65 protein-coding genes, 1 rRNA gene, 1 pseudogene and 2 other annotated features (1 of these 69 running past the window's edge) are annotated in these 56,903 nt (G+C 42.2%); of the genes and pseudogenes, 65 read left to right on the top strand and 2 right to left on the bottom strand.

Translation table 11 applies throughout. From position 1 onward, the window contains the following. The first annotated feature begins 9 nt into the window (after positions 1-9). Positions 10-125: ribosomal RNA gene (rrf, locus tag ACDX78_RS15815) — 5S ribosomal RNA — on the top strand. Positions 126-207: 82 nt separating this feature from the next. On the opposite strand, the gene ACDX78_RS15820 is transcribed toward rrf, so the two are convergent. Then, positions 208-1,977 (bottom strand): glycerophosphoryl diester phosphodiesterase membrane domain-containing protein, encoded by a 1,770-nt coding sequence (locus tag ACDX78_RS15820; RefSeq protein WP_486029129.1) that lies wholly within the window; start codon positions 1,975-1,977, stop codon positions 208-210. A gap of 189 nt (positions 1,978-2,166) precedes the next feature. Here ACDX78_RS15820 and ACDX78_RS15825 point away from each other — a divergent pair, with 189 nt between their 5' ends. Together ACDX78_RS15825 and ACDX78_RS15830 are read left to right on the top strand one after the other, a co-directional pair. Beyond that, a complete protein-coding gene (locus ACDX78_RS15825) occupies positions 2,167-2,832 on the top strand; it encodes an MgtC/SapB family protein (protein WP_486029203.1) in 666 nt (221 codons plus the stop codon). 128 nt (positions 2,833-2,960) lie between these two features. After that, a complete protein-coding gene (locus tag ACDX78_RS15830; RefSeq protein ID WP_486029130.1) occupies positions 2,961-3,830 on the top strand; it encodes a fructosamine kinase family protein in 870 nt (289 codons plus the stop codon). Positions 3,831-4,055: 225 nt separating this feature from the next. Here the strand turns inward: ACDX78_RS15830 and ACDX78_RS15835 are convergent, their stop codons facing one another. Further along, a complete protein-coding gene (locus ACDX78_RS15835; protein ID WP_486029131.1) occupies positions 4,056-5,036 on the bottom strand; it encodes a M23 family metallopeptidase in 981 nt (326 codons plus the stop codon). Positions 5,037-5,332: 296 nt separating this feature from the next. On the opposite strand from ACDX78_RS15835, the gene ACDX78_RS15840 reads away from it, so the two are divergent. The 62 genes and pseudogenes from ACDX78_RS15840 to ACDX78_RS16145 form a co-directional block, all read left to right on the top strand. After that, the gene (locus tag ACDX78_RS15840; RefSeq protein ID WP_486029132.1) at positions 5,333-5,800 is read left to right on the top strand and encodes a CtsR family transcriptional regulator; all 468 of its coding nucleotides are present in this window, start codon (positions 5,333-5,335) and stop codon (positions 5,798-5,800) included. Positions 5,801-5,812: 12 nt separating this feature from the next. Next, positions 5,813-6,361 (top strand): protein-arginine kinase activator protein McsA, encoded by a 549-nt coding sequence (mcsA, locus tag ACDX78_RS15845; RefSeq protein ID WP_486029133.1) that lies wholly within the window; start codon positions 5,813-5,815, stop codon positions 6,359-6,361. Continuing rightward, positions 6,358-7,422, top strand: coding sequence for a protein-arginine kinase McsB (gene mcsB, locus ACDX78_RS15850; RefSeq protein WP_486029134.1), 1,065 nt, complete (start codon positions 6,358-6,360; stop codon positions 7,420-7,422). Before mcsA ends, mcsB begins: the two co-directional genes overlap by 4 nt. 19 nt (positions 7,423-7,441) lie before the next feature. Further along, positions 7,442-9,868, top strand: a complete 2,427-nt coding sequence (gene clpC / locus ACDX78_RS15855) for an ATP-dependent protease ATP-binding subunit ClpC (protein WP_486029135.1) — start codon at positions 7,442-7,444, stop codon at positions 9,866-9,868. A 164-nt stretch (positions 9,869-10,032) separates the two neighbouring features. After that, the gene (locus ACDX78_RS15860) at positions 10,033-10,470 is read left to right on the top strand and encodes a hypothetical protein (RefSeq protein ID WP_486029136.1); all 438 of its coding nucleotides are present in this window, start codon (positions 10,033-10,035) and stop codon (positions 10,468-10,470) included. 430 nt (positions 10,471-10,900) lie between these two features. Next, entirely contained in the window at positions 10,901-12,274 is a 1,374-nt protein-coding gene (gene radA / locus ACDX78_RS15865) for a DNA repair protein RadA (protein ID WP_486029137.1), read from the top strand. A gap of 318 nt (positions 12,275-12,592) precedes the next feature. Beyond that, positions 12,593-13,693, top strand: a complete 1,101-nt coding sequence (locus ACDX78_RS15870; RefSeq protein WP_486029138.1) for a PIN/TRAM domain-containing protein — start codon at positions 12,593-12,595, stop codon at positions 13,691-13,693. 156 nt (positions 13,694-13,849) lie between these two features. After that, positions 13,850-15,319: a glutamate--tRNA ligase gene (gene gltX, locus ACDX78_RS15875; protein WP_486029139.1), complete on the top strand. Its 1,470-nt coding sequence runs from the start codon at positions 13,850-13,852 to the stop codon at positions 15,317-15,319. 78 nt (positions 15,320-15,397) lie between these two features. Next, positions 15,398-15,667 (top strand) — a binding site (T-box leader). A 195-nt stretch (positions 15,668-15,862) separates the two neighbouring features. Further along, positions 15,863-16,531, top strand: a complete 669-nt coding sequence (cysE, locus tag ACDX78_RS15880; protein WP_486029140.1) for a serine O-acetyltransferase — start codon at positions 15,863-15,865, stop codon at positions 16,529-16,531. Continuing rightward, complete coding sequence (cysS, locus tag ACDX78_RS15885) at positions 16,512-17,912, top strand: cysteine--tRNA ligase (protein ID WP_486029141.1); 1,401 nt, start codon at positions 16,512-16,514, stop codon at positions 17,910-17,912. The genes cysE and cysS overlap by 20 nt, the downstream gene beginning before the upstream one ends. A 2-nt stretch (positions 17,913-17,914) precedes the next feature. Next, complete coding sequence (locus ACDX78_RS15890) at positions 17,915-18,322, top strand: Mini-ribonuclease 3 (RefSeq protein ID WP_486029142.1); 408 nt, start codon at positions 17,915-17,917, stop codon at positions 18,320-18,322. Further along, positions 18,315-19,061: a 23S rRNA (guanosine(2251)-2'-O)-methyltransferase RlmB gene (rlmB, locus tag ACDX78_RS15895; RefSeq protein WP_486029143.1), complete on the top strand. Its 747-nt coding sequence runs from the start codon at positions 18,315-18,317 to the stop codon at positions 19,059-19,061. Before ACDX78_RS15890 ends, rlmB begins: the two co-directional genes overlap by 8 nt. 1 nt (position 19,062) lies before the next feature. Then, a complete protein-coding gene (locus ACDX78_RS15900) occupies positions 19,063-19,575 on the top strand; it encodes an NYN domain-containing protein (RefSeq protein WP_486029144.1) in 513 nt (170 codons plus the stop codon). A 235-nt stretch (positions 19,576-19,810) separates the two neighbouring features. Continuing rightward, positions 19,811-20,464, top strand: coding sequence for an RNA polymerase sporulation sigma factor SigH (gene sigH / locus ACDX78_RS15905; protein ID WP_486029145.1), 654 nt, complete (start codon positions 19,811-19,813; stop codon positions 20,462-20,464). Positions 20,465-20,542: 78 nt separating this feature from the next. Continuing rightward, positions 20,543-20,692 carry a 50S ribosomal protein L33 gene (rpmG, locus tag ACDX78_RS15910; RefSeq protein ID WP_486029146.1) on the top strand — a complete coding sequence of 50 codons (150 nt, stop codon included), beginning with the start codon at positions 20,543-20,545 and terminating at the stop codon, positions 20,690-20,692. 62 nt (positions 20,693-20,754) lie between these two features. After that, on the top strand, positions 20,755-20,922 hold the full coding sequence (gene secE, locus ACDX78_RS15915) for a preprotein translocase subunit SecE (protein ID WP_486029147.1): 168 nt from the start codon (positions 20,755-20,757) through the stop codon (positions 20,920-20,922). Between the two features lie 286 nt (positions 20,923-21,208). Continuing rightward, positions 21,209-21,745, top strand: coding sequence for a transcription termination/antitermination protein NusG (gene nusG, locus ACDX78_RS15920; RefSeq protein ID WP_486029148.1), 537 nt, complete (start codon positions 21,209-21,211; stop codon positions 21,743-21,745). 155 nt (positions 21,746-21,900) lie between these two features. Further along, on the top strand, positions 21,901-22,326 hold the full coding sequence (rplK, locus tag ACDX78_RS15925) for a 50S ribosomal protein L11 (RefSeq protein ID WP_486029149.1): 426 nt from the start codon (positions 21,901-21,903) through the stop codon (positions 22,324-22,326). A gap of 209 nt (positions 22,327-22,535) precedes the next feature. Further along, positions 22,536-23,228 (top strand): 50S ribosomal protein L1, encoded by a 693-nt coding sequence (gene rplA / locus ACDX78_RS15930; RefSeq protein ID WP_486029150.1) that lies wholly within the window; start codon positions 22,536-22,538, stop codon positions 23,226-23,228. A 50-nt stretch (positions 23,229-23,278) separates the two neighbouring features. Next, positions 23,279-23,433 (top strand) — a sequence feature (ribosomal protein L10 leader region). Positions 23,434-23,463: 30 nt separating this feature from the next. After that, a complete protein-coding gene (gene rplJ, locus ACDX78_RS15935; protein WP_486029151.1) occupies positions 23,464-23,961 on the top strand; it encodes a 50S ribosomal protein L10 in 498 nt (165 codons plus the stop codon). A 74-nt stretch (positions 23,962-24,035) separates the two neighbouring features. Next, positions 24,036-24,401, top strand: a complete 366-nt coding sequence (gene rplL / locus ACDX78_RS15940) for a 50S ribosomal protein L7/L12 (RefSeq protein WP_486029152.1) — start codon at positions 24,036-24,038, stop codon at positions 24,399-24,401. A 263-nt stretch (positions 24,402-24,664) separates the two neighbouring features. Continuing rightward, on the top strand, positions 24,665-25,267 hold the full coding sequence (locus tag ACDX78_RS15945; protein ID WP_486029153.1) for a class I SAM-dependent methyltransferase: 603 nt from the start codon (positions 24,665-24,667) through the stop codon (positions 25,265-25,267). Between the two features lie 367 nt (positions 25,268-25,634). After that, positions 25,635-29,171, top strand: a complete 3,537-nt coding sequence (gene rpoB / locus ACDX78_RS15950) for a DNA-directed RNA polymerase subunit beta (RefSeq protein ID WP_486029154.1) — start codon at positions 25,635-25,637, stop codon at positions 29,169-29,171. A 310-nt stretch (positions 29,172-29,481) separates the two neighbouring features. After that, complete coding sequence (gene rpoC, locus ACDX78_RS15955) at positions 29,482-33,090, top strand: DNA-directed RNA polymerase subunit beta' (RefSeq protein WP_486029155.1); 3,609 nt, start codon at positions 29,482-29,484, stop codon at positions 33,088-33,090. Positions 33,091-33,485: 395 nt separating this feature from the next. Beyond that, the gene (locus ACDX78_RS15960) at positions 33,486-33,740 is read left to right on the top strand and encodes a 50S ribosomal protein L7ae-like protein (protein WP_486029156.1); all 255 of its coding nucleotides are present in this window, start codon (positions 33,486-33,488) and stop codon (positions 33,738-33,740) included. A gap of 336 nt (positions 33,741-34,076) precedes the next feature. Then, positions 34,077-34,493 carry a 30S ribosomal protein S12 gene (rpsL, locus tag ACDX78_RS15965; RefSeq protein WP_486029157.1) on the top strand — a complete coding sequence of 139 codons (417 nt, stop codon included), beginning with the start codon at positions 34,077-34,079 and terminating at the stop codon, positions 34,491-34,493. A gap of 185 nt (positions 34,494-34,678) precedes the next feature. Beyond that, positions 34,679-35,149: a 30S ribosomal protein S7 gene (rpsG, locus tag ACDX78_RS15970; RefSeq protein WP_486029158.1), complete on the top strand. Its 471-nt coding sequence runs from the start codon at positions 34,679-34,681 to the stop codon at positions 35,147-35,149. Between the two features lie 41 nt (positions 35,150-35,190). Beyond that, positions 35,191-37,275, top strand: a complete 2,085-nt coding sequence (gene fusA / locus ACDX78_RS15975; protein ID WP_486029159.1) for an elongation factor G — start codon at positions 35,191-35,193, stop codon at positions 37,273-37,275. Between the two features lie 122 nt (positions 37,276-37,397). Continuing rightward, on the top strand, positions 37,398-38,588 hold the full coding sequence (gene tuf / locus ACDX78_RS15980; RefSeq protein ID WP_486029160.1) for an elongation factor Tu: 1,191 nt from the start codon (positions 37,398-37,400) through the stop codon (positions 38,586-38,588). 778 nt (positions 38,589-39,366) lie between these two features. Further along, positions 39,367-39,675, top strand: coding sequence for a 30S ribosomal protein S10 (gene rpsJ / locus ACDX78_RS15985; RefSeq protein ID WP_486029161.1), 309 nt, complete (start codon positions 39,367-39,369; stop codon positions 39,673-39,675). A 30-nt stretch (positions 39,676-39,705) separates the two neighbouring features. Next, entirely contained in the window at positions 39,706-40,338 is a 633-nt protein-coding gene (gene rplC, locus ACDX78_RS15990) for a 50S ribosomal protein L3 (protein ID WP_486029162.1), read from the top strand. 26 nt (positions 40,339-40,364) lie between these two features. Next, the gene (rplD, locus tag ACDX78_RS15995; RefSeq protein ID WP_486029163.1) at positions 40,365-40,988 is read left to right on the top strand and encodes a 50S ribosomal protein L4; all 624 of its coding nucleotides are present in this window, start codon (positions 40,365-40,367) and stop codon (positions 40,986-40,988) included. Continuing rightward, on the top strand, positions 40,988-41,275 hold the full coding sequence (rplW, locus tag ACDX78_RS16000; RefSeq protein ID WP_486029164.1) for a 50S ribosomal protein L23: 288 nt from the start codon (positions 40,988-40,990) through the stop codon (positions 41,273-41,275). The genes rplD and rplW overlap by 1 nt, the downstream gene beginning before the upstream one ends. A gap of 29 nt (positions 41,276-41,304) precedes the next feature. Continuing rightward, the gene (rplB, locus tag ACDX78_RS16005) at positions 41,305-42,135 is read left to right on the top strand and encodes a 50S ribosomal protein L2 (protein WP_486029165.1); all 831 of its coding nucleotides are present in this window, start codon (positions 41,305-41,307) and stop codon (positions 42,133-42,135) included. A 53-nt stretch (positions 42,136-42,188) separates the two neighbouring features. Continuing rightward, positions 42,189-42,467 (top strand): 30S ribosomal protein S19, encoded by a 279-nt coding sequence (gene rpsS, locus ACDX78_RS16010; protein WP_486029166.1) that lies wholly within the window; start codon positions 42,189-42,191, stop codon positions 42,465-42,467. Positions 42,468-42,486: 19 nt separating this feature from the next. After that, positions 42,487-42,828: a 50S ribosomal protein L22 gene (gene rplV, locus ACDX78_RS16015; protein ID WP_486029167.1), complete on the top strand. Its 342-nt coding sequence runs from the start codon at positions 42,487-42,489 to the stop codon at positions 42,826-42,828. A 3-nt stretch (positions 42,829-42,831) separates the two neighbouring features. After that, positions 42,832-43,504, top strand: a pseudogene (gene rpsC / locus ACDX78_RS16020) (30S ribosomal protein S3). Beyond that, entirely contained in the window at positions 43,491-43,925 is a 435-nt protein-coding gene (rplP, locus tag ACDX78_RS16025) for a 50S ribosomal protein L16 (protein ID WP_486029168.1), read from the top strand. Before rpsC ends, rplP begins: the two are co-directional and overlap by 14 nt. Beyond that, positions 43,915-44,115, top strand: coding sequence for a 50S ribosomal protein L29 (gene rpmC, locus ACDX78_RS16030; RefSeq protein ID WP_486029169.1), 201 nt, complete (start codon positions 43,915-43,917; stop codon positions 44,113-44,115). Before rplP ends, rpmC begins: the two co-directional genes overlap by 11 nt. 28 nt (positions 44,116-44,143) lie before the next feature. After that, a complete protein-coding gene (gene rpsQ / locus ACDX78_RS16035) occupies positions 44,144-44,407 on the top strand; it encodes a 30S ribosomal protein S17 (protein WP_486029170.1) in 264 nt (87 codons plus the stop codon). Positions 44,408-44,450: 43 nt separating this feature from the next. Continuing rightward, positions 44,451-44,819: a 50S ribosomal protein L14 gene (gene rplN / locus ACDX78_RS16040; RefSeq protein WP_486029171.1), complete on the top strand. Its 369-nt coding sequence runs from the start codon at positions 44,451-44,453 to the stop codon at positions 44,817-44,819. 133 nt (positions 44,820-44,952) lie between these two features. Then, positions 44,953-45,264, top strand: a complete 312-nt coding sequence (gene rplX, locus ACDX78_RS16045) for a 50S ribosomal protein L24 (RefSeq protein WP_486029172.1) — start codon at positions 44,953-44,955, stop codon at positions 45,262-45,264. A gap of 28 nt (positions 45,265-45,292) precedes the next feature. Beyond that, complete coding sequence (rplE, locus tag ACDX78_RS16050; protein WP_486029173.1) at positions 45,293-45,832, top strand: 50S ribosomal protein L5; 540 nt, start codon at positions 45,293-45,295, stop codon at positions 45,830-45,832. A gap of 32 nt (positions 45,833-45,864) precedes the next feature. Continuing rightward, positions 45,865-46,050 (top strand): type Z 30S ribosomal protein S14, encoded by a 186-nt coding sequence (locus tag ACDX78_RS16055; RefSeq protein WP_092494501.1) that lies wholly within the window; start codon positions 45,865-45,867, stop codon positions 46,048-46,050. Between the two features lie 29 nt (positions 46,051-46,079). Beyond that, complete coding sequence (gene rpsH / locus ACDX78_RS16060) at positions 46,080-46,478, top strand: 30S ribosomal protein S8 (RefSeq protein WP_486029174.1); 399 nt, start codon at positions 46,080-46,082, stop codon at positions 46,476-46,478. Between the two features lie 30 nt (positions 46,479-46,508). Continuing rightward, positions 46,509-47,045: a 50S ribosomal protein L6 gene (gene rplF / locus ACDX78_RS16065; protein WP_486029175.1), complete on the top strand. Its 537-nt coding sequence runs from the start codon at positions 46,509-46,511 to the stop codon at positions 47,043-47,045. Positions 47,046-47,075: 30 nt separating this feature from the next. Next, the gene (gene rplR, locus ACDX78_RS16070) at positions 47,076-47,438 is read left to right on the top strand and encodes a 50S ribosomal protein L18 (protein WP_486029176.1); all 363 of its coding nucleotides are present in this window, start codon (positions 47,076-47,078) and stop codon (positions 47,436-47,438) included. Positions 47,439-47,461: 23 nt separating this feature from the next. After that, the gene (gene rpsE / locus ACDX78_RS16075; RefSeq protein ID WP_486029177.1) at positions 47,462-47,965 is read left to right on the top strand and encodes a 30S ribosomal protein S5; all 504 of its coding nucleotides are present in this window, start codon (positions 47,462-47,464) and stop codon (positions 47,963-47,965) included. 12 nt (positions 47,966-47,977) lie between these two features. Next, complete coding sequence (gene rpmD, locus ACDX78_RS16080) at positions 47,978-48,160, top strand: 50S ribosomal protein L30 (protein WP_486029178.1); 183 nt, start codon at positions 47,978-47,980, stop codon at positions 48,158-48,160. A gap of 31 nt (positions 48,161-48,191) precedes the next feature. Then, a complete protein-coding gene (gene rplO, locus ACDX78_RS16085; protein WP_486029179.1) occupies positions 48,192-48,632 on the top strand; it encodes a 50S ribosomal protein L15 in 441 nt (146 codons plus the stop codon). Positions 48,633-48,635: 3 nt separating this feature from the next. Next, positions 48,636-49,928, top strand: coding sequence for a preprotein translocase subunit SecY (gene secY / locus ACDX78_RS16090; RefSeq protein ID WP_486029180.1), 1,293 nt, complete (start codon positions 48,636-48,638; stop codon positions 49,926-49,928). 31 nt (positions 49,929-49,959) lie between these two features. Next, a complete protein-coding gene (locus ACDX78_RS16095) occupies positions 49,960-50,604 on the top strand; it encodes an adenylate kinase (RefSeq protein WP_486029181.1) in 645 nt (214 codons plus the stop codon). Positions 50,605-50,764: 160 nt separating this feature from the next. After that, entirely contained in the window at positions 50,765-51,058 is a 294-nt protein-coding gene (locus ACDX78_RS16100; RefSeq protein ID WP_486029182.1) for a KOW domain-containing RNA-binding protein, read from the top strand. A gap of 19 nt (positions 51,059-51,077) precedes the next feature. Next, positions 51,078-51,296 carry a translation initiation factor IF-1 gene (infA, locus tag ACDX78_RS16105; RefSeq protein WP_486029183.1) on the top strand — a complete coding sequence of 73 codons (219 nt, stop codon included), beginning with the start codon at positions 51,078-51,080 and terminating at the stop codon, positions 51,294-51,296. Between the two features lie 28 nt (positions 51,297-51,324). Then, the gene (gene rpmJ / locus ACDX78_RS16110) at positions 51,325-51,438 is read left to right on the top strand and encodes a 50S ribosomal protein L36 (RefSeq protein WP_010095733.1); all 114 of its coding nucleotides are present in this window, start codon (positions 51,325-51,327) and stop codon (positions 51,436-51,438) included. A gap of 90 nt (positions 51,439-51,528) precedes the next feature. After that, on the top strand, positions 51,529-51,894 hold the full coding sequence (gene rpsM, locus ACDX78_RS16115) for a 30S ribosomal protein S13 (RefSeq protein WP_486029184.1): 366 nt from the start codon (positions 51,529-51,531) through the stop codon (positions 51,892-51,894). A 21-nt stretch (positions 51,895-51,915) separates the two neighbouring features. Next, positions 51,916-52,305 (top strand): 30S ribosomal protein S11, encoded by a 390-nt coding sequence (rpsK, locus tag ACDX78_RS16120; RefSeq protein ID WP_486029185.1) that lies wholly within the window; start codon positions 51,916-51,918, stop codon positions 52,303-52,305. A 299-nt stretch (positions 52,306-52,604) separates the two neighbouring features. Then, positions 52,605-53,549, top strand: a complete 945-nt coding sequence (locus ACDX78_RS16125; protein ID WP_486029186.1) for a DNA-directed RNA polymerase subunit alpha — start codon at positions 52,605-52,607, stop codon at positions 53,547-53,549. Between the two features lie 113 nt (positions 53,550-53,662). After that, the gene (rplQ, locus tag ACDX78_RS16130) at positions 53,663-54,016 is read left to right on the top strand and encodes a 50S ribosomal protein L17 (protein WP_486029187.1); all 354 of its coding nucleotides are present in this window, start codon (positions 53,663-53,665) and stop codon (positions 54,014-54,016) included. Positions 54,017-54,494: 478 nt separating this feature from the next. Further along, a complete protein-coding gene (locus ACDX78_RS16135; RefSeq protein WP_486029188.1) occupies positions 54,495-55,334 on the top strand; it encodes an energy-coupling factor ABC transporter ATP-binding protein in 840 nt (279 codons plus the stop codon). Then, on the top strand, positions 55,310-56,182 hold the full coding sequence (locus tag ACDX78_RS16140; protein WP_486029189.1) for an energy-coupling factor ABC transporter ATP-binding protein: 873 nt from the start codon (positions 55,310-55,312) through the stop codon (positions 56,180-56,182). The genes ACDX78_RS16135 and ACDX78_RS16140 overlap by 25 nt, the downstream gene beginning before the upstream one ends. After that, positions 56,175-56,903 carry the 5' portion of an energy-coupling factor transporter transmembrane component T family protein gene (locus ACDX78_RS16145; RefSeq protein ID WP_486029190.1) on the top strand. 72 nt of this gene lie beyond the right edge of the window, so only the first 729 of its 801 coding nucleotides appear in the window; it begins with the start codon at positions 56,175-56,177; its stop codon lies beyond the right edge, outside the window. Before ACDX78_RS16140 ends, ACDX78_RS16145 begins: the two co-directional genes overlap by 8 nt.

Consider the following 56,903-nt stretch of genomic DNA (forward strand, 5'->3'; position numbering starts at 1 on the left):
CATTCCTTGTCTGGTAGCAATAGCGGAGAGGTCACACCTGTTCCCATGCCGAACACAGAAGTTAAGCTCTCCAGCGCCGATGGTAGTTGGGGCCTTGCCCCTGCAAGAGTAGGACGCCGCCAGGCTGAAAAACCAGGTTACGATAAAAATCGTAACCTGGTTTTTTGTTGGAGAAGGAAATCCTTATTTCGGTGCTGTTATTTTCGCTCAATCTTCAAATTCCAAAATCTGCTGTACTCGTTCTGGATAATCTGTAATTATTCCATCAATGTTATATTTTAATACCTCGTGTACATTCCGCTCACTATTTACGGTCCATACCCAAACTTCCCTGTTCAGCTGATGGGCATTTTCAATAAAACGGGATGTGAGCATATTCTGCCGGATTGTATAAAAATCTATATCCAGATTACTTAGATTACCCATGGCCAAAAACAAAACCTGGCCAATTTTAATTTCTTCATTTTTGGCACGCACTTCTTGCAGTAAATCATAATTAAAGGATTGCACATATGTCTGATCAACGGCATCATATTTCTCGAGTAGGCGGACTATTTCATCTGTAAATTCATCTTTTCTATTATAGGATTTTAAATCCAGAATTAAGAGCGTGTCATTCTCAGTCACTTTTTCCAGTACTTGTTCCATTGTAGGGATCCGTTCTCCGGTAAAAGATTCATCGTAGAGGATGCCAATGTCGATTTCAGCTACTTCTTCATACGTCATATCCTTAATACTGGCGTGTACCCCTGCTGTTCGTTGCAAGTCATCGTCATGATTTAGCACAATAACACCATCTTTTGTCATCATAATATCTATTTCAATAGCATTGACCCCTTTATCAAGGGCTGAACGAATACTGCTCATTGAGTTTTCCGGCGCATGCATCAAATCCCCGCGGTGACTGGCAACTGCAACATCCCATTTTAAATAAACAATGGCCTCACTAACCGAATAGTTGATAAAAAATATTCCTGATACAAGAATGGCAGCAAAGAAAACTACTGCTTTTTTTCGCTTATTAAAAAAACGCTCTGCCGACAGTTCGATTGTACTTAATCGCTGGTTTGCTTGAATGGATAATTGATCTTGCACCGTCGCCCCCTTAACAACCTGAGAATGATAATACCAACGGGTTAAGATAATGATATTTATTGGGATTAAAAACAAAGAACCAATCATTGCTGTATAACTGGATAGGGTCAAGATGTACTCACTGATAAAATGACCGACCGCTAGTGAGTCAATGAAGACAGCTATGTAGGAAATGATTCGCATAAATAAAAACCCGGCAGTAAAAATAATGAGATTAGCCAAAAACAAATAAAATACGAGTTTAAATTGATTGCTTCGTGTTGCTTTCCAGCTTTTTTTCAACGCTTGCCATATGGTAGAGTCTTCGATAAAAATGAAATGAAGAGTAAAGATCCAGCGAATAGCTGCATACCCAATCACAAACATGATTCCAATATAGACAGCCGTGGATACAGCTGATTCATAAAATATGCTTGTAAGAAAAATAGTTATATTGACATCCAGGATTGGCGGCAATGTTGTCGAGTCGATAAAAGGGATGATGAAAACCAGTAAAAGTATAAGTTGAAATACGCCGATACCAAGAAGTTTTGGCAGCTTTTTCAGGGTGGTCACCAGGGCCTCTGTTATAAGGACTGATTTTTTAAAATATCTTTTTTGACTTATTGTAATGAGGACGCCAAACTCAACAAATAAAATGGCAACAGCCAAGAAAGTAAATAAAAGAAAGCTGAGCATGACAGGAAAACTCATGCCGAATTTATAAACTTCGGCATTTAATAAAGAGCCCACACCAACTATGGATAAAAGTTTGTTAAAAATATATGTAAGAAGCGGCACGAATAGAAAGCTTGCCAGCATCGTATAAATGATCTCAAAGGATAAATAATTTTTATAGGAAGATGTAAAATCGCGTAAGCTCTCTTTGAAAATAGAATACATTTAATCAGCCTTTTCTACCGTGGTTTGATTTGTTTTATTTTATCAGATATGTGGAAACTATCCTATTTATAAGGGGCAATCTGCATAGAGGTTATTATTTTGAAAATTTTTGTTTTCCGGTAGAATAAAGAAAGGGAGGTGGGGAATTTAGATATTATAGAACAAGTAATTACCGAAGATTTTATCACGATGGTTATTCGTATTTTAATTGCGCTGGTGCTATCCGGAATTATCGGGTTTGAAAGGGAAGTAAAAAGACATTTTGCCGGTTTTCGTACACATATTCTCGTTGGTGTCGGAGCATGCCTTATGATGCTTTTATCCATATATGGATTTGAAGCATTTATTGAAGCTTATGATAATGTGCGCTTTGACCCTGCCCGTATTCCTTCTTATGTAATCAGCGGGATTGGGTTTCTTGGAGCAGGGACGATTATTGTGTATGGGGGAACCATTCGCGGGCTGACGACAGCTGCCTCCATTTGGGCAGTGGCGGGAATTGGTCTCGTTGTAGGAGCCGGGATGTACGCTGCAGCAGTGTTTACTACATTGGTCATTCTAATCAGCTTAATCTTTCTGAACAACTTTGAGAATTTATTTATCCACAAAAAGAAAAGGAGTACAGCTGGAACAGTTTTTGAAATAACAGGACGTCAAGATCTGAAAATTGGTGATATAACAGCAAGCTTTGAAAAAAGGAAAGTGATGATAACTAATATTGAAATCTCAAAGACTGAAAATAACACGAAGCATATTTTTATAAAAGTAGAAGAAATATCTGAAGCGGAACGTGTTGCAATATTTGAGGAAATCTCGAATATGGAAAATGTCAAAACAATCTCGGATAAAAAATAACACTTCGTGAAAATTGTTAGAACTGGGTTAGAGAAAATATTCTCTAACCCGGTAATCTATTTTGAAAATGGTGTACTGTTTTCTTATCAAATTTTCCTGCAATATCTAGCGTGAAAGGAAGGGGTATATTGCAACGGTTATTCGAAAAAACTTTAAAGCAAATTCAAGAGGATAGTACAGTTCAATCTATTCAGCCAGTATCTGGCGGAGATATTAACGAAGCCTATTACGTTCGATCTGAAAACCGGGCATTTTTTGTAAAATTGAATCGGTCAGTAAATATGGCCTTTTTTGAATCTGAAAAAAAGGGGCTCGAAAGGTTGAGGCAAACAAATACAATACATGTGCCAAACGTATATGGGATTTATACTGATGAATATAATAAGCTACCGATGTTATGGATGGAATGGATCACTGGAGAAAAAAGCAAATCTACGGATGATTTGTTAGGAGAAAGACTGGCGGCCATGCACCAGACAAAAGGAAAAGCATTTGGTTTGGATGGAAAAAGTTTTATTGGAAAACTGGAACAAGATAATCAAATGGTGGATAGTTGGCTTTCCTATTACCGTGATTATCGCTTAGCCGGGCAATTAGAGATTGGGATTAATCGTAAGACAGTAACGGGAAAAAGGCAAGAAATGCTAAAGGCATTAATGGAGCGAATCAATCGATGGATTCCGGAAAAACCACTTCCAAGTTTGTTGCACGGGGATCTTTGGGGAGGAAATTGGATGGTTGGAGAAGAGGGGAATCCCTATTTGATTGACCCGTCGATATTATATGGGGATCATGAATTTGAAATCGCTTTTACAGAGCTGTTTGGAGGGTTTTCCCAACGATTTTATGATTCCTATACTTCTGTTTTTCCATTGTTTGATACATATTACGATAAAAAGCCGCTATATCAATTATATTTTCTGCTTGTCCATTTAAATATGTTTGGTGAATCTTACGGACCATCGGTAGATCGTATTCTACAAAGGTATACAGGTTAGCCTGAAGATCTTTTCTTCAGGGTGCATCTATTTTATCGTCAGTATTCTCGGTTGTACGCATGTAATATACTCGAGGAAGCTTGTAATAGATCCAAATGTCCTGAATCATAGAGCCCCCCACAAATAAAAGGATTTGCCAGTCGATATTTCTCATTTCATCCCTCCCTCTTATATTTCTATACAAAAGAGGGTTTGTCTTATTACAGCTGGCGAGGTTTCTTCGTCTTAAAACCCGGTAATTGTCTCTCCGCGCACAGGTTCTTCCCCATCTTCAAACTTTATCCGAATAGAGGCGGCATTTTCCCAGTCAGGGCTATCGGCAACATGAAAGTGAATATGCGGTTCGCTGGAATTTCCGGAGTTTCCGGCCAATCCGACTAATTCACCTGCAGTTACATTGTCTCCTTCACTTACTTGAAGACTGCCTTCTTTTAAGTGGCCAATAACGCTGTATTCATCGTTATCATGTTCTATGATGACATGGTTGCCGAGGAGCTGCTCCTCGTTTGTGTCAACGTTTGGTGTATTATCAGCAATATTATTTTCTGCAGACACGATGAGCCCATCTAAAGGGGCAGCCACTTCTTTCCCGAATGCAAAATAGCTCTCGTTATCTTGCAGGTCTCCGTCGAATGTGGCATCACCTTCCATCATAAGCAAGTCATAAGCATATCGCTGGTTTTCCAAAGAATAGTGATAATTAACAAGCTCATTCGTACCTCCCCAGAATGTATACCATGCTTCAGTTATGGGCATCCGGTATGTATTTTCCGTGTAATTTTCATCACTTTCCGGGAAATCAGAAATGGGCATAAGTTGCAGTCCCTCGATCGTCAGGTCGTCTGCAAAGTAACTTCGGATCCCTTTGTCTCCCTGGTTACTGACCCATTGATATTCCGTCATACCATGGATAGGGATTTCCGAGACAAGATCAAAGCTTTCGACTCCAGCATTAAAGTTTTCGCCAAGAGCTACGAATTCCTCTAATGTAACGGTAGCTTGAAAATCTTCACTTGTCTGATTGTATAACCTCTCCAATTCTCCTTCTAAAAACTGATCTGTAAATTGTCCGGGAGATACAAGCTTCGCATTCATTTCTTCATCCACCTCTTCCTGGTCTTCTAAGGAATCGTTCTGTCCTTCACTGCACGCACTTAAGCTAAAAGATAAGCAAATAGCCAAAAAAATGGCTAAGTAAGATTTCATATGTATTATATTCCTCCCTTCCTCTTATATTTGTACGAATGAAATGTATAAAAGATTCAGTTTGCACAGTATTTCCCTCGTCATCAAGCATATCTGTGAAAAACATGTTTGTTGCCAATCAACACCATTTCGATACCAAAACATATTCTTACCAAAAATACTTTTCCCAAAAAGGTTTTTCTTTCTCTCTTTTTGACGAAAATAAACTATAGTATTGTAGTTGCATCTGATAAAATATCGCGTATAATAATAATTAAGTCAAAGATAGTCAAAGTCAAATCGAAGGGGGTGGGCATATGAGCAATATTTCCGATGTTATTGAAAGGTATTTAAAACAAACTTTAAAGGTGCAAGGGAAAAATGTAATTGAAATTAAGCGCAGTGAAATCGCTGATCAATTTCAATGTGTCCCCTCTCAAATTAATTATGTGATTAACACACGGTTTACCGTGGAAAAAGGGTATATAGTGGAGAGTAAACGTGGTGGTGGAGGGTATATACGTATTATAAAAGTAATCCATCAGGAACAATCCGAGCTTATCGACGAGATTATTGCGATGATTCAGCCAACAGTAACCCAGCAGATAGCAATTGATGTGTTAAATCGATTAAAAGAAGAAGGTTTAATCACTGGACGCGAAATGAAAATTATGGCAAGTGTTATGGATAGACAGGTGCTTGCCTTTCAATTGCCGTTACGAGATGAGATTCGCGCGCGACTATTGGTAACGATGCTATCCACACTAAAATATTTAAATAAATGAGGAGGGAACCGGATGGACTGCCAAGAATGCCAGGAACGGCCCGCAACACTTCATTTCACCCAGGTCATTAACGGAAATAAAAAAGAAGTACATGTTTGCGAAGTGTGTGCAAAGGAAAAAGGTTATAAGATGTATCAGGAAGAAGGCTATTCCCTGCATGATCTGCTCTCAGGGCTGATTAACTTTGAAACCCAGACGATGGGGAACCCTCAGGGTGGTTCATTTCAACAGGTGAAGGAATTGCAATGTCCAAAATGTGAAATGACTTTTTCCGAATTTAAACGCATAGGTAAGTTCGGTTGTGCCGTGTGCTATGATACATTTTCCGAGCGATTGGATTCAATTTTTCGCCGGGTGCATTCAGGGAATGCAAAGCACCACGGGAAAATTCCGAAACGCCAGGGCGGCGACCTGCACAAACGCAGGCAAATTGAAAGCTATAAATCAGCATTGAAAAGCTTAATAGAAAGTGAAGAATTTGAAAAAGCAGCTGAAGTCCGCGATAAGATTAAAGCATTGGAAAACGGGCAGAATGATGGGAAAGAAGGTGACCATTCATGACACTGCAAAATTTTATGAATGAAGCGATCAGTCCATGGATGCAGGAAGAAGGTCCGGATAGTGATATTGTGCTGAGCAGCAGGCTCCGCTTAGCCAGAAATTTTGCAAACGCAGCCTATCCGCTTATTGCTGATGCAGATCACCTTGAGGAAATACGTGATTTTTTTAAAACAAATTATGAGAATAAATCATTTCAGGATTATCATGATTTAGCTTTTATTGCGATTAACGATTTATCTTCCATCGGAAAAAGGGTATTGGTTGAAAAACATCTGATCAGTCCCCATCTTGTTAAAAATGCCGAAACTTCGGCAGTACTTATTTCAGAAAATGAACAGGTATCTGTCATGATCAATGAAGAAGACCATATACGAATTCAGTTATACTTTCCTGGCTTCCAGCTGACAGAAGGACTGGAGAAAGTCTTCGAGTTTGATGACTGGCTGGAAGAGAAAATCAATTATGCATTCGATGAATCAAGAGGCTATTTAACGAGCTGCCCGACGAATGTCGGTACGGGGCTGCGTGCTTCTGTCATGATGCATCTGCCGGCACTTGCGATGACAAAACAAATAAACCGGATGATCCCGGCCATAAATCAGCTTGGTCTCGTTGTTAGAGGGATTTACGGGGAAGGCAGCGAAGCCCAGGGAAATATTTTTCAGATATCCAATCAGATTACACTCGGTAAATCGGAAAATGATATTGTGGAAGATCTCGAAAGTGTTGTCAGACAATTAATAGCACATGAAAGAAATGCACGGAGCCGGATGCAGGAGCAAAGTGGCACAAAATTGGAGGATCGTATTTACCGCTCGTATGGCGTATTGGAAAATGCGAGAATCATTGAATCCAAAGAAGCGGCACAATGTCTGTCCAATGTCCGTCTTGGTATTGACTTGGGATTAATTGAGCAGGTTTCACGTAATATATTAAATGAACTCATGATTTTAACACAGCCCGGATTTTTGCAGCATTATCAGAAACAGACATTAACAGCAAATCAGCGTGATATACTGCGGGCTACACTCATTCGCGAAAGATTACAATTGGAAAAATAGGATAGGAGGAATTCATTATATGATGTTTGGACGTTTTACCGAGCGGGCGCAGAAAGTATTGGCATTATCCCAGGAAGAAGCAGTCCGGCTTGGTCATAATAATATTGGGACAGAACATATTCTGTTAGGGCTGGTCAGAGAAGGGGACGGCATTGCCGCCAAAGCGCTTCAGTCACTCGGACTTGAAGTGGCAAAAATTCAGGAAGAAGTGGAAGGTTTAATCGGAACCGGAAAGCAGCCGATGCAATCGATCCACTATACACCCCGAGCAAAAAAAGTGGTGGAATTGTCTCAAGATGAAGCGAGAAAGCTTGGTCACTCCTATGTCGGAACAGAACATATTCTGCTCGGTCTCATCCGTGAGGGTGAAGGAGTAGCGGCCCGTGTATTAAATAATCTCGGAGTCAGTTTAAACAAAGCAAGGCAGCAGGTGCTTCAACTCCTTGGGAGCAATGAATCCCAGGCTGGAAGACAAGGCCGAAATCAGCAGACAAGCGCCAATACGCCAACACTGGATTCTCTTGCCAGAGATTTGACGGAAAGTGCCAAAGAAGGCAATGTGGACCCGGTTATCGGCCGCAGTAAAGAAATTGAGCGGGTGATTCAAGTGCTGAGTCGCCGGACGAAGAACAACCCTGTCTTAATCGGGGAACCCGGGGTAGGTAAAACTGCTGTGGCAGAAGGGTTGGCACAGCAGATTATAAATAACGAAATACCGGAAACACTGCGAGATAAACGTGTAATGACCCTTGATATGGGTACCGTGGTGGCAGGTACAAAATACCGTGGTGAATTTGAAGATCGTCTGAAAAAAGTGATGGAAGAAATCCGTCAGGCAAACAATATTATTTTATTCATCGATGAATTGCATACACTGATTGGTGCCGGCGGAGCAGAAGGGGCAATTGACGCTTCCAATATTTTAAAACCGTCCCTCGCTCGCGGAGAATTGCAATGTATAGGTGCAACAACGCTTGATGAATACAGGAAATATATTGAAAAGGATGCGGCACTTGAGCGCAGATTCCAGCCAATCCAGGTGGATGAACCGACGCTTGAAGAAACGGTGCAAATTTTAGGCGGGCTTCGTGACCGTTATGAAGCACATCACCGTGTGACGATTACAGATGAAGCAATTGACGCGGCGGCTCATTTGTCCGACCGTTATATTACGGATAGATTTTTGCCGGATAAAGCGATTGACTTAATTGATGAAGCAGGATCCAAAGTGCGCCTGAGTTCATATACTGTGCCGCCGGATCTGAAGGAATTGGAACAAAAGCTGGAAGAAGTCCGCAAAGAAAAAGATGCAGCTGTACAAAGCCAAGAATTTGAAAAAGCAGCTTCTTTACGGGATTCCGAGCAGCGTCTTCGGGAAGAGCTGGATGAAACGAAAAATGAATGGAAAGAAAAGCAGGGCCAGACAGACTCTGAGGTAACAGTGGAAGATATTGCTGCTGTTGTGTCCATCTGGACTGGTGTGCCTGTTTCCAAATTAACAAAGGATGAAAGTGATCGTCTCTTGAATATGGAGGGGATCCTGCACGACCGTGTGATTGGTCAGCAGGAAGCTGTGAATGCAGTAGCAAAAGCGATCCGCAGGGCAAGAGCGGGTCTGAAGGATCCAAAGCGCCCAATCGGTTCATTTATTTTCCTGGGACCAACAGGGGTCGGGAAAACCGAACTAGCCAGAGCACTTGCAGAAGCCATGTTTGAAGATGAGGAAGCGATGATCCGGATTGATATGTCGGAGTATATGGAAAAACATGCAACCTCCCGTTTGGTAGGTTCACCACCGGGGTATGTCGGCTATGAAGAAGGTGGACAGCTAACAGAAAAGGTGCGTACAAAACCGTATTCCGTCGTTCTCCTTGATGAGGTGGAAAAAGCACATCCGGAAGTATTTAATATCTTGCTGCAGGTCCTGGAAGATGGGCGTCTTACGGATTCCAAGGGCCGTGTCGTTGACTTCCGTAATACAGTGCTCATTATGACTTCCAACGTTGGTGCAAGTGAACTGAAGCGGAATAAATATGTTGGTTTTAATTTGGGTGACGAAGGTCAGGAGCATGAAGACATGAAGAACAAGGTGCTGGATGAACTGAAGAAAGCATTCCGTCCTGAGTTCCTGAACCGGATCGATGAAACAATCGTCTTTCATTCCTTGGAGAAAAAGCATATGAAAGACATTGTTACATTGATGGTTAAACAGCTTCAGAATCGCTTAAAAGAGCAGGAAATTGAATTTACACTTACAGATAAAGCCTTGGAAAAAATCGCCAATGAAGGCTTCGAGCCTGAATATGGTGCCCGTCCACTCAGAAGGTCGATTCAGAAAAACATCGAGGATCTTTTATCCGAGGAATTGTTAAAAGAGAACATTTCCAAGGGTGAAAAGGTAAAAATCGGGTTGAATAATAAAGGCGAATTTATTGTATTGCCTTAAATGCAAAGTAAGAAGCAGGGATGAAAAAAGCCGGGAGCAGATTGTCTTCCGGCTTTTTTAAGTTATTTTAATTTGGCTGAAGCGTGATGTTGTAAGCATCCTATTTCACAGAAGTCTTTAGATACAAAAGAATAAAAAGAAGGCATACAAAGGGAGGAAACAAAATGGGAATGAATTACATTTCATTGATGGAAGCATATTTAATTGAAACAGTACGGGCAAGCGGTATAACTAATCAGGAATTGGAGGAGCATGTCTCCAAAAAGGATGTTACTCCTTGGGAGGATCTGAACCAAAATTTACAATTCCAAGCACTAATTGATCTGCAAGAAAAAGATCCCGTGGCATTTCACTCTATTATTCGCGATGGTTATCAGGTAAAGTTCGTTACTATGAATGGATTGAAAAACCTTTTAAAGCTGAAATTCGATATTACCGAAACGGAGTATGAACCAACAGAGAAAGGCATTACCAAATTAGTTGTAGATGTGGAAACATTGTCTAACATCAAGCAAGTACTGTCTCCTAATTGGAAGGTTCAAGTAAAAGCGCCAGATGGAGAAAATGTTAATAAAGAAATTAGTATTACATTAGGTGAATAGTTTTATTGTAGTACCTCTTTCAAGATAATAGGTTTATCTGGAAGGGTTGCCCAAAACACGACTCATTTACGCTACCCTTTAAATATAATGAGGAAAGTAGCTGATTCTCCCGGAAAATCACGCGGTCCGCTTTTTATTATGAAAAGGTATCGGAACCCAACAATCCAGCAAAGTTTTGGTATATAGCCAGCTAGCATGATAAAATAAAAATGGCAATATACGCACAAATCTATTAATTTTTGCCCCTCGCGCAATAAGAGTCGCCTATTTTTTCTGGCAGTTATATTACTCCCATCCACCGGTGGATATCATATCCCGAATTTTATCCAATTGTGGCACTAATATGGAATTTTTAACTAAATTGATAGGAAGCTGTAACTTTCTAGCGGCTTTAATAGTCTATAATAATAGTAGGAAGGGATAGAGGAATTTGGCTAAAAGAAAAACAAAATTTGTTTGTCAGCATTGTGGTTACGAATCAGCAAAATGGATGGGCAAATGCCCGGGCTGCAGCAGCTGGAATTCATTTGTGGAAGAAATAGAAGCATCGGGCTCAAGGAATAAGCATACATTTAATGTGGGCGCTAATGTAGTTCATAAGCCGGAGAAAATATCGGCTATTGAAACACAGCAGGAACCCCGGGTTACGGTGGAAATGAAAGAGTTTAACCGAGTACTTGGCGGCGGCATTGTTGCCGGGTCACTTGTATTAATTGGAGGAGACCCCGGTATTGGGAAGTCAACCCTCCTTTTGCAGATTTCCGCCCAGCTGGCGGATAAAGCGTTGCCGGTCTTATACATCTCCGGAGAGGAATCCATTCGTCAGACGAAGCTCCGGGCAGACAGATTGGATATTAAATCGGATGCTTTATACGTTTTAGCGGAGACTAATTTATTTGATATTGTAAAACAGGTGGAAGAAATTAAACCATCTTTTGTCGTAGTTGATTCGATACAGACCATGTATAAAGAGGAGATTTCCAGTGCACCGGGCAGTGTTTCCCAGGTGCGTGAATGCACATCAGAATTAATGAAAATAGCAAAAACGAATGGCATCCCGATCTTTATTGTTGGGCATGTGACCAAAGAAGGTTCGATCGCGGGGCCTAGGCTATTGGAGCATATGGTGGACGCTGTTTTATATTTTGAAGGCGAGCGCCACCACACATACCGTATACTACGAGGTGTGAAAAACCGGTTCGGAAGCACAAATGAAATGGGGATTTTTGAAATGAAAGAACAGGGGTTACGGGAAGTAATGAACCCTTCTGAAATATTTCTCGAAGAACGGTCAGAGGGGGCTTCGGGGTCTACTGTCGTTGCTTCGATGGAAGGAACCAGACCTGTACTGGTAGAAATACAGGCATTAATATCTCCTTCCGCTTTTGGAAACCCGCGCCGTATGGCAACAGGAACGGATCAGAACAGGGTGCCATTATTAATGGCAGTGTTAGAAAAGCGGGTTGGTTTAATGCTCCAGAATCAGGACGCGTATATTAAAGTTGCCGGCGGGGTAAAGCTGGATGAACCTGCTATTGACTTAGCGATCGCTATCAGTATCGCTTCAAGTTTCCGCGATCAGCCGACAAGACCGGATGATATTTTTATCGGGGAAGTTGGATTAACCGGTGAAATAAGGAGGGTCTCCCGGATTGAACAAAGGGTGCAGGAAGCGGCGAAGCTTGGTTTTAAGCGAGTAATATGTCCGGCAAATAATCTCGATGGCTGGACGGTGCCGGAGCAAATTGAGGTAATTGGTGTGAAAACCGTTCAGGAAGCACTTCAAGTCGGGGTTTCTCGTTAATTATACGCGGTTTTTTGTCGGAATTCGACAAAAATTGTAGATTATTGTATTGCCATTTATATTTAGTTATGGTAACATGATAAGTTTATTTAAATTGAATGTTATTCGGATATATGCTATTATTTAATTGGTATAATAGGTGATTATTACTTTTTTTGGATTATTTTTTCACAATAAGGCAATAATATTAGTGAACTTGGCTTACCGCCAGGTATTTACGGGAAAGTCTTAGTATCACAAGGGTAGGACCTTAAGGCCCTTGACTTTGCAGGGAGTTTTTTAATTTCTTTCCTGCCGGGATAGGAGGTGACATTAGTAGTGTTAAGGAAAGTTGTTCATTTATTCTTTATTATTATGGGCGGTACTGTTGGCTATTTATATATACCGACAATCGTGAATCTATTAGGCTTCACCGAACTCGAGTGGCTGGCCTCACCATGGCTGGGGACAATTTTGGGGGCAATTATTTTTTTTCTTATTTCATACATGGTGGCAGGCTACGTTGTTAATTTCCTTAAGTGGGTGGAAGAAGCGCTTATTAAAGTACCGGCAATTGATTTGTTTTTCGGAAGTATCGGACTGCTTTTAGGGCTGGTAATTGCTTATTTTATCAATATGCCGCTGCAGGATATTAATATTGAAATAGTATCACAGGTTATACCATTCTTCATTATGATTTTACTCGGTTATTTAGGTTTCCAGGTTGGTTTCAGACGAAGAGATGAATTTGTTAATCTAATGAATAAAAATAAAAGAGACCGGGATAAAAGAAAAGGTGCAGACACTGAGGAAGCAAAAGAACTGATCAAGCCAAAATCAAAAATACTGGATACTAGTGTTATTATTGATGGGCGTATTGCTGATATTTGTCAGACGAGATTTCTGGAAGGGACGATTGTGATTCCTCAGTTCGTCCTTGGAGAGCTGCAGCATATTGCGGATTCTTCTGATGTTTTAAAACGAAATAGAGGGCGCCGTGGACTGGATGTGCTTAATCGCATTCAAAAAGAGCTTCCGGTAGATGTAGAAATCTATGAAGGAGACTTTGAGGAGATTCATGAAGTTGACAGCAAACTGATTAAATTGGCAAAAGTGATTGACGGTGTTGTTGTAACAAATGATTTCAACTTAAATAAAGTATCCGATCTGCAAGGCGTATCCGTGCTGAACATTAATGATTTGGCTAATGCGGTGAAACCAGTTGTACTTCCTGGTGAGGAACTGGTTGTTCAAGTGATCAAGGATGGTAAGGAACAAAACCAGGGAATTGCTTACCTGGATGACGGTACGATGATTGTTGTAGAGGAAGGCAGAAATTATATCGGGAAATCGATTGAGGTACTCATCACCAGTGTTCTTCAAACATCGGCAGGAAGAATGATATTTGCAAAACCGAAATTACTTGAAAAAGCACAGTAAAAAGGGTATAACAAAAAGTGATAACAGAAAAATAGTGTTATCACTTTTTTTCTGGTGTTCGAAATGAAGGAACGCTGCAAGCTGTGTCAGCTGCAAATGAAGAAGCAATAAAATAATAACTATGGTACAAGCAGGAGAATAGAAAGGGGCATTATTATGTCAAACCAGGTTCGTGTGCGTTATGCGCCTAGTCCTACGGGGCATTTGCATATTGGAAATGCGCGTACAGCACTATTTAATTATTTATACGCCAAACACTTAAACGGGAAATTTATTATCCGGATTGAAGATACAGATGATAAACGAAATGTGGAGGGTGGAGAAGAGAGCCAGCTGAAATTCCTGAAATGGCTTGGCATTGAATGGGACGAGGGAGCCGATATTGGCGGTGATTATGGCCCGTACAGGCAAACGGAACGGCTGGAAATTTATCAGAAATATGTGGATGACCTGCTGGAAAGAGGCCTTGCTTATAAATGCTATATGACAGAAGAGGAACTGGAAAAAGAACGTGAAGAACAGCGTGCCCGCGGCGAGGTGCCGAAATATTCCGGGGCTCACCGTGATTTAACCGAAGAACAAATCGCACAATTTGAACGTGATGGCCGCAAACCAAGTATCCGCCTGCGGGTTCCGGCAAACAAAACATATACATTCCATGATATTGTTAGAGAAAATATCACCTTTGAATCCAGTGATTTTGGTGACTGGGTTATTGTGAAGAAAAATGGGATCCCTACCTATAATTTTGCGGTAGCGATTGATGATCATTTAATGGAGATCTCCCATGTACTTAGAGGCGAAGAGCATATTTCCAATACACCAAAACAGATGATGGTGTATGATGCTTTTGACTGGGAAGCACCGGCATTTGGTCACATGACACTCATTTTAAATGAGGAACGGAAAAAGCTGAGTAAGCGAGATCAGCATATACTGCAGTTTATTGAACAATATCATGATTTGGGGTATCTGCCTCAAGCACTATTTAATTTCATTACCCTCCTGGGCTGGTCGCCGGTGGGAGAGGAAGAAATTTTTGATAAACAAACATTGATAGATATTTTTGATCCGGAGCGCTTGTCTACCTCCGCTGCTATTTTTGACCGCCACAAATTAAAGTGGATGAATAACGAATATATTAAAGCAGCCGATCTTGAATCTGTGATCTCCCTTGCGATGCCGCATTTAGTTGAAGCAGGCAGACTGCCGGAAGACATGAGTGAAAGCCAGCGGGAATGGGCGGAAAATGTGATTGGATTGTACCGGGAGCAATTGAGGTACGGTGCGGAAATTGTTGAATTAACAGAGTTATTTTTCCGTGATGAGCCAGTGATGGATGAAGGTGCGATGGATATACTGCAGGAGGAGCAGGTTCCAGAAGTACTGCAGGTATTTACCGATAAACTGATTCACCTGGATGATTTTACGAAGGATTCTATTAAGGCGCAATTTAAAGCAACTCAAAAAGAAACAGGGCACCGCGGCAAACGGTTGTTTATGCCGATCCGGGTTGCAACGACCGGGCAGACCCATGGGCCGGAGCTGCCGCTGGCCATTGAACTGCTCGGCAAGGATTTGATCCTGAAACGTTTGGATAAAGTATTAAAGCATTTGGGAGCGTAATTATTCACAATTAGGCAGGAATATAATATACTGATATGACATCAACTGTTATGAAAATAAAAATAGAGGCACCTAAATAGAAGAACGTAGATGAGGGAAAGTAGAAGCGGAATGGTTTACCCAGAGAGAATCACCTTGGCTGTGAGTGATTTTAAGCCTTCCCTTTGAAGTGCCCCTCGGAGTCTGTTATGGAATATAAGTACATAACAGCGGAACTCTCCCGTTATGAGAGCCTGAGCCGGAAGGGGATATATAAGCGAGCAACTAGCGACGCAAGCCTGAACTTGGAGAAAAGTCAGATTTTCCAACCCTTTAAACAGAGTGGGACCGCGCATAAGCGTCTCTGTGTCAATGTACACAGGGATGTTTTTTTGCTGGTAAAAAACTATAGAAATTGTGATTGTTGAATACGATCACTGTTCTTGATTCTAAACTCCTGGAGGGGAGAAAATGGGTTCGTTCGGTCACTAATCGGGTTGATAAACACTCGAACGATGAGGAACTCCAGATTAAAAAATGGCAAACAAAGGGAGGTTAACACGGATGGGGATCTTTAAACGAATGAAAGAAGATATGGAGGTAGTCTTTGACCAGGACCCGGCAGCACGTACAAATATAGAGGTGCTTTTAACCTATTCCGGACTGCACGCCGTCTGGAATCATCGGATTGCCCATTGGTTTTATAATAAGAAGTTGTTTTTTATTGCACGGGCTATTTCACAGATCAGCAGATTTTTCACAGGCATTGAAATTCATCCCGGCGCAAAAATTGGGCGCCGTTTATTCATTGACCATGGCATGGGTGTCGTCATAGGGGAAACATGTGAAATAGGCGATAATGTAACCATTTTCCAGGGAGTAACCCTGGGAGGTACTGGGAATGAAAAAGGCAAGCGGCATCCGACGATAGCTGATAATGCGCTGATTTCCACAGGTGCTAAAGTGCTTGGGGACATTGTTATCGGTGAAAGCTCCAAAGTCGGCGGAGGTTCCGTTGTACTTAAGGATGTACCTGATCACTCTACCATAGTGGGGATTCCGGGCAGAATAGTCAAACAGAACGGCGAGAGAGTGAGAAGAGATCTCGACCATCATAAAATACCCGATCCTGTCGAAGAGCACTGTAGGAAGCTGCAGCAGGAAATTGATGAATTAAAAGCAGAAATGGCAAAATGGAAAGAAGGGAAAGAACATGTCGATTCAAATTTATAATACGCTAAAACGTGAAAAAGAAGCATTTATTCCGCAGCAGGCTGGGAAGGTGAGTATGTATGTTTGCGGGCCAACCGTGTACAACTATATCCATATCGGAAATGCCAGGCCGGCCATCGTTTTTGATACCGTGCGGAGATACCTGGAGCATAAAGGGTATGACGTTAATTATGTGCTTAATTTTACCGATGTAGACGATAAGATTATTAATACGGCAAAAGACACAGGAGAAACGGTGCCTGAAATTGCCGATAAGTATATTGATGCTTATTTGGAGGATGTCGGCGCTTTAGGGATTAAAAAGGCTACCCATAACCCAAGGGTGATGGACACGATGGATGATATTGTTGCATTTATCCAGGGACTGATCGAAAAAGGTTTTGCCTATGAAGTAGACGGTGATGTATATTATAAACCGCGTAAATTTGAGGAATACGGAAAACTGTCCCATCAGTCAATTGATGAATTGCGTGTCGGCGCCCGTATTCAGGTGGGCGATAAAAAAGAGGATCCTCTTGATTTTGCTCTTTGGAAGGCGGCGAATGATGATGAAATTTCCTGGGAATCTCCATGGGGGAAAGGACGGCCAGGCTGGCATATTGAATGCTCTGCCATGGTGAAAAAGCATTTAGGGGAAACGATCGACATTCATGCCGGCGGCCAGGATTTGACCTTTCCGCACCATGAAAACGAAATTGCCCAATCGGAAGCAATGAATGGAAAACCATTTGCGAAGTATTGGATGCATAATGGGTACATTAATATTGATAATGAAAAAATGTCCAAATCACTGAATAATTTTGTGCTTACCCGCGAATTAATCAATGCGCATGACCCGCAGGTAATCCGGTTTTTTATGCTTAGTGTACATTATCGCCATCCGATTAATTTTACAGAGGAATTGCTGGAAAGTGCAAAAAACAGCCTGGACAGAATTAAGACAGCCTATCAAAACCTGGAACACCGTAAAAAAACCAGCATGAACCTTGTGAATGATGCTAACAGCTGGCTCGAAAAAATAAATAATTTCAAGCAGCAGTTTGAAGCTGCTATGGATGATGATTTTAATACGGCAAACGCCATATCTGTCTTATTTGACGTGACAAAAGAAGCAAATAACTATTTACTGCAGGATCAAACGCAGACAAACGTGATTGATGCATTTCAGGCGGCCATTGAAACCTTGCTTCATATACTTGGTCTAGAAGTGGAAAAAGAGGAAGAACTACTTGATGCAGATATTGATTCACTCATTGAAGAGCGGAATGAAGCGCGCAAAAGCCGTAATTTTCAAAGGGCTGATGAAATTAGGGATCAGCTGAAGGAGAAAAATATTATTTTGGAAGATACACCGCAGGGCGTCCGCTGGAAAAGAGGCTAATCATGGTAAATGATGTAAAACAGATAAAAAGTCTGGCGCTCGCTTATATGGGCGATGCTGTGTATGAGGTATATATTAGGGAGCATTTGCTTAAAAAAGGGCAAATAAAGCCTCAGCAGCTTCATAATCAGGCGGTCCTGTTTGTTGCTGGCAACAAACAGGCAGATATCATTTTGCACTGGCTGGAAACGAACTTCTTGACCTATGAAGAAGAGCGGGTGGTGGCCAGAGGAAGAAATGCAAAATCCGGCACGATCCCTAAAAATATCTCTGTCCAGGCTTACCGCTACAGTACAGCTTTTGAGGCATTAATAGGGTATCATTATTTGAGGGAAAATGAAGGACGGCTGTCCGAATTGCTCCGGGAAGCTGTTGATTGGATTGAAGCGGGGAGGAAGCAGGATGGATGAGGAAATAATCATTGGAAAAAATCCGGTCATAGAGGCATTAAAGTCCGGCAGATCGGTAAATAAAGTATTCCTGAATGAGCAGCTTAATCGTTCTATGCAAGGAAAATTCATGGAGCTGGGGAGAGCTGCAGGAACCGTTGTGCAAAAAGTGCCGAAAAATAAACTGGATCAAATTTCAGCAGGTAAAAACCATCAAGGCGTTATTGCCTACGTTGCTTCTTATCCATACGCAGATCTTGATGATTTGTTTATCGCGGCAGATCGAAAAGAAGAAGCCCCCTTTTTCATTATCCTGGACGAGCTGGAGGATCCGCATAATCTAGGCTCTATATTACGGACCGCAGAAGCTGTGGGGGCACATGGCGTCATTATTCCCAAACGACGTGCTGTCGGGCTTACCCAGGTTGTTGCCAAGACGGCAGCCGGGGCCATCGAGTATGTACCTGTAGCGAGGGTAACGAATATCGCAGGCACGATCGACGAATTAAAGGAAAAAAATATTTGGGTTGTCGGGACAGAGGCGGAGGCAACAGAGGATTACCGGATGATGGACGGAACCTTGCCAATTGCCATTGTGATTGGAAATGAAGGGAAGGGCATCAGCCGCCTGGTTCGGAAAAAATGTGACTGGACCGTAAGTCTGCCGATGAAAGGGAAGGTCTCTTCGCTTAATGCTTCTGTCGCATGCAGTTTATTGCTCTATGAAATTTACCGTAAACGACACCCGGTTGGTGAATAATATGGATATATTGCTCGTGGACGGATATAACATGATCGGCGCATGGGAAGCACTCCAACAGCTGAAGGAAAAAGATATTGGACAAGCTAGGGACCACTTAATTGAAATGATGGCAGAATATCAGGCCTTTTCCGGGGATCGTGTTATTATCGTTTTTGATGCCTATTATGTAAAAGGAACGATAAAGAAGACAAAAGCATTTAAAGTCGAAGTTATTTATACAAAAGAAAAAGAAACAGCAGACGAGCGGATTGAAAGACTGGTGAAAAAGTATAAAAATGTGGAAACCCAAGTATATGTTGCTACTTCTGATTATGCCGAGCAGCGGACCATTTTCGGCCAAGGTGCGCTGCGCATATCTGCCAGGGAATTGCTGATAGAAGTAAGAAATGTAGAAAGAAGGATCAGAGAAAACATTGAAATACAGAAGAAAACGCAGCCTGAACGTTCAAAAATTGTCTTGGATGAGAAAATATTGGATAAATTTGAAAAGTGGCGAAGGGGAGAAATGTAGGAAAAAGGAATCATTTACCGCATTCCCCTTTTTCCCGTATTGACTAGATTAAAGCGCTTACTGTATAATAACTTTACATGAGCATTATTGAGAACAATTTTTAAAGATTTGTTATTATCTGGCGCGATGAATATTCTGTGGATTCTGCAATTATAGAATTAATTGGAATTCAGCATTAGCAATATGCACTTCCGTTTTTTCAAAATGTCTGTGTTACTTTGGGGGGTCCATCTTAGTGAATGTCAAGCAAGTAGAAACAGACCAGACCGATTTGCACACGCTTGATGATGAAGCGCTTCTCTGCAGGATTCATCAAGGAAGCAGTCATGCACTTGACGTGATTATGCATAAATACATAAACTTCGTACGCGCGAAGGCACGGACTTATTTTTTAATTGGTGCGGACAAAGAGGATATAATCCAGGAAGGAATGATTGGGTTATATAAGGCGATCCGTGATTATGACGGGGACAAGCTTACTTCTTTTAAAGCATTTGCCGAGCTTTGTGTGACAAGGCAAATTATTACCGCCATCAAAACGGCAACAAGATTTAAGCATATGCCGCTTAACTCCTATATTTCCCTGGACAAGCCGTTGCGTGATGAAGATAAGGACAGGACATTAATGGATGTGCTTGTAGGTTCCAATGATATTGATCCACAGGAGCTGCTTGTCAATCGGGAAAACCTGGGTGATATGCAACTGCGGCTGTCACAATTACTTAGCGGGCTGGAAAAGGAAGTGCTGCACCTTTATTTAGAAGGGCGAACCTATCAGGAAATTTCCGAAGATTTAAATCGGCATGAAAAATCAATTGATAATGCGCTTCAACGCGTAAAACGAAAGCTCGAACAGCTGCTGGAAACAAATGATATCTTTATCAAGTGACATTGACATAAGATAGACATGCGTGCTACATTTATAAAGATTGTAAGAAATGGACGAATACCCATATGGGGTGGAGATATGAGCACAAAAATTATCCTGGCTTGTTCAAGATGTGCCAGCAGAAATTATACAACAAGTAAAAATAGACTAGCCGACCCGGAGCGGCTGACAGTGAAGAAGTTTTGCAAAACATGCGGTGAGCATACATTACACCGCGAAACGAAATAGAAAAATGCATTTACCGGGTGGATGTTTTTCTACAGGATCTCGTAATGTTTGGGGGTACAGCCATGTTTAAGTTTTTAAAAAATGTTTCAAGAGAAATGAAAAAGGTCACCTGGCCAAAGGGAAAGGAATTAACTAGCTACACAATTACGGTTATTGCAACTGTAGCATTTGTGGCAGTGTTTTTCTTTTTGATCGACTTGGGCATTTCACAGCTTTTAAATCTGCTTTAGTTTAAACAACGCACTTATAAAAATTTTATCGTAAAGCTTTGACCTTTTAGTTAATAAAGAGAAAGATTATATGCTATAATATAACTGATTTCGCGAAAACCCGCAGTGACGGGTTTTTTAAATTGGTAAAAAACTTGAAGTATGAAGTAAATGTTTAAACTGATATTTTTGTGCTAATAAATAAAATAGTACGTATGCATGTATTATATAAACAAAAATACAGATGATTTTTAAATAGATTACAATTCCACCAAGGGAGGGAAGGACAGCACATTGTCCTGTAATAATGGAAAAAAATTGGTATGTTGTTCACACATATTCCGGCTATGAAAACAAGGTAAGAATGAATCTGGAAAAAAGAGTGGAGTCGATGGGCATGGAAGACAAGATTTTCCGTGTGATCGTTCCCGAAGATGAGGAAACGGAAATAAAAAATGGGAAAAAGAAAGTGACAAAGAAGAAATTTTTCCCTGGCTACGTGTTAACGGAAATGGTAATGACAGACGACTCATGGTATGTAGTGCGAAACACCCCGGGTGTAACAGGATTTATTGGCTCAAGCGGCGGCGGAACCAAACCTACCCCGTTATTGCCTGAGGAAGTAGAAAGTGTCCTGAAGCGACTGGGGGTCAAAGAGCCGGCCGTTCAATTTGATTTCGAAGTAAAAGAAAATGTTCGTGTCAAAGATGGTCCGTTCGCTGAATTTTCAGGGACTATCGAACAAATTGATCAGGATAAGCAAAAGGTAAAAGTGCATGTCAATATGTTCGGCAGGGAGACGCCGGTAGAACTGGAATTTTCCCAAATTGACAAGCTGGATTAATTTTTTGCAAGTAATGCCTTGCATTAAATGTAGATTCATGCTAAAATTCTTTTGTTATTCATGACTCTCAGCATAAGAGAGAGCTGGAAACTTGAGTGGGAGGGAACCTTTTAGGAACCCTATTACCACATCACGGACTTAAGGAGGTGTGTCTCGTGGCTAAAAAAGTAATTAAACTGGTAAAACTGCAAATCCCTGCAGGAAAAGCAAACCCTGCACCACCGGTAGGGCCTGCATTAGGTCAGGCAGGTGTGAATATCATGGGATTCTGTAAGGAATTCAACGCACGTACACAGGATCAGGCTGGAATGATTATTCCGGTTGAGATTACGGTGTTTGAAGACCGTTCATTTACATTTATTACAAAAACTCCACCTGCAGCTGTTCTATTGAAAGATGCAGCTGGTATTAATACAGCATCAGGTGAACCGAATCGTAATAAAGTCGCTACTGTAAAACGCGATAAAGTAAAGGAAATTGCTGAAACAAAAATGGAAGACTTGAATGCTGCTGATGTTGAAGCAGCAATGCGCATGGTAGAAGGTACCGCAAGAAGCATGGGTATCACGATTGAAGATTAATTTATCATGGTAAATAATCGGGTTGCGACTGTAGTTCTTAATCGCAGCCTTTTTCATGAAAGCCGACCGGACTCAAAAATTGTCTCAACGCTTTCATGAGGCGGCGTTTTAGTTTAAAACGTGTCACCTTTGTCATCTGGAAAAGCAAATCACTGCTTTTCCAAGTGGGAGGTCTTACCGTTATAACCACAATATGAGGAGGAAATAACATGGCTAAAAGAGGTAAGAAACATCAAGAAGCATTAAAGCTTGTTGATCGTTCAAAATCATATGAACTTGAAGAAGCAATAAAAGTAATGAAGGAAGCATCAAAAGCAAATTTTGATGAAACCGTGGAAGCTGCATTCCGTCTTGGGGTAGACCCAAAGAAAGCAGATCAGCAAATTCGCGGTGCAATGGTACTGCCGCACGGTACCGGTAAAACACAGCGCGTTCTAGTTTTTGCGAAGGGCGATAAAGTCAAAGAAGCAGAAGCAGCCGGAGCTGATTATGTCGGTGATGCAGATTACATTAACCAAATCAACCAGGGCTGGTTCGAATTTGATGTAATCGTGGCAACACCTGATATGATGGCTGAAGTTGGTAAGCTAGGCCGTGTGCTTGGACCAAAAGGTTTAATGCCGAACCCGAAAACCGGTACAGTTACATTCGAAGTGGAAAAGGCTGTAAAAGACATTAAAGCTGGTAAGGTAGAGTACCGTGTTGATAAGTCTTCCAACATTCATGTTCCAATTGGGAAGATTTCCTTTGAAGATGAAAAGCTGAAGGAAAACTTTGCGGCGCTCACTGAGCAGCTCGTAAAAGTAAAACCGCAATCATCCAAAGGAATGTATTTGAGGAATGCTTCTGTTTCATCTACCATGGGTCCAGGGATCAAAGTAGATGTTTCCAAATACCGCTAAAATAAGGTATTGACTTTTCAAAATGCATTCGTTATACTGAATGACGTTATATAAATGAATACGTTGTACCGTAGACAGCAGGGGCAAGACATTGCTTAATATCCTGCCGAGGTGTTTTATAAATAAATTGGTTAAACCGAAATGGATTTCCAATTATTCCCCTAAAGCTCCCCTGTCTATCTCGGGAGCTTTTTTATACGGTATAATGTTCAATTGCCAAACAGGAGGTGGAAGAATGTCTGCAAACATTGAAGCAAAGAAAAAAATAGTTGATGAAATCACTGAAAAATTCCGCGAAAGCCAAACAGCTGTTGTGGTTGACTACCGTGGTTTAAATGTCGCTGAAGTAACCGAACTGCGTAAACAATTGCGTGAATCTGGAATTGAGTTTAAAGTATACAAAAACACAATGACCCGTCGTGCGGTGGAAGCTGCCGAGTTAAACGACTTGAGTGACATACTGGTTGGACCGAATGCAGTAGCATTCAGTAATGAAGATGTTGTTGCACCAGCACGGATTTTAAATAACTTTGCCAAAGATCATGAAGCATTGGAAATCAAAGGCGGCGTTATTGAAGGGCAAGTTGCTACGATGGACCAGCTGAAAGAACTAGCGGACCTGCCGGACTACGATGGTATGGTATCTATGCTGCTTAGCGTGCTTCAAGCACCAATTCGCAACTTTGCTTATGCCACAAAAGCTATTGCTGACCAGAAGGAAGAAGGCGCATAAGCCGATTGAAATGTAAACCCCGGGAAGCCACCGGGAATGCAAACATTAATTATAATAAACAGGAGGAACAAATCATGGAAAAAACACAAATTATAGATGCAATTAAAGAAATGTCCGTACTGGAATTAAATGATTTAGTAAAAGCAATTGAAGAAGAATTCGGCGTAACAGCTGCAGCTCCAGTAGCAGTAGCTGGCGGCGGTGGCGGCGGAGAAGCTGCTGAAGAGCAAACAGAATTTGATGTAATGCTTAACGCTGCAGGCGATTCTAAAATTAAAGTAGTTAAAGCAGTACGTGAAATCACTGGTCTTGGCCTGAAAGATGCAAAAGACCTGGTTGACAATGCGCCAAAAGCGATTAAAGAAGGCGTTGACAAAGAAGAAGCTGAAGAATTGAAAACCAAGCTTGAAGAAGTTGGTGCAGAAATAGAAGTAAAATAATCTTTCAAATATAAGCTCGTCGTAAATTGCGGCGGGCTTTTCCATCTATTTTAGCGCGGAGAGAATGAAGTTGTTCCCGCTCTTTGTACCTTCGTAGAATTTCACTTTTTAGCAGATAAAAAGAATAAAATTCAATTTTTTCTTGGCGTGAGGTTTAACTAAAGAAATCGGCAATTCGCTGATTTCCTCCAAGCCGGACCTCTGGCCTCTGACCTCTGGAAAGATGAGGGAACAACCGAATTTTTCCTGAAAGTAGGTGCCAAATGACAGAGCATTACTTTTCGCAGCAGCCTCAATCAAAAAGTTCACCAAAACAATGGGATATCACGTTAAAGGGAAAAAAGTATACATTTACGAGTGATGCAGGCGTTTTTTCGAAAAATGAAGTCGATCCTGGATCACAGCTTCTTATTGAACAATTCCGGGCGCCGGAAGTGCCTGGTGATTTTCTGGACCTTGGCTGTGGATACGGCCCTATAGGAATCTCACTGGCAGGCGCTTACGAAGAACGGCATGTTGTGATGGCTGATGTAAATGAACGAGCACTTGCGCTCGCTGAACAAAATGCGTTTGATAACAAAATAGAAAATGTAGCTTTTGTGAAAAGCGACCGGCTCAACAATCTTCAGGAAAGGGAGTTTGCAGCCATTATCTCCAACCCTCCGATCCGGGCGGGAAAAAAAGTGGTGCATCAGATGTTTGAAGAATCAAAGCAAGCACTGACAGGTGCCGGTGAATTATGGATTGTTATCCAGAAAAAACAAGGGGCTCCTTCTGCAAAGAAAAAACTGGAAGACTTATTTACTGAAGTCGAAGTCTCTGCCAGAAATAAAGGTTATTATATTTTGCGAGCCATAAATGTTTGATTTCACTTGTTGGTTGTGATAAGATAGGTAAATGCTAATATAGGGATACTTTTGTCAAGAGGTATTTTTATGAAATTGAAGTGTATAGAACATGGACGTTTGGAAACAATGGTAAGATTGGATGAAACTGTATATTTTACCATTGGTTAACATATAAGGCAGAAGTTTTGATTTAGAAACCAGTTTGGGCAGACTTGGGACTGCGAATTATTTTCGTCCCTACCGAGAAGAGCTATTCTAATCCGACTTCCGGCCGCTGATACATGAGATCTGAGCCATGTGCAAGATCAAAAACAAAACTGAAGGATTAACTTTAGTTTCGTTTTTCTTATATAGTAATTAGTATCATTTTTAAGGGGTGAAGCAGTTGGCAGGTCAACTAGTTCAATATGGACGGCACCGACAGCGTAGAAGTTATGCGCGTATCAGTGAAGTGTTGGAACTTCCAAATTTAATCGAAATCCAAACCGCTTCCTATGATTGGTTTTTGGAAGAAGGTTTGCGGGAAATGTTTCAGGATATTTCTCCCATAGAGGATTTCACAGGCAATCTATCATTGGAATTTGTCGATTATAGTTTGGGGGAGCCAAAGTATCCCGTGGAAGAATCGAAAGAAAGGGATGTCACATATAATGCTCCGCTTCGTGTGAAGGTTCGTTTAATTAATAATGAAACCGGCGAAGTAAAAGAACAGGAAGTATTTATGGGTGATTTTCCACTCATGACAGATACTGGTACTTTTATTATTAATGGAGCAGAGCGTGTCATTGTTTCACAGCTAGTACGCTCACCAAGTGTCTATTATAACGAAAAAATTGATAAAAATGGCAAAAAAGGATTTACTGCAACAGTGATCCCAAACCGTGGTGCTTGGCTGGAATTTGAAACAGATGCCAAGGATATCGTGTATGTGCGGATCGACAGAACACGTAAACTGCCGATTACCGTGCTGCTCAGAGCACTCGGGTTCGGCGATGACCAGGATATTGTTGACCTTTTAGGCGAAAATGAATACTTACGGAACACGCTTGAAAAGGATAACACAGAATCAACGGAAAAAGCACTCCTGGAAATTTATGAACGTCTCCGTCCCGGGGAACCCCCGACGGTGGATAATGCAAAGAGTCTATTGGTGTCACGCTTTTTTGACCCAAAAAGGTATGATTTAGCCCATGTAGGCCGCTACAAAATGAACAAAAAACTGCATATAAAAAATCGTTTATTTAATCAGATGCTTGCAGAAACAGTAGTTGATCCCGAAACAGGGGAAGTGCTCGCACAAAGAGGCGATAAAATAGATCGCAAGCTGTTGAATAAACTATTGCCGCTTATTGAAAATGAAGGAGAAAAGCTTGGCGAGAAAGTGGTTGAACCACAAGATGGGGTGATGGATGAGGAAATCCCGATTCAATCCGTGAAAATCATTGACCCGACAGACCCTGAAGGGGAAAGGGAATTAACCATTATCGGCAACGGAGCAGTGGACAGAAAAATTAAAAATATCACACCCGCGGATATTTTAGCTTCTATCAATTATTTCTTTAATCTGCTTCACCAGGTTGGAGATACCGATGATATTGATCATTTAGGGAATCGCCGCCTTCGTTCGGTTGGGGAATTGCTGCAAAATCAATTCCGTATCGGTTTATCCCGCATGGAGCGAGTCGTTCGCGAACGTATGTCAATTCAGGATACGTCCAGCATAACGCCGCAGCAGCTTATTAATATACGGCCGGTGATCGCATCTATTAAAGAATTCTTTGGGAGTTCACAGCTGTCCCAGTTTATGGACCAGACCAACCCATTGGCAGAACTCACGCATAAACGCCGTTTATCTGCGCTTGGACCAGGTGGTCTGACCCGGGAACGTGCTGGTTTTGAAGTTCGGGACGTGCATTATTCCCATTACGGACGAATGTGTCCGATTGAAACGCCTGAAGGGCCGAATATTGGACTTATCAATTCCCTTTCCAGTTATGCGAAAGTGAATAAATTTGGCTTTATTGAAACACCTTACCGCCGGGTAGATCCGGAAACAGGAAAGGTTACTTCAAAAATAGATTATTTAACTGCCGATGAACAGGATCATTATGTTGTAGCACAGGCAAACTCACCTTTGGATGAAGATGGCGGTTTTCAAAATGATGAAATAATTGCTCGCTTCCGTGAAGAAAACGTTGTTGTTCATAGAGATGAAATTGACTATATGGACGTATCACCGAAGCAGGTAGTTTCAGCTGCAACGGCTTGTATTCCATTTTTGGAAAACGATGACTCCAACCGTGCGCTTATGGGTGCGAACATGCAGCGTCAGGCAGTTCCTTTGATGAATCCGGAGGCGCCGATCGTTGGTACAGGAATGGAATATGTGAACGGAAAAGATTCTGGAGCTGCGATTCTTTGCAGAAATGAAGGAATCGTGGAAAGAGTAGAAGCTAAAGAGGTTCATGTTCGCCGGATTTCAAAAATTGATGGAAAAGAAGTACAAGGCGATGTGGATATCTACAGGCTGGAAAAATTCATCCGTTCCAATCAGGGAACCTGTTATAACCAGCGTCCCATTGTCCAGGAAGGCAACCGTGTAGCCAAAGGTGAAATTCTTGCCGATGGCCCGTCTATGGAGGTAGGGGAACTGGCATTAGGCCGCAACGTGCTTGTCGGGTTCATGACCTGGGAAGGATATAACTATGAAGATGCAATCATCATGAGTGAAAGACTCGTGAAAGATGACGATTATACGTCAATCCATATTGAAGAATATGAATCTGAGGCTCGTGATACGAAACTGGGGCCGGAGGAAATCACAAGGGATATTCCCAACGTCGGTGAAGACGCCCTGAAAAACCTGAATGAATATGGGATTATCCGAGTAGGTGCCGAGGTTACAGATGGTGATATTCTTGTAGGGAAAGTTACGCCAAAAGGGGTCACCGAATTATCCGCAGAGGAACGTCTCCTGCATGCGATCTTTGGTGAAAAGGCGCGTGAAGTACGAGATACATCACTAAAAGTACCGCATGGCGCTGGAGGAATCGTCCTTGAAGTGAAGATTTTCAATCGTGAAGACGGAGATGAACTGCCTCCGGGCGTAAATCAGCTCGTTCGTGTTTATATTGTCCAAAAACGTAAAATTAATGAAGGGGACAAAATGGCCGGACGTCACGGGAACAAAGGTGTTATTTCCAAATTGCTCCCTGAAGAGGATATGCCGTTTTTACCTGATGGAACACCGGTTGACGTTATGCTTAATCCACTTGGCGTTCCGTCGCGGATGAATATTGGACAGGTGTTTGAAATGCATTTGGGAATGGCGGCGAGAGAGCTAGGGCTTCATGTCGCTACGCCGGTATTTGACGGTGCTACAGAGGAAGATGTATGGGAGACCTTGGAAGAAGCGGGCATGCCGCGGGATGCCAAGACAGTGCTTTATGACGGCAGAACCGGAGAACCGTTTGATAATCGTGTCTCTGTCGGTGTTATGTATATGATTAAGCTTGCCCATATGGTAGATGATAAGTTGCACGCACGTTCTACCGGGCCGTACTCTCTTGTAACCCAGCAGCCGCTTGGCGGTAAAGCTCAATTTGGCGGACAGCGTTTTGGGGAAATGGAAGTATGGGCACTGGAAGCATATGGTGCTGCTTATACACTGCAGGAAATACTAACGGTAAAATCAGATGATATTGTAGGCCGTGTCAAAACATACGAATCAATCGTAAAAGGTGATAACGTACCTGAAGCAGGCGTTCCGGAGTCTTTCAAAGTACTCATTAAAGAATTGCAAAGCCTTGGCATGGATGTGAAAATGCTCTCTGGTGATGAAGAAGAAATTGACATGCGTGAACTTGAAGAAGAAGAAACGCAGCAGGCCAGTAAGCTTAATTTAGAAGTGGAAGGCACGTAAACAGATACGGATCGAATCTTAAAGTTACAGAATAGCTGGAAGGCCCGGCTCGAACCACGAGCTGGATTCCGGCAATAAATATAGATTATTTTAACAGATAAGTTGATAAACCTTATCCTGTTAAATCAATTGTAGACCTTCGCCATTTAGGGTTGGCGGAAGGCCGGTAAATAACGTTTTTCAGCAGGCAAGAAAGCCTTGCACTCCAAAGTATAAGGAATTCTAAGAATGCAAAACACGCTTTTAAGAATACCTTTAACGTTAAGCTGAGGTTTGCTAATAAAACGGACACAATAAGGGAGGTAGACCCTTGCTGGATGTAAATAACTTTGAGTATATGAAAATAGGTTTAGCGTCACCTGAAAAAATCCGTTCATGGTCTTACGGTGAGGTGAAAAAACCGGAAACAATCAATTACCGCACATTAAAACCGGAAAAAGATGGTCTATTTTGCGAGCGGATCTTTGGTCCGCAAAAAGATTGGGAATGTCACTGCGGAAAATACAAACGTGTCCGCTATAAAGGCGTCGTTTGTGACCGCTGTGGTGTAGAAGTCACAAAAGCAAAAGTCCGCCGGGAGCGGATGGGTCACCTTGAATTAGCTGCACCTGTATCCCATATTTGGTATTTCAAAGGAATTCCAAGCAGGATGGGACTCATATTGGATATGTCTCCACGTGCGCTGGAAGAAGTGATCTATTTTGCCGCATACATTGTGACAGAACCGGGAGACACACCACTCGAGAAAAAACAGCTTTTATCCGAAAAAGAATACCGGACATACTATGATAAATACGGTAAATCATTTAAAGCACAAATGGGAGCAGAAGCCATTCGCAAGCTGCTCCACGATATTGATTTGGAAAAAGAAGTCGAGATTCTAAAAGAAGAGTTGAAAACAGCCCAGGGACAACGCCGTACAAGGGCGATTAAGCGATTGGAAGTAGTGGAATCATTCCGCCATTCCAATAATGCAACATCCTGGATGGTATTGGATGTACTGCCTGTCATCCCACCGGAAATACGTCCGATGGTTCAGCTTGACGGCGGACGTTTTGCTACTTCGGATTTAAATGATTTGTACCGCCGTGTTATCAACCGAAATAACCGCTTGAAGCGCCTGCTCGACCTTGGTGCACCTAGCATTATCGTACAAAACGAGAAGCGAATGCTCCAGGAAGCAGTAGATGCATTAATCGATAATGGACGCCGCGGACGTCCGGTTACCGGACCAGGAAATCGTCCGTTAAAATCGTTATCTCATATGCTGAAAGGTAAGCAGGGACGTTTCCGTCAAAATCTGCTCGGAAAGCGTGTCGACTATTCCGGACGTTCCGTTATCGTAGTCGGGCCACATTTAAAAATGTATCAGTGCGGACTGCCGAAAGAGATGGCGCTTGAATTGTTTAAGCCATTCATTATGAAAGAGCTGGTTGAAAAAGGGATTGCCCACAATATTAAATCAGCAAAACGCAAAATTGAGCGGGTTCATCCGGAAGTGTGGGATGTACTGGAAGAGGTTATTAAAGAGCACCCAGTACTGTTAAACCGTGCACCAACCTTGCACAGACTCGGTATCCAGGCATTCGAACCGACATTGGTGGAAGGGCGTGCAATCCGGCTCCATCCGCTCGTATGTACAGCTTATAACGCAGACTTTGATGGTGACCAGATGGCTGTACACGTTCCGTTGTCAGCTGAAGCTCAGGCAGAAGCACGGATTCTGATGTTGGCAGCACAAAATATCCTTAACCCGAAAGATGGAAAACCGGTAGTAACACCATCCCAGGACATGGTATTAGGAAACTACTACTTAACCATGGAAAGGGAAAAGGCTATCGGTGAAGGTAAAGTATTCAAGGATGTTAATGAAGCATTAATGTCTTATCAGAATGGATATGTTCACTTGCATACCCGGGTTGCCATTCAGGCAGCTGGTCTGAATAATAGAACGTTTAACGAAGCACAGCAGAACCAATTGCTTTTGACAACGGTTGGCAAGCTGATTTTCAACGAAATTTTACCGGATTCGTTCCCTTACATTAATGAACCGACAAGGGTTAATTTAGAAGAACACACACCGGAAGCTTATTTTGTTGAAAAAGGAAAAGACGTGAAAGAGGAAATTCAATCACGTGAACTGATTCAGCCATATAAAAAAGGATTCCTTGGCGATGTAATCGCAGAAGTATTTAAACGGTTCAAAATCAGTGAAACATCCAAAATGCTTGACCGCATGAAAGATCTCGGCTTCAGTTATTCGACAAAAGCAGGTATGACAGTCGGTATTTCAGACATTGTCGTATTGGCGGAAAAAAAAGAAATACTGGATGAAGCGCAAGGCAAAGTCGATAATGTACTGAAACAGTTCCGCCGTGGTCTGATCACAGATGATGAGCGGTATGACCGGGTTATTTCCATCTGGTCCCAGGCAAAAGATACAATTCAGGATAAACTGATGGCAACACTGGATAACAGAAACCCGATATTTATGATGAGTGATTCCGGAGCCAGAGGTAATGCTTCCAACTTTACGCAGCTGGCTGGAATGCGCGGGCTTATGGCCAACCCGGCTGGTAAGATTATTGAACTGCCAATCAAATCAAGCTTTAGGGAAGGTTTAACCGTTCTGGAATACTTTATTTCCACGCACGGTGCCCGTAAAGGTCTTGCTGACACTGCACTGAAAACGGCTGACTCAGGTTATCTGACACGCCGCCTAGTGGATGTGGCGCAGGATGTCATCATCCGTGAAGCAGATTGCTTTACCGATCGTGGTTTAACCGTATCTGCATTAATGGATGGAACTGAATTAATCGAACCGCTGCTTGATCGTCTTGTAGGACGTACTGCATTCACAGAAGTACGACATCCTGAAACAAACGAAGTAATGGTTGGAAAAGACAGTTTGATTACAGAGGATACGGCAAAACAAATTGTGGAATCAGACATTAAAGAAGTAACAATTCGCTCTGCGTTCACATGTAATACGAAGCATGGGGTATGCCAAAAATGTTACGGCCGCAACCTTGCGACAGGTTCAGACGTAGAGGTTGGAGAGGCAGTCGGCATTATTGCTGCACAATCCATTGGTGAGCCGGGAACACAGCTTACAATGCGTACCTTCCATACTGGAGGAGTTGCCGGAGACGATATTACCCAGGGTCTACCGCGTATTCAGGAACTTTTCGAAGCGCGTAATCCGAAAGGGCAGGCCGTTATTACCGAGGTTCATGGTACGATTGAAGAAATGAAAGAAGGCAAGGACGGCCAGGAAGTCATCGTTCAAGGCGAGGTAGAACAGCGCAGCTACACGGTTCCTATCAATGCACGTATGAAAGTAAGTGTTGGCGATAAAGTTGTTGCTGGTCAGGAACTGACAGAAGGTTCCATTGATCCAAAAGATCTCTTGCGTGTTCAAGGCGTAGAAGGCGTACAAAATTATCTTCTGCGTGAAGTTCAGCGAGTATACCGGATGCAAGGGGTTGAGATCGGTGATAAACACGTGGAAGTAATGGTTCGTCAGATGCTGAGAAAAATCCGCGTGGGTGACTCAGGCGACACGGATGTACTTCCAGGATCACTACTCGAACTGCATCAATTCAGAGATGCAAACCATGAAGTGTTATTGAACGATGGACAGCCGGCGACCGGAAAACCTGTATTGCTCGGCATTACTAAAGCATCTCTTGAAACAGATTCCTTCCTGTCTGCAGCATCCTTCCAGGAGACGACACGTGTCCTGACAGATGCAGCAATCAAAGGAAAACGGGATGAACTACTTGGATTGAAAGAGAACGTTATTATTGGTAAACTTGTTCCGGCAGGAACTGGAATGCAACGGTACCGTAATCTAAAAGGCGCTACTGATGAGCCGGAAGAAGAAACGGTTGAAGAAGAAACAGAAACGATTCAATAAAGGGATATTATTTAACTAGCAGCCCGAATAAACGAGACTGCTGCTGAATAAAAAGGCAGCGGTTAGATCCCGTAGTGCGAGAAATCCAGTACTGAAATAATTGCAGCATGACGTGCACGGGGGAGGCTCACCAGCTCCTAAGCGGTAAAAGAAGACACTGTGAAATTGATGAAGTAGTTTGAACAGATGTTGTACTTGTGCCCTAGGACTGAAAGCGAAGCGTATGCGGGACTGCGTTATATAGCGACAAAATATATGAAACAGCATCGATGAAAGAATAAAATGGCATTCGGAAGCACCAAATTAATATGAAATTCTTGTTGACATCAAAATGTTGTGGTGATAAAATATCCTAGGTGCTTCCGAATTATACTTGTTGCTTTGGAGGATGCAAAATGTCTTATGAAAAAGTGGCTCAAGTTAAATCACGTATAATAATCGGCACGAAACAAACACTAAAAGCCATGAAAAATGGAGAAATAAGTGAAGTTGTCATTGCTGATGATGCGGACAAATATATCACACAAAAAGTAGCCAATTTAGCAGATGAACTCGACATTCCGTATCAGCATGTAGATTCGATGAAAAAACTGGGTATTGCTTGTGGTATTGAGGTGGGGGCATCTACAGTAGCCATAAGAGAACAGTAGCAGTTTTAGCTGAAACGGCTGCCTGAAGCTTTGTTTTTTTGCATGTTAGGAAAGGATGAAATTTTAGCAGAGGAGTGGATTCCGACAGCTGAAATTTTCAAACCCTAAATATAAGAAAAACGAACGTATTCACTAAAAGGTATGTGAATGCGGGTTTTTCTAGCAAAAGAATGAACCACCTGGCTGTGTGGTATTAGAAGAAGCCGTCACAGGAAGCTGTTTGCGCTGAATGATCAGCCTCTAAAACAGATGAAAAGCCATAAGAAAAATCCTGTATTTTCAATCAATAAATGAGCAGCTTTCTTTAAGCATCTGACAAGAAAGGAGGAGACAAAAATGCCAACAATTAATCAGCTTGTACGCAAGGGACGTGTAAATAAACCGCGAAAATCCGACTCACCAGCGTTGAATAAAGGTTATAACAGCTTCAAAAAACAGTTTACAAACCAAAATTCTCCGCAAAAACGCGGTGTTTGTACACGTGTTGGTACATTGACGCCGAAGAAGCCAAACTCGGCACTTCGTAAATACGCCCGTGTACGTTTGTCAAACAATATGGAAGTTACAGCATATATTCCCGGCATTGGCCACAACCTGCAGGAGCACAGTGTCGTATTGCTTCGCGGCGGCCGTGTAAAAGACTTGCCTGGGGTTCGTTATCACATCGTTCGCGGTGCACTTGACACGGCAGGAGTAGAAGGCCGTGGGCAAGGACGTTCCAAATACGGTACAAAGAAACCGAAGAAAAAATAATGGGATAATAGAATCGGGGTTCTCCTGACTCTGTGAAACCATTTAACAAAAAGGAATGATAAATTACCGTACAAAGGACTGAGGTTGTATAAAAAATCTTTTGCCCTTTTAAAAATCGGTAACAGGAAAAGCAGGATAGATCCTGGCTTTTCCACTACAGCATGGGAAAGAAAGGAGGGGGACATATGCCACGTAAAGGACCAGTACCTAAACGAGATGTCCTGCCGGATCCATTATATAACTCAAAATTAGTGACGAGATTGATCAATCAAATCATGATTAATGGAAAACGCGGAAAAGCACAAAAAATTCTTTATAATGCGTTTGAACTTGTTTCTGAAAGAAGCGAACAAAACGCCATGGAAGTTTTCGAACAAGCAATGAAAAACGTCATGCCTGTACTTGAAGTTCGTGCTCGCCGAGTTGGGGGTTCTAACTATCAGGTTCCAATGGAGGTTCGTCCAGAACGCCGTCAAGCACTAGGACTGCGCTATATCGTTAATTACTCACGTTTGCGCGGAGAAAAAACGATGGAAGAACGTTTAGCTAATGAAATTCTTGACGCTTCCAACAACACAGGAGCAGCCGTTAAAAGACGTGAAGAAATGCATAAAATGGCGGAAGCGAATAAAGCATTTGCACACTACCGCTGGTAAGGAATCTGAACCAAAGCTTAGAAGAGAAAGGAGAAGAATACATGGCAAGAGAGTTCTCCTTAGAAAAGACGCGTAATATTGGTATTATGGCACATATTGATGCAGGAAAAACTACTACTACAGAGCGTATTCTTTTCTACACAGGACGTATTCATAAAATTGGTGAGACGCATGAAGGTGCTTCCCAGATGGACTGGATGGAGCAGGAGCAGGAGCGCGGGATTACAATCACTTCCGCTGCAACGACTGCTCAATGGAAAGGTCATCGTATTAACATTATTGATACACCGGGACACGTGGACTTCACCGTTGAGGTTGAACGTTCTCTAAGAGTTCTGGATGGTGCTGTTACAGTTTTAGATGCTCAATCAGGTGTTGAGCCGCAGACAGAAACGGTATGGCGCCAGGCAACAACGTATGGTGTACCTCGTATTGTATTTATTAACAAAATGGATAAAGTAGGTGCCGACTTCCTATATTCTACAGGAACATTAAAAGATCGCCTTGGTGCAAATGCACATCCTGTTCAGATGCCAATCGGGGCTGAAGATAATTTTGAGGGAATCATAGACCTAGTTAATATGGAAGCTCATTTTTATTTGGATGATTTAGGAACCAAAGCGGAATCTCGTGAAATTCCTGCTGAATATAAGGATAAAGCTGAAGAGCTTCGTGCCGGCCTTGTTGAGGCAATGGCAGAGGTTGATGAAGATTTAATGATGAAATTTCTTGAAGGGGAAGAAATTTCCAATGGGGAATTGACAACTGCGATCCGTAAAGCAACGTTAAATGTAGAATTTTATCCGGTATTTTGCGGTTCTGCCTTTAAAAATAAAGGTGTGCAGCTCGTCATTGACGGAGTTATTGACTATCTCCCTGCTCCAACAGACGTTGCGGCAATTGAAGGTACTCTTCCCGGCGGAGATGAAGAGGAAACTGTTACCCGCCCTGCGGATGATAATGGCCCATTCTCTGCGTTGGCATTTAAAGTAATGACAGATCCTTACGTTGGAAAACTGACTTTCTTCCGTGTCTACTCCGGAACACTTAATTCAGGTTCCTACGTAAAAAACTCGGTAAAAGATAAGCGTGAACGCGTAGGACGTATCCTGCAGATGCACGCAAACTCGCGAGAAGAAATTAAAACAGTCTACGCCGGGGAAATCGCTGCTGGAGTTGGCTTAAAGGACACTTCAACCGGGGATACCCTATGTGATGAGAAAGAAGAGGTTATTCTTGAATCCATGGACTTCCCTGATCCAGTCATCGATGTCGCTATTGAACCGAAAACAAAAGCAGACCAAGATAAGATGGCGATTGCACTGGCAAAGCTGGCAGAAGAGGATCCAACTTTTAGAACAGAAACAAACCCCGAAACAGGCCAAACCATTATTTCCGGTATGGGTGAACTTCACCTGGATGTCATTGTTGACCGCTTAAAACGTGAGTTTAGAGTGGAAGCAAATGTCGGTGCCCCACAAGTGGCATACCGTGAGACATTCCGTCAATCAGCGGAAGTTGAAGGGAAATTCATCCGTCAGTCCGGTGGACGGGGGCAATATGGCCACGTTTGGGTTAAATTCGAACCAAACGAAGAGGGCGCAGGATTTGAATTTGAAAATAAAATCGTTGGTGGTGTTGTTCCGCGTGAATACATTCCTTCCGTTGAAGCCGGAATAAAGGAATCACTGGAAAACGGTGTATTAGCCGGATACCCATTAATTGATGTAAAAGCTGCTTTATATGATGGAAGCTACCATGATGTTGACTCTAACGAGATGGCATTTAAAATAGCTGGTTCCATGTCCTTGAAAGCAGCAAAAGACAAGTGTCAGCCTGTGCTTCTGGAGCCAATGATGAGAGTGGAAATTGTCATTCCAGAAGAATATATGGGAGACATTATGGGAGACATTACTTCCCGCCGCGGACGGGTGGAAGGTATGGAAGCAAGAGGTCCTGCCCAAGTAGTAAACGGGTTCGTACCACTTGCGGAAATGTTTGGCTATGCTACATCATTACGCTCAAACACACAAGGTCGCGGAGTATTCACCATGTACTTTGATCACTATGAAGAAGTGCCAAAAAGTATCTCAGCAGAAATTGTTAAGAAAAATGCTGGTGAGTAATTGATTTTTTGTCCAATCTGAAGTATAACTTTAGTGAAGGCCGAGCAATGACATCTTCACATGTTGTTTCTCGACTGATAATAAATTAAAAAAACTTTATTTAATTAAAGGAGGAACTATAAATGGGTAAAGAAAAATTTGACCGCTCGAAAAGTCACGTGAACGTTGGTACTCTTGGACACGTTGACCATGGTAAAACAACATTAACTGCTGCAATTACAATTGTAATGGCAAAAAAATCCGGTGCAGGTGATCAAATGGCATACGACCAAATCGATAACGCACCAGAAGAAAAAGAGCGTGGAATTACTATCGCAACTTCTCACGTTGAGTATGAAACAGAAACTCGTCACTATGCACACGTGGATTGCCCGGGTCACGCTGACTATGTTAAAAACATGATCACTGGTGCTGCACAAATGGATGGTGCTATCCTGGTTGTTTCTGCTGCAGATGGCCCGATGCCTCAAACTCGTGAGCATATTTTATTGTCACGTAACGTTGGAGTACCTGCTTTCGTAGTATTCCTTAACAAAACAGACATGGTAGACGATGAAGAACTATTGGAATTAGTAGAAATGGAAGTACGCGATTTGCTTACTGAATACGACTTCCCTGGTGATGATGTACCAGTAATCAAAGGTTCTGCACTTAAAGCAATTGAAGGAGATGCAGAATACGAAGAAAAAATCGCTGAACTGATGGATGCGGTGGATGAGTACATCCCTACTCCTGACCGCGATAAAGACAAACCATTTATGATGCCTGTAGAGGACGTATTCTCTATCACTGGCCGTGGTACTGTTGCAACTGGACGTGTTGAGCGTGGAGAAGTTAAAGTTGGTGATGAAGTAGAAATCATCGGTCTTGCTGAAGAGTCCGGCAAAACAACTGTAACTGGTGTAGAAATGTTCCGTAAGCTTCTTGATTACGCAGAAGCTGGTGACAATATCGGTGCACTATTACGTGGTGTTGCACGTGAAGACATTAACCGCGGACAGGTACTTGCTAAGCCAGGTTCCATTACGCCACATACAAACTTCAGTGCAGAAGTTTATGTATTATCTAAAGAAGAAGGCGGACGTCACACGCCATTTTTCGCAAACTATCGTCCACAATTCTATTTCCGTACGACGGACGTTACTGGAGTTATCCAGCTTCCGGAAGGTACAGAAATGGTAATGCCTGGTGATAACATCGAAATGGAAGTAGAATTGATTTCACCAATCGCTATTGAAGATGGTACACGTTTCTCCATCCGTGAAGGCGGACGTACTGTTGGATCCGGCGTTGTAACAACAATAAAAAAATAACAAGCAAGCAGCATATAAAACAGGCAGCGCTCCAGAAGTGTTGCCTGTTTTTTGCTTAGGAAAATCTATATGCAATAACAATTTTCATCTCAATTATTTAAATAATTGAGATGTATTATGTTCTTATAAAAGCTCGCTGATCAATTAGTAGTTTTTCATAAAGATGATTCTAGGCACAGTATGCTGCCGGTCTACGAAAATGCTGGTAACATAGAAGTGGTATAAGCGCCCAAGTGAAATAAAACCCCAGTAGTTCGGTGCCATAGAGGCAATATAAGCACACAAGCGAAGGAAAATCCCCATCGTTCAGTAGTTTAAAAGCCAAATAAGTGCTCGAATAAAATTAATCATCAAACCTGTTACCTTACAACCTTGATCAGTACATGAAATAAGCCTTATATTCCGCCCAATCGACCAGCGTTACAGGCATTTTGTTTTCTCCTTAGCGGGATACCTTTATTTGCAAAACGAAACTCCCGCTCATATATTTACAATCTGCAACAGAAGAACCGTCCCGTGTTTACATTTCTCGTAAAAAAAGTTCTTTTTCCCCTTGCATTCGTCGGCAATAGTACGTATAATATATAGATGTGCAATCAAAGAATTATGTTATAAAAGATTGCATTGACCGCATTTCTTCTATATAATATTAATGTTGGTCACTTAAGGCGATGAAGCGAAAGGTTGTTGGCACACCCGGCCCCTTTGCCATGGCTGGCTGTCAAGGAATTTTCGCGGAGAATGTCTATAATAATATGGGCGAAAAGGAGGGAAAATAATGGCAAAAGAAAAAATCAGAATCCGTTTAAAAGCGTATGATCATCGTATTTTGGATCAATCCGCTGAGAAGATTGTAGACACGGCAAAGCGTTCAGGATCCAACGTATCCGGACCAATCCCGCTACCTACAGAAAAAACTGTGTACACCGTTTTACGTGCGGTACACAAATACAAGGATGCTCGTGAACAATTCGAAATGCGTACACATAAACGTCTTATCGATATTGTGAACCCTACACCGCAGACAGTGGATTCACTAATGCGTCTTGACTTGCCGTCTGGTGTAGATATTGAAATTAAATTATAAAATGAATGGATATTATAGGAGGTGTAACGGATGACGAAAGGAATCTTAGGACGTAAAATCGGCATGACTCAGCTATTTTCAGAAACTGGTGAACTTGTACCGGTAACTGTTATCCAGGCTGAGCCAAACGTAGTCTTGCAGAAAAGAACAATGGAAAATGACGGTTATGAAGCAATTCAACTAGGGTTTCAAGATCTAAAGGAATCACGAACAAATAAAGCGGAGAAAGGTCATGCTGAAAAAGCAAACACCACACCTAAGCGCTACGTTCGTGAAATCCGTAACGCGAATCTTGACGAATATGAAGTAGGTCAGGCGATTGGCGTTGATGTATTTGAAGCCGGAGATCAAATCGATGTAACCGGGACGACCAAAGGAAAAGGATTCCAGGGCTCCATTAAAAGGCATAATCAGGCTCGCGGTCCAATGAGTCATGGTTCCCATTTTCACAGAAGAACAGGTTCCCTAGGTGCTGCGGCTGACCCAGCGCGCGTATTTAAAGGGAGACCACTTCCAGGACAAATGGGCGGGGAACAGGTAACAATCCAAAACCTTGAAATTGTGAGTGTAGATACAGAACGCAATCTGTTATTGATCAAAGGAAATGTGCCTGGTGCAAAGAAATCATTCGTCAAAGTAACGGGTGCATTAAAGGCTAAATAATTATTACGACGAAGGGAGGATATGTCATGCCTACAGTAGCACTATTTAAACAGGACGGTTCTCAGGCAGGAGACTTGCAATTAAATGAAGCAGTCTTCGGAATTGAACCTAACACACATGTATTACACGAAGCTGTTGTCATGCAGCGGGCATCCTTGAGACAAGGAACCCATGCCGTGAAAAACCGCTCGGAAGTACGCGGCGGAGGACGTAAACCATGGCGCCAAAAAGGAACAGGGCGGGCACGTCATGGATCCATCCGTTCACCAATCTGGGTAGGCGGTGGAACAGCATTCGGGCCTACGCCAAGAAACTATGGCTACAAAATGCCTAAAAAGGTACGTCGCTTAGCATTATTATCTGCGTTATCTTCTAAAGTAAAAGAAGGTAATGTACTGGTTTTGGATGCCATTGCCATTGACGCACCAAAAACAAAAGAAATCGTAAAAATGCTTGAATCATTGGGTGTTAACGAAAAAGCATTGATTGTAACAGCTGATAAAGAGGAAACAATCATCCGATCAGCCAATAATCTTCAAAACACAAATGTGTTAACCGTAAAAGAAATCAATGTACTGGACTTGCTTTCGCATGACAAGCTGATCATGACAAAAGATGCAGCTGAAAAAGCAGGGGAGGTGCTTGCATAATGAAAGATCTACGAGATATTATAAAGCGCCCTGTCATTACAGAGCAGTCCTCTGATTTATTGGCAGAGAAAAAATATACGTTTGAAGTAGATACAAAAGCAAACAAAACCGAAATCAAAAATGCGATTGAAGCAATTTTCGGTGTCACGGTTGAAAAAGTGAACACATTAAACCAAAAAGGAAAGTTTAAGCGGATGGGACGTTACGGAGGTTTTCGCCCGAATCGAAAAAAAGCCGTCGTGCAACTTTCCGAAGACAGTAAAGAAATCGACTTCTTTGAAGGTTAAAAACAAATAAGTGAAGGAGGGAAATGAAGATGGCGATTAAAAAATTCAAACCAACATCAAATGGTAGACGGAATATGTCTGTTTCCGATTTCGCTGAGATCACCACAAATAATCCGGAAAAATCTCTGCTAAGACCAGTCCACAAACGCGGCGGTCGAAATAATCAGGGTAAACTGACTGTTCGTCATCAAGGTGGTGGCCACAAGCGTCAATACCGTCTTATTGACTTTAAGCGCGATAAAGATGGGATACCAGGACGAGTTTCTACCATCGAGTATGATCCGAATCGTACAGCGAATATTGCATTAATTCATTACGCTGACGGCGAAAAAAGATATATCCTGGCACCAAAAGGACTAAAAGTAGATCAAAAGATAGAGTCCGGTGAAAATGCAGATATTAAATTGGGTAATTCATTAGCACTTGGAAATATTCCAGTAGGTACGATTGTGCATAATATTGAATTGAAGCCAGGACGCGGCGGACAGTTGGCACGCTCTGCAGGCGCTCAAGGTCAAATTCTTGGACGTGAAGGAAAGTACACCCTTGTACGACTGGCATCCAGTGAAGTTCGCCTTATTCTAACAACGTGCCGTGCAACAGTCGGTCAGGTTGGAAACATTGAAAACGAACTGCTCAGAGTCGGAAAAGCAGGACGTTCCCGCTGGAAAGGCATTCGACCAACAGTACGTGGCTCTGTTATGAACCCGAACGATCACCCACACGGTGGTGGTGAAGGACGCACGCCGATCGGGCTTAAATCACCAATGTCACCATGGGGCAAAAAGACACTTGGTTACAAAACACGTAAACGAAATAAACCGTCAGATAAGTATATTGTACGTTCACGTAAAAAATAACTAAAAATGAGACGGGGAACACCCGTCTGAACACTCTGAAAGGAGGCATTTTCATGGGTCGTAGTTTAAAAAAGGGACCTTTTGCAGATGATCATCTGCACAAAAAAGTTGATACGTTAAATGAATCTGATAAAAAACAAGTAATCAAAACTTGGTCACGCCGTTCTACAATATTCCCTACATTTGTAGGCCACACGATCGCTGTATATGATGGACGCAAGCACGTACCTGTTTACATTACAGAAGATATGGTCGGACATAAATTAGGTGAATTTGCACCATCCCGTACGTTTAAAGGGCATTCCGGCGATGACAAGAAAACAAAACGCTAAAGAGAGGAGGCACTTAAGCATGCAAGCGAAATCCACGGCAAAATCGGTTCGTATTGCTCCTCGTAAAGTACGTTTAGTCGTTGATTTAATTCGAGGAAAAGATGTAGGAGAAGCAGTTGCGATCTTACGTAATAAAGAACGCGGTGCTTCTCCAGTAATAGAAAAAGTATTGAATTCTGCTGTTGCAAATGCAGAACATAACTATGAAATGGACACGGATAATTTAGTGGTATCCGAAGCATATGTAAACGAAGGTGTAACACTGAAACGTTTCCGTCCGCGTGCACAAGGACGTGCAAGTAAAATTAACAAACGCACTAGCCACATTACAGTGGTCGTAACAGAAAAGAAGGAGGGATAGTTAGTGGGTCAAAAAGTAAATCCTACAGGTCTTCGCATAGGCGTCATTAAAGACTGGGAGTCCAAATGGTATGCTGGCAAAGATTATTCAGACTTACTACACGAAGATATTAAAATCAGAGAATATCTTGAAAACAGATTGCGTATTGCCGCTGTTTCATCCATTGATATCGAACGTGCTGCAAACCGCGTAAACATTACGATTCATACTGGGAAACCAGGAATGGTAATCGGTAAGGGCGGATCTGAAGTAGAAGCACTAAGAAAATCATTGAACAGTTTAACAGGCAAACGAGTTCATATTAATATTGTCGAAATTAAAAAAGTTGACCTGGATGCCAAATTAGTAGCAGAAAATATCGCTCGTCAACTGGAAAACCGTATATCATTCCGTCGTGCACAAAAACAAACTATTCAACGTTCGATGCGTGCTGGCGCACAAGGTATCAGAACGCAAGTAGCCGGCCGACTCGGAGGAGCGGATATTGCCCGTGCGGAAAGTTACAGCGAAGGAACAGTACCACTTCACACATTGCGAGCTGATATCGACTATGGTACAGCCGAAGCAGATACAACCTATGGTAAATTAGGCGTAAAAGTGTGGATCTATCGTGGGGAAGTTCTTCCAACAAAATCAAATAAATAAGGAAGGGGGCACTTTCTATGTTAATGCCTAAACGTGTGAAATATCGCAGACAACATCGTGGTAAAATGAATGGCCGTGCAAAAGGTGGCACAACGGTATCTTTTGGTGAATATGGCTTGCAGGCAACTGAAGCCTCATGGATTACAAGCCGTCAAATCGAAGCTGCCCGTATTGCAATGACCCGTTACATGAAACGTGGCGGTAAAGTATGGATTAAAATATTTCCTGATAAACCATATACTGCAAAGCCCCTCGAGGTTCGGATGGGTTCCGGTAAAGGTGCTCCAGAAGGCTGGGTAGCAGTTGTAAAACCAGGGAAGGTTATGTTTGAAATCGCAGGTGTACCAGAAGAGGTTGCGCGTGAAGCATTGCGTCTCGCTTCTCACAAACTGCCGATCAGAACAAAATTTGTAAAACGTGAAGAAATTGGTGGTGAAAGCAATGAAGGCTAATGAAATCAGAGAACTGACCACTACCGAAATAGAACAAAAAGTAAAATCATTAAAAGAAGAATTATTTAACTTGCGCTTCCAGCTTGCAACCGGACAATTAGAGAACACAGCGCGTATTCGTGAAGTAAGAAAATCCATTGCTCGTATGAAAACCGTTGTGCGCCATCGGGAACTTGGCGTAAATAACTAGAATCTATGGATAGGAGGTTAGCCTCAATATGACTGATCGTAATAATCGTAAAGTATACACAGGACGTGTAGTTTCAGATAAAATGGATAAAACGATTTCGGTTTTAGTTGAAACGTATAAGTTTCACTCACTATACGGAAAACGTGTGAAATACTCCAAGAAATTTAAAACACATGATGAGAACAACCAGGCAAAAACCGGTGATATTGTACGTATCATGGAAACCCGGCCATTATCAGCTACAAAGCGTTTCCGTTTAGTCGAGGTAGTGGAGGAAGCAGTAATTATATAAGGAAGTTTCGGTAATATAGGCTTCGAAGGGAGGTCCCAGTGACATGATTCAACAGGAAACTAAATTAAAGATAGCAGATAACTCTGGAGCACGTGAAGTGCAAACCATTAAAGTATTGGGTGGATCAGGCCGCAAGACAGCGAATATTGGTGATGTAATTGTTTGCACAGTGAAAAACGCAACACCCGGAGGCGTTGTTAAGAAAGGTGAAGTAGTAAGAGCGGTTATTGTGCGTTCGAAATCCGGTGCACGCCGTAAAGATGGATCATATATTCGTTTTGGTGAAAACGCAGCGGTAATTGTACGTGACGATAAAAGTCCAAGAGGAACGCGTATTTTCGGACCGGTCGCACGTGAATTACGTGATGCCAAATTCATGAAAATCGTATCTCTGGCTCCGGAAGTATTATAAATGATTGTTTAAAAACTGGATGTGCAAAATGCTCCGAATAACAGGGAAAAGACAACAATTCGCAGTACTTTTCCAGCAGTTTTTAGGCAGTCTCCCTAGGCGTAAAAGACCAGTGCAAGGAGGTGCGTCAAGCATGCATGTAAAAAAAGGTGATAAAGTAAAAGTAATTTCCGGTAAAGACCGCGGAAAAGAAGGTACCATCCTGGAAGCATTTCCGAAAAAGGATCGTGTACTTGTAGAAGGAATCAACATGGTGAAAAAACACGCAAAGCCTTCACAGGAGAACCCACAAGGCGGTATTTTGGAACTGGAAGCTTCAATTCATGTTTCCAACGTAATGCCGATTGATTCCAAATCAGGAGAGCCAACCCGCGTTGGCTATGAAGAACGTGATGGCAAAAAAGTGCGCATCGCTAAAAAATCCGGTGAAGCAATAGATAAATAATTTGTGAATCGAAAGGAGGGCGCTCGTGATGAATGAACTAAAACAAAAATATCAGGATAATATACTACCATCCTTAATGAATAAATTTGAATATAAATCTGTAATGCAGGCACCAACAATTGAAAAGATTGTAATCAACATGGGTGTTGGTGATGCTGTGCAAAATTCAAAAGCATTAGATAATGTAATTGAAGAGCTTTCACTCATTTCCGGTCAAAAACCAATCGTAACCCGTGCGAAGAAATCAATTGCCGGCTTTCGTCTTCGTGAAGGAATGCCAATCGGTGCAAAAGTAACCCTTCGCGGAGAAAGAATGTATGAATTTCTGCAAAAGTTGATTGCTGTTTCACTGCCGCGTGTACGTGACTTCCGCGGTATTTCGAAAAAAGCTTTTGATGGACGCGGAAATTATACACTAGGTGTAAAAGAGCAATTGATTTTCCCGGAAATTAACTATGATAAAGTAAATAAAGTCCGCGGTATGGATATTGTGATCGTAACAACTTCCGAAACGGATGAAGAGGCTCGTGAACTCTTGTCACAGCTCGGCATGCCTTTCCAAAAATAAGCTTTTCAGAGCTACTACAAGGAGGGAAAATTGTGGCTAAAAAATCAATGATTGCAAAGCAAAAACGCCCGCAAAAGTATAAAGTACGTGAATACACACGTTGTGAGCGCTGTGGCCGACCACATTCAGTAATTCGTAAGTTTAAACTTTGCCGAATTTGTTTCCGTGAACTTGCCTATAAAGGTCAAATTCCCGGTGTCAAAAAAGCAAGCTGGTAATCCCCGATTTGGGAAGGAGGTAATGATTAATGGTTATGACAGATCCAATTGCAGATATGCTGACTCGTATTCGTAATGCCAACATGGTGAAACATGAGAAGCTGGAACTGCCGGCTTCAAAGATGAAAAAAGAAATCGCTGATATTTTAAAGCGTGAAGGTTTTGTTTCCGACTATGAATTCGTTGAAGACAATAAACAGGGTATCCTGCGTATTTTTCTTAAATACGGTATGAACGAAGACCGTGTAATAACCGGAATTAAACGTATCAGCAAGCCTGGACTACGCGTTTATGCAAAAGCAAATGAGGTACCGCGTGTACTTAATGGCTTGGGAATCGCGATCGTATCCACATCCAAAGGTGTGCTTTCGGACAAAGAAGCACGTTCACAGGCTGTTGGCGGCGAAGTACTGGCATATGTCTGGTAATGAAGATTTTTAAATGAGGAGGTGCATGGAATGTCTCGTATAGGACTTAAGCCAATTGAGATCCCAGAGGGTGTAGAAGTGAAGTTTGATAATAACAACGTTACTGTCAAAGGCCCTAAAGGGGAATTATCCAGAACATTAAGCGCTGAAATGAAAATTAATATAGAAGATAACGTAATTACCGTTGAACGTCCAAGTGACCATAAAGAACATCGCGGTTTGCACGGAACAACACGCAGTTTGATCAGTAACATGGTAGAAGGCGTGAGCAAAGGCTTTGAAAAATCACTTGAAATTATCGGTGTAGGGTATCGTGCCCAAAAGCAGGGAGATAAAGTAGTCATTAATGCCGGCTACTCTCATCCGGTAGAGCTTGACACAGTAGATGGTATTGAAATTGAAGTTCCAAAAAACACACAGCTGACCGTTAAAGGTATCGATAAAGAGCTTGTTGGAGCAGTTGCCTCAAACATTCGTGCAATAAGACCGCCGGAACCATACAAAGGAAAAGGTATTCGTTATGCAGGTGAATATGTACGACAAAAAGAAGGTAAAACTGCGAAGTAAGGTTAGTTAAGCCAGAAAGGAGTGAGCTTGATGATCAAAAAACCGGCAAAAAATGTTACGCGTAAAAGAAGACACGCACGTGTTCGCAGACAAATTACCGGTACACAGGAACGTCCCCGTTTAAACGTGTATCGTTCAAATAAGCACATTTATGTACAGTTGATTGATGATCAAAAGGGTACTACGCTTGTGAGTGCTTCTACACAAGATAAAGAATTGAACACTGGAACATCAGGGAACACAGAAGCTGCAAAACAGGTGGGCGAAGCAATTGCCAAACGTGCCCAGGATAAAGGATTCAAATCAATCGTATTTGACCGCGCGGGCTATCTTTATCATGGACGTGTAAAAGCCTTGGCAGACGCTGCAAGAGAAGCAGGTCTTGAATTTTAAAAGATAAAGGAGGGAACCATTACATGAAGACAAACATTGATCCGAATAAATTAGATCTTGAAGAACGCGTTGTTGCGGTGAACCGTGTTGCAAAAGTTGTTAAAGGCGGACGGAATTTCCGTTTTGCCGCACTAGTTGTAATTGGTGACAAAAATGGTCATGTAGGCTTTGGTACAGGGAAATCCAAGGAAGTACCGGAAGCTATTAAAAAAGCGGTGGATGATGCAAAGAAAAATCTGATTGAAATTCCGATCGTTGGTACGACGATTCCTCATGAAATCCATGGCGTGTTCGGCTCCGGTAATGTATTGATGAAACCTGCTACAGAAGGTACAGGAGTTATCTCCGGCGGACCGGTTCGTGCTATCATGGAACTTGGCGGTGTCGGTGACATTCTGACAAAGTCACTTGGTTCAAATACACCAATCAACGTGATTCGTGCAACATTGACCGGACTAACAAACTTAAAAAAAGCAGAAGACGTAGCAAAACTGCGTGGAAAGTCTGTAGAAGAACTGTTAGGATAAGGAGGGAAGGCTATGTCTAAAAAGTTGGAAATAACCCTCACACGTAGTATTATTGGCGCAAATGAGGTACAGAAAAAAACTGTAGAAGCACTGGGACTGAAAAAAATCCGCCAATCCGTTGTGCGTGAAGATACGGATAGTGTGCGCGGTATGATTAATAAAGTATCCCATCTGCTGGCAGTAAAAGAAATATAAATAAGCATTAGTGTAAAGAGGAGGTGCTCGTATGAAACTTCACGAATTAAAAGCATCAGAAGGTAGTCGCAAAACCAGAAATCGCGTGGGTCGCGGTATGTCATCAGGGAACGGAAAAACATCCGGCCGAGGACACAAAGGACAAAAAGCGCGTACAGGCGGCGGTACACGTCCGGGATTTGAAGGCGGCCAAATGCCATTATTCCAGCGCTTGCCAAAACGCGGATTTACCAATATTCACAAGAAAGAATTTGCTATAGTAAACCTGGATGCACTAAATCGTTTTGAAGACGACACGGAAATTACACCTGAGCTATTACTTGAAGAAGGTGTCGTTAGTAAACTGAAAACCGGCATTAAAGTGCTCGGAAACGGTACTATCGAAAAGAAACTAACAGTAAAAGCTCACAAGTTCTCTGCTTCAGCTGCTGAAGCAATCGAGGCAGCGGGCGGGAAAACAGAGGTGATCTAATTAATGTTTCGGACAATCTCCAATTTTATGCGCGTTGGTGACATCAGACGAAAAATAATATTCACACTACTCATGCTTGTTGTATTCCGTCTTGGAACATTTATTCCTGTTCCTTATACGGACAGAGAAGCGATTGATTTCATGAGCCAGCAAAATGTATTTGGTTTTCTAAATATTTTTGGCGGAGGCGCGCTGCAAAACTTCTCCATTTTTGCGATGGGTATTATGCCATATATTACCGCCTCCATCATCATGCAATTGCTGCAGATGGATGTTGTGCCAAAGTTTGCTGAATGGAAAAAACAAGGTGAAATGGGACGTAAGAAGCTGGCACAGATTACACGTTACGGAACGATTGTGCTTGCATTTGTTCAGGCAATCGCCATGTCCGTCGGCTTTAACGTCATGGCAGGCGGTATGCTGATACAGGATCCAAATGCATTAACATTCTTGATTATTGCACTAGTACTGACAAGCGGAACTGCATTTCTCATGTGGCTCGGGGAACAAATTACAGCAAACGGTGTTGGAAACGGGATTTCCATCATCATTTTTGCCGGGATTGTTGCAGCAGTTCCAAATGGGGTTCAGCAATTATACAGCCAGTATTTTGTAAATCCGGGTGATGATTTGTTTATCAATATTGTTATTGTCGCTTTAATCGCCCTGGTTGTTGTGGCTGTTATCGTAGGTGTTGTATTTATATTGCAGGCACTGCGAAAAATACCAATTCAATATGCGAAAAAACTTGTAAACCGTTCTCCGGTAGGCGGGCAATCCACGCATTTGCCATTGAAAGTAAATGCTGCAGGAGTGATCCCGGTTATTTTTGCCATTGCCTTTATGATCGCACCAAGTACGGTTGCAGGTTTCTTTGAAGGTAGTCCTGTGGCACAAACGATTACAATGATATTTGACTATACACAGCCTATAGGTATGGTCTTGTATGTAGGGTTAATCATTGCTTTCACATACTTCTATACGTTTGTTCAAGTAAACCCTGAACATATGGCTGAAAACCTGCAGAAACAAGGCGGGTACATCCCAGGGATTCGACCTGGCCATAATACGGAAAGGTATTTGACACGTGTCATCAATCGGCTGACATTTGTTGGGGCCCTATTTCTGGCAGCTGTTTCTGTACTCCCGATTGTTTTGGGTGGCTTAGCGGGTCTGCCTCAAGCAGTACAAATCGGCGGCACAAGTTTACTAATCGTAGTTGGTGTGGCATTAAATACAATGAAACAGCTGGAAAGCCAGTTGGTTAAACGCCACTACAAAGGTTTTATCCGGTAATCCGGTGCCACGGAGAGCGAGGAGAAATAACTTGAATTTGATTTTAATGGGTCTGCCTGGTGCCGGAAAAGGAACGCAGGCAAAAAAAATAAATGAAAAGTATAATATCCCTCATATTTCAACTGGAGATATGTTCCGATTGGCAATTCAAGAGGGAACAGAACTGGGAACGAAAGCGAAAGAATACATGGATCAAGGAAACCTTGTTCCGGATGAAGTAACGATTGGCATCGTTAGGGAACGCTTGGCGAAAGATGATTGCAGCAATGGATTCCTGCTGGATGGATTTCCAAGGACCATTGCACAAGCTGAAGCGCTGCAAGAGCTTCTCGCCGATATGAACCAATCAATTGATCATGTCATTCATGTAGATGTACCTAAAGAAAAATTGCTGGAGCGCTTAACCGGCCGCAGAATTTGCCCGACATGCGGAGCGACGTATCATGTAAAATACAACCCTCCAAAAGAAGAAGGAAAATGTGATCATGATGGTTCAAAACTGATTCAGCGGGATGACGATAAAGCGGAAACCGTAAAGAACCGTCTGGCTGTTAATATCGAGCAAACAAAACCTTTATTGGACTTCTACAAGGATAAAGGATACCTTATAAGCGTAAATGGTGATCAGGAAATCAATCAAGTATTTGAAGATATTCGCACCAATATTGAAAAATAATACCCAGCCGTTCATGAAATGGACTAAAAAGGGTGCATTTCAGTGGCTGAAAAGTTATAATTAACGTTGGGAATACGCTTGTTCTGTGACACTGAATGAAAAACAGCCTTTTCAAAAAGGTGAGCAAAAAATTCTATAGCCTAAGTGAAGGTGATCGTTGTTGAACGAAGATGATTCTATTCCGCTGATAGGTCAAGTTGTTCGTATTAAGCAAGGGCGCGAAGCAGGTCAATTCGCCGTTGTCATTCAAGCTGTGGATGACCGGTATGTTCTGCTTGCAGATGGGGAAAAACGTAAATATGATCGACCAAAGAAAAAGAACTTGCATCATATTGAGAAAATGAATTACATTTCTCCGGAAGTCCAAAACAGCCTTCTAGAAACTGGTCGTGTCACAAATGGCAAACTCAGGTTTGCCATAGCTAAATTTACGAATGAGATTGTGACTGATTAAAAGAAGGGAGATCAACACGATGGCGAAAGACGATGTAATTGAAGTGGAAGGAAAGGTAACAGAAACATTGCCGAATGCGATGTTTAATGTAGAGCTTGAAAATGGCCATACGGTCCTGGCGCACGTATCCGGTAAGATCCGGATGCATTTCATCCGCATTCTGCCAGGTGATAAAGTAACGGTAGAGCTTTCACCGTACGATTTAACCAGAGGCAGAATTACGTACCGTTATAAATAAGTGCTCCTATATCAAAGGAGGTTGAATGATGAAAGTAAGGGCATCTGTAAAACCAATTTGTGAAAAATGCAAAGTGATCAAACGTAAAGGAAAAGTAATGGTCATTTGCGAAAATCCAAAGCATAAACAAAAACAAGGCTAACTCGACCTCGAAAGGTCAGAGGGCTTGGAGCAAATCAGCTTAACTGCAGATTTGAGGCAAAAATAAGCAACCAGGAGGTGCTAAAGCTATATGGCACGTATTGCAGGTATAGATATTCCACGTGATAAACGTGTAGTGATCTCATTAACGTATGTTTATGGAGTCGGAAAAACGACTGCACAAAAAGTGCTTGAAGAAGCAGGCGTATCTGAGAATACGCGTGTGCGTGACCTGACTGAAGATGAGTTAGGCCGCATCCGTAAAGCCGTAAATGAATTTACCATTGAAGGTGACTTACGCCGTGAAACATCACTTAATATTAAACGTTTAATCGAAATCGGTGCCTACAGAGGAGTTCGTCACCGTCGCGGACTGCCTGTGCGCGGACAGAAAACGAAAAACAACTCACGCACCCGTAAAGGGCCACGCCGTGCAGTTGCAGGCAAGAAGAAGTAAACGTAAAGGAGGTAAAAATGAATGGCACGTAATACAAACACACGTAAACGCCGTGTGAAAAAGAATATAGAATCAGGTATAGCCCATATCCGTTCCACGTTTAACAACACCATTGTTACGATTACGGACCCGCAGGGAAATGCGATCGGATGGAGTTCATCAGGTGCACTTGGATTTAAAGGTTCTAAAAAATCAACTCCATTTGCCGCTCAAATGGCAGCTGAAACTGCAGCAAAATCCGCAGTGGATAATGGTATGAAGTCATTAGAAGTAACTGTTAAAGGCCCCGGTGCCGGCCGTGAAGCTGCGATTCGTTCACTTCAGGCAGCAGGACTTGAGGTTACGGCAATTGTCGATGTAACACCAGTTCCTCACAATGGCTGCCGCCCGCCAAAACGTCGTCGTGTATAAGTATACCGTATAGAATTTGTCACCTTGTCTATAATGGGTTATATGTAGAACAGCCTAAAGGTACCGAAAACCTTTAAGCTAAGCCTGGCAGATAAGTAAGTATAAAACTTTCTTTCTGCATAAGTGCAGCTAAGGCTTTCGTCATTAAAGCCTGGCGATAAGCCAAGTTTTCTAATAAGACAAGAAAGTACGAAAGAAATACAGGTAGAGAAGGGTAAATCAACTGCCTATTTGGGGAATTTCGGTTAGGCAAGCAAGTCTAACCGGGGTTTCGACGTTTTTAAGGAGGGTTTTATTGGATGATCGAAATTGAAAAGCCAAAAATAGAAACGGTAGAAGTCAGCGAAGATGCTACGTTTGGAAAAGTTGTAGTCGAACCGCTTGAACGTGGATATGGTACCACTCTAGGAAACTCCTTGCGTCGTATCCTTTTATCCTCACTTCCAGGTGCTGCTGTAACATCAGTTCAAATAGATAGCGTACTGCATGAGTTTTCGACAATCGAAGGGGTTGTGGAAGACGTAACAACAATAATTTTGAACCTGAAAAAGCTAGCTCTGAAAATTTATTCTGATGAGGAAAAGACATTAGAAATCGATGTGCAGGGAGAAGGGGAAGTTACGGCTCGTGACTTGACATTTGACAGTGATGTAGAAGTACTAAACCCTGAACTTCCAATTGCAACATTAAATAAAAAAGGGCATCTGCATATGAAAATTACCGCAGAACGAGGCCGCGGATACCGCCCAGCGGAAGAAAATAAAAATGATGATCAGCCAATTGGGGTCATCCCGGTTGATTCTATTTTTACTCCCGTTTCCCGTGTCGTATATCAGGTGGAAAACACCCGCGTAGGTCAGGTAGCAAACTTTGATAAATTAACCATGGATGTGACAACGGACGGAAGCATCCGCCCGGAAGAAGCCATTTCGCTCGGAGCAAAGGTCTTTACAGAACATCTAAATATATTTGTAGGCTTAACTGATGAAGCACAGCATACGGAAATTATGGTGGAAAAAGAAGAAGATCAAAAAGAAAAAGTCATGGAAATGACTATAGAAGAACTTGATCTTTCCGTAAGATCCTATAACTGCCTGAAACGTGCCGGAATTAACACGGTACAGGAGCTTGCAAATAAATCGGAAGAAGATATGATGAAAGTTCGTAACCTGGGACGAAAATCTTTGGAAGAAGTAAAAACAAAGCTCTCAGATCTTGGTCTTGGTCTGCGTGACGATGATTAAGCTGACTTCTTAGCGCGGAAAAAAATAATTTAACTAAAACTGAAAAAGTGAGAAGCGAAAAGCTTTTTCAGACGATAGATTTAAACTAAGACAGAGAAAGGGAGGGATAGTCCATGGCTAGAAAATTAGGACGTACAACAGATCAGCGTATGGCTCTTCTTCGCAACCTTGCGTCTGATTTAATCATTCATGAACGGATTGAAACAACAGAAGCAAAAGCGAAAGAATTGAAATCGGTAGTAGATAAAATGATTACGCTCGGTAAACGTGGAGATCTTCATGCACGCCGCCAAGCTGCAGCTTTTCTATACGACAAGGAAGCTACTGAAGATGCAAATGTCATTCAGAAGCTATTTGATGATGTTGCCGCACGCTATGAAGAACGCCAAGGTGGATACACACGCGTACTTAAGCTTGGTGCCCGTCAAGGTGATGGAGCGAAAATGGCAATCATTGAGCTGGTTTAATAGGACAGGAAAGAAAGTATGTATTTTCTTACCTGCATAAGTGCACAAAGAATGCTGCAGGAGCGAAAGTTTAATTTTCGCTGAACCACGGCTAGCACTTCAAAGTATAAGGGTTTCTAAGAACCACTTTAACGACAAGCCAGGTTCTCTAAACAGTTAACCAAGTCAAGGGCAGGACTAAATCTCATCACGAGGTCTATCCAAGCCCTTTTTTTGTATAGCCAGTATATATGCGATCTGCCAGGATATTAATTTCCATAATATAAAGGAGTTTTACGATCCATGAACCGCACTTTATGGAGTGATCATGTATCATAAAGGAGTTTTACGAACCATGACCCGGCCATTTCTGGATGATCATGTACCATAAAGAAATTTTACGATCCATGAACCCCATTAGACATGCCTGTTACTGGTTTCTGTAAGATGCAGAATTTACGCAAGACACCCGGAACCAAACCAGGGAGGAGGAGTTTTTATGAGTAAGAGAATGATTGAGTTTAGAAATGTTTCTTTCAGGTACGGAGATGAGCAGCCCTGGGTACTCAAAAATGTTTCATTTGAAATCTATGAAAAAGAATGGATTGCCATCATCGGTCATAACGGCTCCGGCAAGTCCACTATCGCCAAACTATTAAATGGTCTTCTGTTCCCGCAGGAAGGGGAAATCGTCATTGATGGCGTCCCGGTCACTGAAGATACAATTTGGGAAGTAAGAAAAGAAGTAGGCATGGTATTTCAGAACCCGGATAACCAGTTTGTAGGAACCACTGTTCAGGATGATGTTGCATTTGGCATGGAAAACAGAGGTTTTTCCAGAGAAGAGATGGTAAGCCGAATTGATAACACGTTACACGCTGTTGGAATGCAGGATTATCTTTTGACTGAACCACACCGGTTATCAGGCGGCCAGAAGCAGCGGGTGGCTATCGCAAGTGTGCTGGCCATCTCCCCAAAAGTATTGATTTTGGATGAAGCAACAGCCATGCTCGACCCGCGCGGCCGTGCAGAAATCATGCGGACGGTTGCAGATGTGCAAAAACAGAATGAGCTTTCTTTAATCACCATTACCCATGACCTGCGGGAAGTTGTACAGGCGGAGCGGGTTATAGTGATGAATAATGGGGAGATCTGGGAAGAGTCAACCCCGAGGGATATTTTTTCCAAAAAAGATGAACTTACGAGAATCGGTTTGGATGTTCCTTTTGTCGCAAAGCTGGCAGAATCTCTGAAGGAAAAGGGAATTTCTCTTACAAAGGAACCGCTAAACCATGAAGAATTGCTGGAGGATCTATGGACATTACATTCAAGGACGTAAGCTATATATATCAACGGAATTCACCTTTTGCACATAAGGCGATAGATCACTTAGATTTACATTTTGCCTCGGGATCCTTTGTTGTCATCATTGGTCATACCGGCTCAGGTAAGTCTACGCTTATTCAACATTTAAACGGGCTTGCTATGCCGAGTGAAGGGGAAGTCACCATTGGAGATTACCGCTTAACACCTGATAAGAAGCCGGAAAACATGAAAGAGCTCCGCAGCAAGGTTGGTGTGGTATTTCAATACCCCGAGCATCAACTGTTTGAAGAAACGGTCGAAAAAGATATTGCATTTGGCCCGAATAACTTTGGGGTGCCAGAGAAGGAGACGGAGCAGCGGATTAAAGAAATACTTCCTGCCGTAGGGATGTCAACGGATTTTCTGGAACGCTCCCCATTTGACTTGAGTGGCGGACAGATGAGAAGGGTGGCAATTGCCGGCGTTCTTGCTATCAGGCCAGAAGTGCTTGTACTTGATGAGCCGACAGCAGGGCTCGACCCCCGCGGTCAGAAAGAAATGATGGAAATGTTTTATCAGATGCATAAGGAGCAGGGATTAACGACCATTCTTGTTACGCATAGCATGGAGGATGCGGTAAAGTATGCCGATCAGGTTATCATCTTAAATCAAGGGACGAAATACATGGAAGGGAAACCGGAAGAAGTGTTTATTCAAAAAGAAGCACTAAATAAAGTGCAGCTTGATGTTCCGGAAATGGTCTCATTTTTAAACCAATTTGAAGCAAGGTTTGGTAAGTCCATTTCTTTTCAGAGACAAACGATTAAAGAAATGGCCTCATCCATATATGACCGGCTTAAGGAGGGGGAGAAACATGAATAATACCCTCATCATCGGTCAATATGTCCCGGGAAACTCGATCGTCCATAAACTGGACCCAAGAACAAAAATTACAATCATTTTTGTGTTTGTTTTTATCGTATTTTTTGCGAATAACCTGTCGAGCTATATTATTATTACGGCTTTTGCCTTTACGGCTATGTTTACATCCCGGGTGCCGGTTCGATTTATTATGAAAGGCTTGACCCCTGTCTGGTTTTTAATTATTTTTACTTTCATCCTGCATTTGATTGTGACAAATGAAGGTACTGTACTCATAGAAATTTTTAATTTTGCTATCTATTCCGGTGGGGTCATCCAGGGGTTTGCTATTTCCATGCGCTTCTTTTTGCTTATTCTTGTGACATCCATGCTGACATTAACAACCACACCAATAGAAATCACAGATGCGATTGAGGACATGCTTCATCCGTTGAAACGGTTTAGATTCCCGGTACACGAGCTCGCTTTGATGATGTCTATCTCGCTGCGTTTTATTCCGACGCTCATGCAGGAGACGGATAAAATATCAAAAGCACAAGCTTCCCGCGGTGTTGACTTTCGGACAGGCCCAATTAAAGAGCGGATCAAAGCAGTTGTCCCGTTATTGGTGCCGCTGTTTGTCAGTGCATTTAAGCGGGCTGAAGAATTGGCTATGGCTATGGAAGCCCGCGGCTATCAAGGCGGGGAAGGACGCACAAAGCTGCGTGAATTGAAAATAGAA

Source organism: Virgibacillus oceani (genome assembly GCF_041521345.1).
Lineage (GTDB): Bacteria > Bacillota > Bacilli > Bacillales > Amphibacillaceae > Virgibacillus_N > Virgibacillus_N oceani_A.

Excerpts from the sequence above, each read along its gene's own strand:
- ACDX78_RS15820 (WP_486029129.1), bottom strand. The coding sequence starts at position 1,977 with ATGTATTCTATTTTCAAAGAGAGCTTACGCGATTTTACATCTTCCTAT.
- ACDX78_RS15825 (WP_486029203.1), top strand. The coding sequence starts at position 2,167 with ATGGTTATTCGTATTTTAATTGCGCTGGTGCTATCCGGAATTATCGGG.
- ACDX78_RS15835 (WP_486029131.1), bottom strand. The coding sequence starts at position 5,036 with ATGAAATCTTACTTAGCCATTTTTTTGGCTATTTGCTTATCTTTTAGC.
- ACDX78_RS15840 (WP_486029132.1), top strand. The coding sequence starts at position 5,333 with ATGAGCAATATTTCCGATGTTATTGAAAGGTATTTAAAACAAACTTTA.
- mcsA (WP_486029133.1), top strand. The coding sequence starts at position 5,813 with ATGGACTGCCAAGAATGCCAGGAACGGCCCGCAACACTTCATTTCACC.
- mcsB (WP_486029134.1), top strand. The coding sequence starts at position 6,358 with ATGACACTGCAAAATTTTATGAATGAAGCGATCAGTCCATGGATGCAG.
- clpC (WP_486029135.1), top strand. The coding sequence starts at position 7,442 with ATGATGTTTGGACGTTTTACCGAGCGGGCGCAGAAAGTATTGGCATTA.
- ACDX78_RS15860 (WP_486029136.1), top strand. The coding sequence starts at position 10,033 with ATGGGAATGAATTACATTTCATTGATGGAAGCATATTTAATTGAAACA.
- gltX (WP_486029139.1), top strand. The coding sequence starts at position 13,850 with ATGTCAAACCAGGTTCGTGTGCGTTATGCGCCTAGTCCTACGGGGCAT.
- cysE (WP_486029140.1), top strand. The coding sequence starts at position 15,863 with ATGGGGATCTTTAAACGAATGAAAGAAGATATGGAGGTAGTCTTTGAC.
- cysS (WP_486029141.1), top strand. The coding sequence starts at position 16,512 with ATGTCGATTCAAATTTATAATACGCTAAAACGTGAAAAAGAAGCATTT.
- ACDX78_RS15890 (WP_486029142.1), top strand. The coding sequence starts at position 17,915 with ATGGTAAATGATGTAAAACAGATAAAAAGTCTGGCGCTCGCTTATATG.
- rlmB (WP_486029143.1), top strand. The coding sequence starts at position 18,315 with ATGGATGAGGAAATAATCATTGGAAAAAATCCGGTCATAGAGGCATTA.
- ACDX78_RS15900 (WP_486029144.1), top strand. The coding sequence starts at position 19,063 with ATGGATATATTGCTCGTGGACGGATATAACATGATCGGCGCATGGGAA.
- rpmG (WP_486029146.1), top strand. The coding sequence starts at position 20,543 with ATGAGCACAAAAATTATCCTGGCTTGTTCAAGATGTGCCAGCAGAAAT.
- secE (WP_486029147.1), top strand. The coding sequence starts at position 20,755 with ATGTTTAAGTTTTTAAAAAATGTTTCAAGAGAAATGAAAAAGGTCACC.
- nusG (WP_486029148.1), top strand. The coding sequence starts at position 21,209 with ATGGAAAAAAATTGGTATGTTGTTCACACATATTCCGGCTATGAAAAC.
- rplA (WP_486029150.1), top strand. The coding sequence starts at position 22,536 with ATGGCTAAAAGAGGTAAGAAACATCAAGAAGCATTAAAGCTTGTTGAT.
- rplJ (WP_486029151.1), top strand. The coding sequence starts at position 23,464 with ATGTCTGCAAACATTGAAGCAAAGAAAAAAATAGTTGATGAAATCACT.
- rplL (WP_486029152.1), top strand. The coding sequence starts at position 24,036 with ATGGAAAAAACACAAATTATAGATGCAATTAAAGAAATGTCCGTACTG.
- ACDX78_RS15945 (WP_486029153.1), top strand. The coding sequence starts at position 24,665 with ATGACAGAGCATTACTTTTCGCAGCAGCCTCAATCAAAAAGTTCACCA.
- ACDX78_RS15960 (WP_486029156.1), top strand. The coding sequence starts at position 33,486 with ATGTCTTATGAAAAAGTGGCTCAAGTTAAATCACGTATAATAATCGGC.
- rpsL (WP_486029157.1), top strand. The coding sequence starts at position 34,077 with ATGCCAACAATTAATCAGCTTGTACGCAAGGGACGTGTAAATAAACCG.
- rpsG (WP_486029158.1), top strand. The coding sequence starts at position 34,679 with ATGCCACGTAAAGGACCAGTACCTAAACGAGATGTCCTGCCGGATCCA.
- fusA (WP_486029159.1), top strand. The coding sequence starts at position 35,191 with ATGGCAAGAGAGTTCTCCTTAGAAAAGACGCGTAATATTGGTATTATG.
- tuf (WP_486029160.1), top strand. The coding sequence starts at position 37,398 with ATGGGTAAAGAAAAATTTGACCGCTCGAAAAGTCACGTGAACGTTGGT.
- rpsJ (WP_486029161.1), top strand. The coding sequence starts at position 39,367 with ATGGCAAAAGAAAAAATCAGAATCCGTTTAAAAGCGTATGATCATCGT.
- rplC (WP_486029162.1), top strand. The coding sequence starts at position 39,706 with ATGACGAAAGGAATCTTAGGACGTAAAATCGGCATGACTCAGCTATTT.
- rplD (WP_486029163.1), top strand. The coding sequence starts at position 40,365 with ATGCCTACAGTAGCACTATTTAAACAGGACGGTTCTCAGGCAGGAGAC.
- rplW (WP_486029164.1), top strand. The coding sequence starts at position 40,988 with ATGAAAGATCTACGAGATATTATAAAGCGCCCTGTCATTACAGAGCAG.
- rplB (WP_486029165.1), top strand. The coding sequence starts at position 41,305 with ATGGCGATTAAAAAATTCAAACCAACATCAAATGGTAGACGGAATATG.
- rpsS (WP_486029166.1), top strand. The coding sequence starts at position 42,189 with ATGGGTCGTAGTTTAAAAAAGGGACCTTTTGCAGATGATCATCTGCAC.
- rplV (WP_486029167.1), top strand. The coding sequence starts at position 42,487 with ATGCAAGCGAAATCCACGGCAAAATCGGTTCGTATTGCTCCTCGTAAA.
- rplP (WP_486029168.1), top strand. The coding sequence starts at position 43,491 with ATGTTAATGCCTAAACGTGTGAAATATCGCAGACAACATCGTGGTAAA.
- rpmC (WP_486029169.1), top strand. The coding sequence starts at position 43,915 with ATGAAGGCTAATGAAATCAGAGAACTGACCACTACCGAAATAGAACAA.
- rpsQ (WP_486029170.1), top strand. The coding sequence starts at position 44,144 with ATGACTGATCGTAATAATCGTAAAGTATACACAGGACGTGTAGTTTCA.
- rplN (WP_486029171.1), top strand. The coding sequence starts at position 44,451 with ATGATTCAACAGGAAACTAAATTAAAGATAGCAGATAACTCTGGAGCA.
- rplX (WP_486029172.1), top strand. The coding sequence starts at position 44,953 with ATGCATGTAAAAAAAGGTGATAAAGTAAAAGTAATTTCCGGTAAAGAC.
- rplE (WP_486029173.1), top strand. The coding sequence starts at position 45,293 with ATGAATGAACTAAAACAAAAATATCAGGATAATATACTACCATCCTTA.
- rpsH (WP_486029174.1), top strand. The coding sequence starts at position 46,080 with ATGGTTATGACAGATCCAATTGCAGATATGCTGACTCGTATTCGTAAT.
- rplF (WP_486029175.1), top strand. The coding sequence starts at position 46,509 with ATGTCTCGTATAGGACTTAAGCCAATTGAGATCCCAGAGGGTGTAGAA.
- rplR (WP_486029176.1), top strand. The coding sequence starts at position 47,076 with ATGATCAAAAAACCGGCAAAAAATGTTACGCGTAAAAGAAGACACGCA.
- rpsE (WP_486029177.1), top strand. The coding sequence starts at position 47,462 with ATGAAGACAAACATTGATCCGAATAAATTAGATCTTGAAGAACGCGTT.
- rpmD (WP_486029178.1), top strand. The coding sequence starts at position 47,978 with ATGTCTAAAAAGTTGGAAATAACCCTCACACGTAGTATTATTGGCGCA.
- rplO (WP_486029179.1), top strand. The coding sequence starts at position 48,192 with ATGAAACTTCACGAATTAAAAGCATCAGAAGGTAGTCGCAAAACCAGA.
- secY (WP_486029180.1), top strand. The coding sequence starts at position 48,636 with ATGTTTCGGACAATCTCCAATTTTATGCGCGTTGGTGACATCAGACGA.
- infA (WP_486029183.1), top strand. The coding sequence starts at position 51,078 with ATGGCGAAAGACGATGTAATTGAAGTGGAAGGAAAGGTAACAGAAACA.
- rpmJ (WP_010095733.1), top strand. The coding sequence starts at position 51,325 with ATGAAAGTAAGGGCATCTGTAAAACCAATTTGTGAAAAATGCAAAGTG.
- rpsM (WP_486029184.1), top strand. The coding sequence starts at position 51,529 with ATGGCACGTATTGCAGGTATAGATATTCCACGTGATAAACGTGTAGTG.
- rpsK (WP_486029185.1), top strand. The coding sequence starts at position 51,916 with ATGGCACGTAATACAAACACACGTAAACGCCGTGTGAAAAAGAATATA.
- ACDX78_RS16125 (WP_486029186.1), top strand. The coding sequence starts at position 52,605 with ATGATCGAAATTGAAAAGCCAAAAATAGAAACGGTAGAAGTCAGCGAA.
- rplQ (WP_486029187.1), top strand. The coding sequence starts at position 53,663 with ATGGCTAGAAAATTAGGACGTACAACAGATCAGCGTATGGCTCTTCTT.
- ACDX78_RS16135 (WP_486029188.1), top strand. The coding sequence starts at position 54,495 with ATGAGTAAGAGAATGATTGAGTTTAGAAATGTTTCTTTCAGGTACGGA.
- ACDX78_RS16140 (WP_486029189.1), top strand. The coding sequence starts at position 55,310 with ATGGACATTACATTCAAGGACGTAAGCTATATATATCAACGGAATTCA.